Origin of the sequence: Bacillus salipaludis, assembly GCF_030938565.1 — a bacterium.
GTDB classification, from domain to species: Bacteria; Bacillota; Bacilli; order Bacillales; family Cytobacillaceae; genus Neobacillus; species Neobacillus salipaludis_A.
This window is the reverse complement of the sequence record NZ_JAVGVR010000001.1, coordinates 5,820,555-5,878,225: the sequence shown is the minus strand read 5'-3', so window position 1 is coordinate 5,878,225 and position 57,671 is coordinate 5,820,555. Positions and strand designations below refer to the sequence as shown.

Sequence of the window (57,671 nt, the reverse complement as noted above, 5' to 3'; positions counted from 1 at the left end):
ATGATTATAATCAGCAAAGGGGCCGCTATCTATCCGATGAAGAATTACCGGGGCCGACACTGTTTACCATCCAGGGAGTGGCTCAAACGATTCAAAATATTGGACAAACAAGCGACAAGTATAAGGATGTATACAAACAGAATCAAAAAAGGTTTACGAACCATGATGATGGAAATGTGACAAAAAGAATTGTGGAGTATATTTTTATGAAGAAGAATACTCCTTTAAAGGTCATCAAGAATTTAGATACGAAGAAAAAGAAGATTCTTATTTATCCTGGGGGTATGGCGAATAATGGGATTACCTCTTCTTTTATCAATTTAATGGATAATATCGACTTTGATCAGTATGATGTTAGTATTTTTACCAAATCTCCAAATTCAAAAGAGGTTTTGAATAATATTTCGAAGGTGAATAAAAAAGCTAGATTCCTTTTCCGGCATGGACTGCCTGACTACGGCCTTTTTGAAAAATACCGGGATAAGTTAGTGCATAATCGTGGTGCACATACTTCTTTAACGAAAAAAGCGTATCCGGAAGAGGCTTATCGAAGAGAGTTTAAACGCTACTTTGGCCGCTCAAATTTTGATTACGCGATTGACTTTAGCGGTTACAGTTTGTTTTGGGCCAAGTATATCCTTGTTTCTGATGCGAAGAAAAAAATCTGTTATATGCACAATGATATTTTATCCGACAGCGAGAGAACGATTAATGGGAAGAGGCCGCACCGGATTAATTTAAGAGGGTTGTTTTCCGTTTATAATCAGTTTGATAAGCTTGTAAGTGTGTCGGTAGGAACGATGGAATTGAATAAAAAGAACTTAATTGAATATGCGGATGAATCGAAATTTGACTTCATTATGAACTCTATTAACCCGCAAAAGATTTTAACCTTAAGTAATGAAGGTAATGAAGACCAACACGACCAAGCTTCAGAGAATTTGGAGGATGATGACACACTTGAGAGTAATGTAACCTTTAAGGGCCGCGCTATAATCAATAATCCGAAAGATCATTTTATCTGGAACCGTCCTCCTATGCTTAAAGGTGCCCAAAAGATGGATCCAGCCGGAAATTTCGTAAATCAAGAGGTAAACATTATCCGTGAAGCACGTACAGATACGAATGTTTATTATAAATTTACCTTCGGGGATCGTATTGTCGGATGGATGGATCAGGAGTGCTTTGAACTTCTTCCTGACAGTATTATAACTGAGAACAAGGTGAATAAAACGGCAATTATTAAACATGTCCGCCGGAATCATATTTGGAATCAACCCTATATGACGGAAGGAATTGAAAAGGTATCTGCAAGTAAAGACTATAAAGGAATTTTGGTTGATGTGGATTTAGAGGCAAGAACACAGCATGGCTTCTACAGCAGATTTTCAATCAACGGTGTTGTGATTGGCTGGATTGATTCTTCGGCACTGGCCAACGTTACCGAATATGACATGAATGATAGTTCAAGCTCCGAGAGGTCTTTTCGTAAATGGTCGAACCACCGGAATTATAAAGAATTTATTGAGCAATTAGAAAATAGAACCTTAGAGGAAAAATCTTTGAATTCACTTGCAACGATTTCTAATCCAGCTGATTTTGTGGTTTGGAACAAACCGTACCCAAATGTTGGATATAAAAAGGTTATGGATGCCAGCGAATTGTCTGGTGCAATAGCCTTTGTGACAAAAAGCAATCGAACAGCAAAAGGAACGTTTTATCAATTTTCGATTGATGGAAAACAAATCGGCTGGCTGGATGTAAATGCATTTACACTTATTGATAAACCTGTTGTAATTTCAGAAACAGCCGTCAAATATGTTGCTGAAATTAAACGATCATCCGAAGATGTCGTATTAACCTCTGTTGAAAATCGCGAGGAGGTAAAGGATTTTCAACAATATGATGGTAAAACTGTAACGGTTGACATAGAAGCAAAAAGCCAGGATGGGGTTTACTGTCATTTCATTTATGAAGATGAATCAATTGGCTGGATAAAGAAGCGAGCTTTACATGTTAAGGAGACGCTAGGAATCAAAACAGCTAGAGGATTTATTCCAGAACCAACAAAAGAAAACTATAATTTCATTAATATGGGCAGATTGTCACCAGAAAAAGCCCAGGATAACCTGATTAAAGCATTTAGCGAATTCCATAAAGGCTTTAAAAACGCTAAGCTTTACATTTTAGGCGAAGGTCCATTACGAAATGATTTGGAAAAATTAATTGATCAGCTTCAATTAGAAGACTCTGTATATCTCGTAGGACAATTAGATAACCCATTTAAATTAATGAAAAAATGTGATTGCTTTGTTCTTTCTTCCCATTACGAGGGACAACCGATGGTATTATTAGAAGCAATGACCCTTGGTATGAAAATTATTGCCACTGATATCGTCGCTAATCGAACCGTACTCGAGCAAGGTAGATATGGCTTATTAGTGGAAAATAGTGTGGAAGGTCTGGCTAACGGCTTAGAGCAATTGGCGAAAAATGAGTTGAAAGTTCTGCCTGACCCGTTCTTCCCTGAAGAATACAATAAAAAAGCCATGGATACTTTCTATAAGGTGTTTGAATAATCATACATGAACCAATTTGTGAGAAGAACGATTACCCCATCTCGTTTAGTTTTTACAAAAAGGAAAACTAGGAGGAATGCAAAATGAGTAAAGTAAAGAAGGCTATTATCCCTGCTGCTGGTTTGGGAACACGATTTTTACCTGCTACAAAGGCAATGCCAAAAGAAATGCTTCCAATTGTGGATAAACCAACCATTCAATATATCGTCGAAGAAGCTATTGAATCGGGGATTGAAGATATTATCATTGTCACCGGTAAAGGGAAAAGAGCGATCGAGGATCACTTTGATAGTGCCTTTGAACTTGAAGAAAATTTAGCCAGAAAAGAAAAGTTTGATCTATTAGAGCAAGTGCGTGAATCATCGAAGGTAGACATCCATTATATTAGACAAAAGGCTCCAAAAGGTCTTGGACATGCTATCTGGTGTGCTAGAAAGTTTATTGGAAATGAACCCTTTGCTGTATTATTAGGGGATGATATTGTACAAGCCGAGGTTCCTTGCTTAAAACAATTAATGAATCTTTACGATCAAGTGGGTTCTTCTATTATTGGGGTTCAGCAAGTGCCAAAAGAAGAAACAAATCGATATGGTATTATTGATCCGATTAGCCAGGATGGCCGTGTTTATGAAGTGAGAAACTTTGTAGAAAAACCACGCGTTGAAGAAGCTCCTTCCAATGTAGCGATTATGGGAAGATATGTTTTAACTCCTGAAATATTTGAACTTCTTGAAAATCAAGAAACAGGATCAGGCGGAGAAATCCAATTAACGGATGCGATTCAAAGATTAAATCAGTTCCAAAAAGTATTTGCGTATGACTTTGAAGGAACTCGATATGATGTGGGAGAAAAGTTAGGTTTTATCAAAACCACAATAGAAATTGCATTGAAGTCAGATGAACTAAAAGAAGAGTTAATAAAATATTTAGTGGACTTTACTAATAAAGTTGGGCTCGTAAATAAATAATTTTAACGGAAAGGCTGCTGACTTTTTTGCAGCAGCCTTATTTTACATAATGTTAATGAAATGAAAGTAATAAAATATCTTGTAAGCGGGAAGGAGAGTGGTTTATTTGTCCTTTTCTTTGAAAAAATTACCCATTACCAAAATTGCTTACAAAAGTTTATTTCAATTGGTATCAATTTTCCCGCGAAAGAAAAATCTGATCATCTTTGAAAGCTTTCTTGGAAAACAGTATAGTGATAATCCACGGGCCATTTACGAGTATCTACATAAACATCATCCAGAATATAAATTGGTTTGGAGTGTAGACCCTCGGTTTCAAAAGGGATTCATTGATAAGGGGATTCCATATGCCAAACGCTTTTCGATTAAATGGCTGTTTTTAATGGCGAGGGCGAGGTTCTGGGTGACAAATAGTCGAATGCCATTATGGATTCCCAAACCTAGAAACACGATCTATTTACAAACATGGCATGGTACACCTTTAAAAAAACTAGCTCATGATATGAAAGAAGTTTTAATGCCCGGAACAACCACAGAGAAATACAAACAAAATTTTTATAATGAATCGCGAAATTGGGATTATTTAGTTTCGCCCAATCGTTATTCAACGGAAATTTTCAAACGTGCCTTTAAATTTGAAAAAGAGGTCATAGAGTCCGGTTACCCAAGAAATGATATTTTTTATTTTCCAAATCGTGACGATATTGCAAGTGAATTTAAGAAGGAACACCATCTTCCAGAAGACAAAAAAATTATTCTTTATGCACCGACTTGGCGGGATAATCAATACTATCAAGTTGGAAAATATAAATTAGATTTACATTTGGATTTGGATAAATTTAAAGAAGAGTTAGGAAATGAATATATCGTTATTCTACGTATGCATTATTTAGTTGCTGAAAACTTTAACCTGGATGCTTATAAGGGGTTTGCTTATGATTTCTCCAAGCATGAAGATATTCGGGAACTTTATTTGATTAGTGACCTACTTATCACCGATTATTCATCTGTCTTTTTTGATTATGCAAACTTAAAGCGGCCGATGATTTTCTTTACGTATGATTTGGATGAATATAAAGACGATATTAGAGGTTTTTACTTTGACTTTGAGAAAAAAGCTCCAGGCCCGCTTGTTGAAACAACAGAAGAACTAATCGAAGAAATTAAAAATATTGAGAATGATGCAATGTTAACTGAAAAATTTAATGAGTTTTATCAACGATTCTGTTACTTAGAGGACGGACATGCTGCAGAAAGAGTTGTAAAAGAAGTGATTTTGCAAAATAACTAAAATGATTTTTGCCATCGAACTTGTTTGATGGCTTTTTTTATTGGGTGAATAGTACTGGTTAGGAAAATATTGAGTGTTACAACCTGATTTTTCACTTTCGAACAAGTTTTTCCAAAATCCTATTTAAAACCAGCTATGAATAAGCGATAATAGTAGTATTGTAGAAAATTGCTGTTTAATAGAAGATTTAGGATTAAAAGGCTGAAAAATATATAGGGGTGTAGCAATATGAAGAATCTAGGAAAAATTGCTCTTTTATCTACAAGTATAGTACTTAGTGGAACTGTGGCACCATTATCCCTGAATAATTTGAGTAATGTGGAAGCCGCTAGTACATTGAAACTAGCAAATATAAGCTATCAAACAACTGCGAATTTAAACTTAAGGACAGGGCCTGGTCCGAAAAATAAGGTTGTGACAACAATCCCAAAATCTAAAACTGTTACTGCTTCTGAACAAACAGGCAATTGGTTTAAGGTTTCGTATCAATATACCTCAAAAGGGAAAAAGGTCACGAAAATTGGTTGGGTAAGCGGATCTTATCTTAAGAAAGTTGCTCCCACTACAGTTACGAACACGACTACAGTCAAGTTTAAACAAACGACATATCAAACAACATCAAGCCTTAACCTTCGTTCGGGAGCAGGGACGAAATATAAAGTCTTACGTACGATTCCTAAGGGGAAAGCCGTCACAAGTACAGAAAGAGATGGAACCTGGTATAAGGTAGTTTATACATATACTTCTAACGGAAAAACGGTAAAAGTTACCGGCTGGGTCAGTGGTACATACTTAAAAGAATATTACAAAACGTCAAATATAACTGGTGCTTATTATTTTACAACAAAGACTGTAAGCCTTTATCCAAGTGCAGATACTAAGAAAAAAGCACTTTACAGCCTTGCCGCAGGGAATGGCTTTTATATTACTAGTAAAGTCATTAATAGTATTGGTGAAACTTGGTATAAGGTTTCCTTTAATGGAAAGACGCTTTACCTGAACAGTAAGGATGTTTATTTAGTCTCGGTACAATCTTTAGAGGCCGCAAATTATCAGTCCAATAAAGAGACGTACCTTTATACTTCGGTTGGAAAGGCTTTTTCAAAAGTAGCGCAAATTCCAAATGGTACGGTTATTTCCACCAGTAAACAAATTGGGGATTGGTTTGCAGTAAATTTTAACGGAAAATCCGGCTTTGTTTATTCAAAGGATTTTACAAAGTACAGCTTACCATCCGAAGAAAAGCTGGATGAAGCTGGGGATTATCTTGCATTGACAGATGTAGTTTTACGAGTCAAACCTGATGATGCTTCTGATCTGTTATCTTCTATTCCAAAAGGTGCAAAGCTTTCTCTTATCGCAAAAACATCTAATGGTTGGTATAAAGTTACCTATAACGGGATGACCGGTTATATTTTGGGAAACTACATACAAAAGGCTGAAGACCTTCCGCCTGCAAAAGAAGAGCCAAGTGAAGTACCAATTGCCAAGGCAACCTATATGGTTTTGGCGGGGTTAAATCTTAGGGAGTCTAATGACACAGTGTCAAAGAGCCTCGGGGTTATTCCAAAGGGAACAATTGTTGTCCCGGCAAGCAAAACTTCTGATGACTGGTATAAGGTTTCATACGATGAAAAAACAGGATACGTTTATGGCAAATATCTTCAACAAGTAATTACAGGTGATCCAATGGAAAATCGAGATGGTTACCAATTCATTGACTTGAGAACACAATCTACTGTAGTACCAAGTCAGATTGACAACTATATAGCGAGCTACGAAAAAAACACGGGTATGACAAGCATTCTTCATGGGAAAGGGAAAGTATTTATTGACACTGGTAAAAAGTATGGGGTAAATGCTTTATACTTGGCCGCTCATGCGATTCATGAAAGTGCTTTTGGGACATCACCTATTTCGATAGCGAAAAATAACCTATTTGGCTTTGGGGCTTATGATGCAGCACCATATATGTCTGCTTATCGTTTTGCAAATGTTGATTTATGCATTGACTATATTGCCCGTGAAATTAAGGCTACTTATTTAAATCCGTCGAATTGGAAGTATAATGGGGCCTATCTTGGTTTTAGCACGAAAACCTTATCGAATACCAGGATTGATGAAGCAAGTAAAGGCATGAACTTTTACTATGCCAGCGATCCTAACTGGGGTAAAGCCGTTGCTCAGCATATGGAAAATATCCTCCATTACGATAAAACTTTTTATACAAAAGCAAGTGTAGATACTTCTTTTCCAACAAGACCGGCCGTCCCAGCAGGTAGTGACATTTTCCCTGCTAATATTTTCGCGGTCGCAAACAGCAACCTTGTCCTAGATAGTAAAAAAGGAATGAATGATGCTGTAAAAACAATTACTAAAGGTACATCGTTTAATGTCCTGGAAAAAACAAATGATTACTGGTTAAAAGTTATGGTAGATGGCGAGGAATATTGGACGAATGATGTTAAATTTAGTTCTTATACAGATTATCTTTCCGTTCAAAATTTAGGCCGAGTAACTGCAGTAAAATTAAATGTCCGTCCAGATGCGTCGACGAACAATACACCAATTGCATCTTTATCCTTGAATGATTTTGTGCAAATCGTTTTGAAAAAGGATGGCACCTTATCAATGGATTCTTCCAAGGGATGGTATCAAGTGGTGTTAGCTAGTGGCACAACTGGCTGGGTTAGTGCGAGTTATCTTTATACGAAAGATTTTAAATAAAATGAAAGTCTTGCAGTTTATATAAAAAAATAGACTTATGGAATGTTACAAGGAAGTGTAGTGAAAAACATGGGGTATTGCCGGCTAACATTCAAGTCATTGCCAAAAAGGATTTATCCAGTGTGATTAAAAAGGGTAATATTTTCACCATGATCGAAAAAGCAAATACTTATCGAGTAAAAGTGCTGGTAAATAATAATCAGTTTTGGCTTGATAATATTCGTTTTACAGTATATAAGGACTATATTTCTGTACTGAATTTGGGCAGAGTGACCGTATCATCACTGAATGTACGTTCAGGTCCTTCCACATCCGAGGGGATTATTGGAAACCTTTATCTAAACCAATACGTTCAATTATTATTGGATGACGAAAAAAAATTATCACGGACAGCTCAAAGAAATGGTTCAAAGTTAAATTATCCAATGGAAAAACTGGCTGGATGAGTAAAGCCTATATCTTACAAGAACTAAAATAATCAAAAAGCTGACATGCATCATATATTGATGTGGTCAGCTTTTTGATTATATAGGGATTCCTTCTATTTTGGTATTTTAGTGGAACATAATGGATATGCATTGAAATTTAAGATTGATAGTCTTATAATGAGTTGGTAAGTTAATTTTATGTAAATTTAAGTTGTTTTTATTGTAAATGATTGAAGTTTTTTGATAGATAAATAACTCTTTCATAGGAGGTAACATAAATGAAAAAGGTACTAACATACGGAACTTTCGATTTACTACACTTCGGACACATTAATTTATTGAGCCGTGCAAAAGATTTAGGTGATCATTTAATTGTGGGCCTGTCAACAGATGAATTTAACAAAGGTAAAAATAAACAAGCATACCACAGCTATGAGAATAGAAAATTAATTTTAGAATCGATTCGTTTTGTTGATGAAGTGATTCCTGAAAACAACTGGGATCAAAAAATTAAAGACGTTATTAAGCATAATGTTGATATCTTCGTCATGGGCGACGATTGGAAGGGCAAATTTGATTTCCTTAAAGACTATTGTGAAGTAATATACTTACCAAGAACCATTGGTATTTCTACTTCACAAATAAAAAACGATTTAAACATGGTGAAAAATGGTTAGGGAACTAGCCATTTCTTTTTATTTGTTTGTCTTTAAGTGTGTATTTTCAGTTTTCAATCTGTTGCCGCTTAAAGACAAAACCACCTTTGTTATCAGCTTTGGTGATAACAGCCAATATGTCTTTGAGGAAATGCGTCGCCAAAATATTCAAAATGAAGTAGTTTTCTTGTGTAAAGGTAAAAGTATCGCCCGATTTAAGGGCTATAATGATGTTGCCCGTGTTCCATTTGAAACCTACAATTTTTTGCAATGGTGTAAGTCTGTTTATCATTTAGCGACATCCCGACATATTTTTATAGATAACTATTTTGGCTTTCTTGCGTCTGTAAAATTTAAGGAAGAGGTTACTTGTATTCAGCTATGGCATGCATCTGGTGCGATTAAAAAATTTGGCCTTGAGGATGGGTCTGTTAAAAACAGAAGTAAACGAGCAAAACAACGTTTTTTACAGGTTTATCAGCAATTTGATAAAGTCGTTGTCGGTTCTGATGTTATGGCAGTTACTTTTATGAAATCCTTCAATTTAAAAAAAGAAAACATCTTAACAACAGGGGTTCCAAGAACGGATTTCTTTTTTAACGAAAAAGAGAAGCAAAAGGCAATACAAAAGCTTACTCGTACGCATAGTGTTTTAAAGGATAAAAAGGTGATTCTTTATGCACCAACCTATCGTGACCATGAGCTAGAGAATTTCTCGCTTCAGCTAAACGTAGAAAAAATGGGCAAAGAACTTGGAAATGAGTACATTTTAGCGTTACGGTTACATCCAGCAATTAAAAACTCGGTTGATTTCTCTAAATTACACTCAGATTTTGTCGTTGATTTCTCCTCCAGTCAATATGATATCAATGAGTTACTTGCGGTGGCTGATTATTTGATTACAGACTATTCTTCGATCCCATTTGAATTTTCCTTATTACGAAAACCCATTATCTTTTTCGCTTACGATTTAGAAGAATACAAAAAGGACCGCGGTGTTTTAAACGGGCTTGAAGAAAATCTTCCTGGTCCGATTGTAAATGACACAGATTCGATCATTGATTTGGTTCAAAATAACCGCTTCGATCAAAAAGTTGTTGACCATTATGCTGAAAAATGGAACAAATATTCCAATGGCCGCTCAAGTCAGAATTTGGTTCGTTTTTTATTTGAAGAAAAAGATGCGCAAATTCAACAACGAAGAGCACAATAAAAATAAAAACCAGCTTCGAGTCCAATTATTGCTCGAAGCTATGTGTTTTTATAATGCCCATTTGGGGAAATTAATGTATAATGAACAAGGTTATTAATAGTTAAAGGAAGGACAATCTTAATGAAGTCAATGATTACAGTCATAAAGGAACAATTTAGTTCCTTATATCTCATCTTTAGACTTTCTGCTTTTGAATTGAAAAGTGCGAATACCAACAATTATTTAGGCAGACTATGGGAACTTATTAATCCGATGATTCAACTTGGCATCTATTGGTTTATTTTTGGCATAGGAATTCGAAAAGGCCAGGAAGTAACAATGGAGAATGGAGTGCATGTACCTTTTTTTATTTGGATGGTTACGGGTATGATCCTTTGGTTTTTTGTAAATCCGGCTATTTCCAATTCTTCAAAATCAATTTTTTCACGGATTCATATAATTGCAAAAATGAATTTTCCGATGAGCGTTATCCCATCATATGTAATTATGGCAAATTTTTATACTCACTTGATGCTTGTAGCAGTGGTAACAATTATATTGCAATTTACCCGGTTTAAAATTTCGCTCTATTTTATCCAGCTTCCTTATTTTATGTTATCAACCTTAATCTTTTTGTTAACAATTGCACTAATTACCTCAACACTTTCGACTATTGTGAGGGATGTATATCAACTAGTGCATTCTATCCTTAAAATGTTATTATATGTCACGCCTTTCTTATGGCATATTAATAAATTTATTATCAATGGAACGGATTTTAGCTTTCTTATAAAGTTAAATCCATTTAACTACCTTGTTGAAGGGTACAGGGCATCTTTATTAGGTACGTCTTGGTATGCGTGGGAAAATCCTCAATATACATTGTATTTCTGGGTAATAACTCTTGTATTTTTTATGATTGGTTCTGCTCTTCATTTAAAATTTAGAAACCGATTTATTGATTATTTGTAAACTGGAGTTGATTTTCTTATGGCTGAAACGGTTATTGTCAAAAATTTATATAAAAAATATAAAATGCATACATCCTCTAAACAGAAAATCCTAGATGTTATTTTACCAGGGGGATATGGCGAAGATTTTTATGCCCTGCAGAACATCTCTTTAAATGCGAATAGAGGAGATGTCATTGGTCTAGTTGGTGTAAACGGTTCTGGTAAGTCTACTCTTTCGAATATAATTGCAGGCGTTGTACCGCCCACATCTGGTACAGTTCAAGTCGAAGGGAAAACCTCTATCATAGCTATCCAATCTGGCCTTGATAATCAATTAACTGGCCGGGAAAATATTGAATTAAAATGTTTGATGCTTGGATTTAAAAAAAAGGAAATTCAAGGAATGGAACAAGATATTATTGATTTTGCTGATCTCGGAAAGTTTATTGATCAACCGGTTAAAAAGTATTCAAGTGGTATGAAGTCCCGGCTTGGGTTCTCTATTTCTGTAACGGTTGATCCTGATATTTTGATTGTGGATGAGGCATTATCTGTTGGAGACCAGGCATTTGCCGAAAAGTCAAAAAACAAAATGTTTGAGTTTAAAGACCGAGGTAAGACGATTTTCTTTGTAAGTCACTCAATGGGACAAATCAAAGAATTTTGCGATAAGGCAGTTTGGCTTGAGTATGGAGAAATCAAGGCAGTTGGCCCTGTAGGAGAAGTCATTCCTGAATACGAAAAATTCCTGAAAAAGTACAAAAAGATGACAAAAGAAGAACAAAAGAAATTCCGCGAAGAAGTCATGCGAAAACAAAGCGGCTTGGCAACAGTATAAAAAATATTTCATAAAGCCTAAAATGGTTAGCTGGGATTAGCTTCCGTTTTAGGTTTTTTCTTTTTCAAAATGTAAATATTAAAAGTAATACTTCTAGCAAAAGGGGGCGGTTGAAAATCAATCCTTCGAAGACTTCAATTGTTATGACTATTACTCTTATTTATATCGTTTTACAGCCCATCCTTGATCTCTTAACATCGTTATCACTTCGGCTCCGGGGACAGGATTTTACCACGGGATTATTGATTCGTTTGACTTTTCTTGTATTTATGGGTTTGTATGCAATGTTTTATTCGAAAGGAGTGAGAAATTACTTCCTGTTGATGGCTGGATTCTTCATTATTCATTTACTCATCAATCAGCACATGAAGCCCATCTTTTCGGTTTCAGTTGAAGTTAAATACATAGTCAAACTTGTTTATTTTAATGTGGCACTACTCTTTTCTTTTGTTCTTTTTAGTCGGGAAGGAGGAATCCGAAGGCATAAGGCGATTGATGTTATTGTAATTGCAATGACATTGATGGGAGTAATCATGATAGTTTCCGGTCTAACCTGTACCGCGTTTAACAGCTATTCATGGGGAAAGGAAGGCCATGTCGGCTGGTTTTATGCCGGAAATGAGATTGGAGCAATCATGGCAATGGGTTTTCCAATAGTGGTGTTGGCTGCTCTCCAAAAAACAAATTGGGCTTGGATTTCGGTGTTGCTTGTCATATACTCATTGTTTGCCTTAGGGACCAAGGTTGGTTTTGGAGCAATCGTCATCGTCTTGCTTTTGGCTCTGTTGATGTCCCTGTTTGGATTAGTCAAAAATCGTTCCGGTTGGATACGGCCAATTATGCTCATGGCACTCTTCGCTGGAGCGTCTTGTTATTTTCCGTTTTCCTCCATCGCTAGAAATATGAATATGCATTTGAATTTGGTTGAAGCGAATCAATCGCAGGCTGTGGAGGAGGCTAAATCAGAGACTCCTGGAAACACAGGAACCGCTGTTGTCCAAATGGAAAATTTGGTGCTAAGCGGCAGGGAACATTTCCTATCCGTACAGAAACAATACTTTAGCGAAGCTCCCATTACGCAAAAACTGTTTGGAATGGGGTATGGGGGAAATTATCCACAACAACCAAAGCTGATTGAAATGGACTTCTATGATGTGTTTTATTCGTTGGGGATATTCGGGTTTATTTTATACTTTATCCCGCTTGCTTGGATACTGGTTCAAACTGTACGGTACGCACTGCGTTATCTTCCGGAAAGCTTTACGATAGGAAATGTATTAATTGCGGCAGGTGCCGTTCTGGGATTAGGGATTGCTTTTACCGCTGGACATGTTTTAACCGCCCCAGGGGTAAGTATCTATTTAGCACTGCTGCTGGCTTTTTTGATGACGAATCTTAAGGAACAGACCGAAGATAGGAGATAGTAAGGGAACCTGCCTAGGAGGGCGGCGGGTTCCCTTTATGTTTGTTTTCTCCTTTTAATAATGGCAATTAGGCCGAGAATTTCTTGTGATTTTAGGATAAGCGCAAAGGCGGTAAATATAGAAAATGTAATTATTGTTACGATGCCTAGATGAAGAATTGGATGTGTTGCCGGTAAAATAAACGCTGACAGTCTCGAAACTATAAAGACAATTCCGAAAAGGATGAGTAATTTCCCCAAGCTATTCCTAAAGGATAACTTTTCATTTTTTTCAATTGGGACATGCCTAGAAAGACTGAAAAATAATAATAATGTCTGTAAAAGCATGGCAATCGCGGTGGCCAGGGCAATCCCGCCAACGCCAATAAAATGAGCCAAAATGACGCTCAAAACGATGTTTAATGCAACGGAAAGGATACTGCATGTCATCGTCACCTTTGTTTCTTTTAAGGCGACAAAACAGCGGTTCAAATACTCCTTTAATGCCATAAAGATCATTCCAAAGGTATAAAAGAAAAAAGCTTGTTTTGTCATCATTGCGGCTGTATCATCAAAAGCCCCCCGCTTAAATGCCAGTTCCACTAGGATTTTGCTCTCGACAAGCATCACAACAGCAATTGGAATTGCGGCAAAGGTAATGATTGAAATTCCTTTGAATACCCACTGTACAAACTCTCCCCCTTTTTAACAGCCGAATCTACAACCGACGGAAAGATCACGGTAATCAGGGATAATAGGAGAATACTAAGGGGCAGGTACATTAATTTATTGGCGTAATTTAATGACGAAACGCTGCCCTCCGGAAGCCGGGATGCAACCATTCGGTCTACCACTGCATTTATTTGATAGGCCCCAGAGGCAATGATAATAGGTGAAAATAATTTAAGTGTATTAAAGATTTGTTTCTGATAGGTTTTAAAGGCGAAATTAACGTAAAAAACTTGATATTTTTTTATAAAAGGAAAAAGAATGAAAAATTGACTAACCGCACCAAGAAGCGTTGCAACCGCGACACCGTAAATCCCATATTGTTTGGTTAAAAATATGATTGTAATGATCACAAATAAATTTTGTGGTATCGCAATAAACGCTGGTGGTGCAAAGACTTTTTCATATTCAAGGATCCCGGTCATGATCGCCGATAGGACAAAAAAACAAAAGCTCGGCAGCATAATCATTGTTAGTTGGTTGGTAAGTTCAGCTTGTTGGATGCTAAAGCCTGGCGCAATCATTTTTGTCATAAAGGGTGTCACTAAATAAAATACGAACGTTAGAAAAACGGACAAGGTGATAAACAGTGTTGCCAAGACGCTAATGATGTTGCTAGCTTCCCTCTTGCCTTTTTCCTTTGCTTCAGCATAAATCGGTGCAATTCCGCTGGTAATCGCCATTCCGACGGCGGCAAACAGCAGGACAGGAATAATCGAGGCAACAAAAAAGGCGTCAGTAACAGTGGATGCGCCAAAATAAGCTGCCATCAATAGGTCGCGGCCGAACCCGAGAACCTTGCTGACAATCGCGACTAACGTTATAATTCCAACTGATTTAATCATTTTCATAAAAGTCACCGTCTTTGACTTGCCAAATGGTTCATTAGCCATTATGGTCAATATTGTAGCAGGATATATGTAAGGATATGAAAGAATGAGGATTCCATATGAAAAATAACGTTAATATATTGGGAATAAATTTTTTAAATAAAGGATTTAATGAAGTTGTTGAATTGCTTTCTGAGCGAATTGCTAAGGGCATTAAAACATTCGTCGTAACTGCAAATCCAGAGATTGTGATGTATGCAAGAGAAAACGATGAGTATCGGAAAATCGTCCAAGAGGCCGATTATATCGTTCCGGATGGGTCCGGTATTATTTTAGCTGCTAAAATCTTGAATACGCCGATTCAGGAACGGGTGACAGGCTATGATTTAACCGTACGGCTTTTGGATTTAGCGAATCAGAATCGATGGCGTATTTACCTATTGGGCGGCAAGGAGGAAACGAATAAGAAGGCAGTTGCTAATATCTGCGAGCAATATCCTCATTTAGTGATGGCCGGCTCCCATAATGGGTATTTTAAAGGGAAAGAGGACAAGATTGCTGACGAAATCAAAGCAGCCAATGCGGATATTGTATTCGTGGCATTAGGCTTTCCGCGGCAGGAAAAGTGGATTTCATCTCATTACGCGACATTTTCAAAGGGTATTTTTATGGGAGTTGGCGGCAGCATTGATGTCCTTGCAGGGGAGGTTAAGCGTGCCCCTGTTGTTTGGCAAAAGTTAAACCTGGAATGGTTTTACCGGCTCGCAAAACAGCCATCCCGTTGGAGAAGAATGCTTGCTTTACCAAGGTTTTTGGTGGAGATTTTGAAGGTGAAAAGGTAATTGGGGCTGGGAATGCATTTTACGACTAAGTTTATTATGAGTGCTGACAAAGGGCCCTACCAAAGGTGCTAGAAGGACAAAACCTGCTAGACCGACGAGGGAGCTGTCCTACCAAAGGTTCTGGAAGGACAAAAGGATAACAAAGAAAAGCATACTGTTCTTTCGGCTCAATAGTAAAAAACCCTCTTTGAAACGCCCGAATTTTAACGAACCTTAATGCCCTTTACCCCATTGGATAAATCTAACGTACATGATTTTCCGCCATTATGGTAATAAACAATAATAGATGAAACTTTTTATCGAAAAAAGTCGTCAATTTATTGAACCAGAAGGTGAGAAGGGTGAAGGTGCTTCATTTAAATGCCGGGGTGGAAACCGGCGGGGGAATGGTTCATATTCTTGATTTGCTTGAAAACAATCAAGAAACCGAAAACATTTTAGGACTTTTTGAAGAGGGTCCTATGTACGAGAAAGCAATCGATAAAGGAATTAAAGTTGTACTTTTTCACCAAAAATCAAAATGGGATCTTACGCTTCTAAAAAAAATCATATCGTTAATTGACCAAGAAATGATTGATATTGTTCACACCCATGGACCGCGGGCTAATTTTTACGGATGCTTTTTAAAAAGAAAAAGGCAAGCCTTACGTTGGATCACTACTCTCCATAGCAACCCACGACATGACTTTCTTGGCCGGGGATTGCAAGGTGTGATGTTTACCGCACTTCATTTATGGGCATTAAAAAAACCAGATCATTTTTTAGCCATTTCCGAACGATTCAAAAATTTATTAGTCGCTGAAGGTATTGATGAAAATAAAATTACCCCCATTTTTAATGGTATTGATTTTAAAAAAACCTTTTGGACAGAAAAGATCTCGCGTTTTGAATTAAACCTCGTGGACAATGACTTCTTAATCATTATGGTTGCTAGATTATGCCCGGTAAAAGGACATTCTACAGTGTTTCAGGTTATCAAGGAATTAAGCCTTCTGCATGACAATGTCAAATTGCTTGTTGTGGGTACAGGCAGCTTAGAAACAGAACTAAAACAGCTTGTTTCACGGCTGGGAATTGAGAACCATATTCTTTTTTTAGGCCAACGTCAGGATGTTCATGCTTTATACGAAATCTGTGATGTTAAATTACTTGCTTCCTTTAGTGAAAGCTTTCCACTTGTTTTGCTAGAGGCGGCTCGGGCTAAAAAACCCATTATCACCTCCGATGTAGGCGGTGTTCGTGAATTAATCCCTTCGAAAGAGTTTGGCTGGATTGTTCCGGTTAATCAAAAACAACCAATGCTCCATGCAATAAAAGAAGCCATTCATTTCCGTGAAAAGGGTAAGCTAAGAGAAATTGGTTTGAATCTTTACAACCATGCTTCCACACAATTCACCATTGAAAATTTTCGTAATAGCGTCCTTACTGTATATAAAAATCTTGGATAAAAAAAGGATCCATTATGGACCCTATGTTACAAAAATCGCTCAAAAAATTGGTTTTTTGACATTATTTTTACAATATGATTTTTTTAGACCAAACTAAAATCTATGTGCTATAATATACACGTTGTATCAAATAGAAAAATATGCCTTGGTTCTAAAATTCAGAAAGGGGCATTATATTCATAAGGAGGGTCTTTATGCTTTATTTGACCTTTTTATTATGTTTTTTATGCTCCATTCTTATCACACCGATTGTTAAAAAATTGGCCTTTAAGGTAGGAGCAACAGACAACCCGAACCAACGAAAAGTCCACCTGAAGATTATGCCGCGATTGGGCGGTTTGGCGATATATGTAAGCTTCATTCTTGGGCTTCTCCTCATGCATCCAGACAGTCAGTATCACGCAGCCATTGTGGTTGGGAGTGTGATCATATTAGCTGCTGGTATATTAGACGATATTTATGAATTATCAGCAAAAATAAAGTTTTTGTTACAAATTTCAGCAGCCCTCATTGTTGTTTATTGGGGCGGTGTCCATGTTGATTTTATTAACTTACCATTCGGCGGGAACTTATATTTTGGTGCCATGAGCGTACCGATTACCGTCATTTGGATTGTCGGTGTTACCAATGCAATCAATCTGATTGACGGACTTGATGGTTTAGCAGCTGGTGTTTCATCGATTGCATTAATCACGATTTCCGCAATGGCGATTGTCATGGGAGATCCGTACGTTATGACAATGGGTGCTATATTATTAGCAAGTACATTAGGATTTCTTATTTTCAATTTTCATCCCGCGAAGATTTTCATGGGAGATACAGGAGCTCTTTTCCTTGGGTATATGATCGCCGTTCTTTCCTTATTAGGTTTTAAAAACGTAGCGTTTATCTCCTTTGTTGTTCCTGTCATTATTTTAGGTGTTCCCATTTCGGATACATTCTTTGCAATTGTGCGTCGCCTTTACAATAAAAATCCGTTATCGGCTCCGGATAAATCCCATTTACATCATTGCTTACTTAAATTGGGCTTTACTCACCGACAAACGGTATTGTTGATTTATGCCATGAGTGCGATGTTCGGCTTAGCTGCAGTGATCTTTACGATGACAACAGTATGGGGATCAATTTTAATGCTGATTATCATTTTGTTGGCAATTGAATTGATTGTTGAAAGCATTGGCTTAATCAATGCAAATTATAAACCCTTACTCAAAATTGTCCAGGTATTAGCAAGAAATCGTCAATAATGAAAGGACCTTTGAGTGGGTCCTTTTTATTTTTGGATTATATCTTGTGCGATCTGATTGGAGTCATAGTATAAAAAAGGAGATATAGTCTATCGCCAATGAAGCTTAAGGAGACACTTTTTACGGACCAAGAGAAGGTTTTGTCGCCAATAGAGCTGATAGAGGAGACACTTTTTATGGTCAAGGAGAGTATATTGTCCCCAAAGGAGCTGATAGGAAACACTTTTCAAGGAGGAAACAGAAGAATTTTCTTTAATAATATAAAGCGCACTTTTTTCTGAGAAAAGACCCCGGCTGATTTCTTCAGCCGGGGTCTTTTTATTATTGACTTGTTCCAGTCGAATCACTTTCACTTGAAGACGTAGTAGTTTTTCCTAATAGATGGTTTTTCAAGATTAACTTTGTTTCATCTAATGAGGCTTGATCTAATCGATAATAATAAATCCCACTAATCCGTGAATCTGAACCTTTTAAGGTAAGTGACTCAGTATCTAAACCGCCTGCTTTAATATAGTTTAGGAACGATATCATTTGATCAAATGTTAAATCCGTTGTCATATTTTTACCAACTGCATCGATTACCTTTGAATAACTGGTTACATTTTTAACAGAAGTTGCTTGTGAGAGAATCGACTTCATAATTTCCTGTTGTCGTTTTCCACGATAAATATCGCTGTCATAATGTCTTGTTCTTGCTAGAGCCAATGCTTGTTCCCCGTTAAGATGTTGCATTCCTTTTTGTAAGGTAATGGCACCCTTATGATCCTGAGAATCTTGTTCCGTAAAGGTATATGGAACATTAACATCAATTCCGCCTAGGGCATTAATGATATCCATAAACGCATTGAAATTCATTTTTACATAATAATTGATTGGCATATCAAGTAATTCTTCAACGGTATCAAGTGTAAGCTTTACCCCGCCATAGGCATGTGCATGAGTGATTTTTGTGTAGATATTCTTTTCTGGAATATAAACATAAGAATCACGCGGGATGCTTAGTAGCTTAATGGATTTATCTTTTTTGTTAAAAGTTGCTACCATCAAAGCATCCGAACGAGGGTTTCCTTCTTTCCGTTTACTGCTGTCATCGACTCCAATAAAAAGGATCGAAGTGTTTTCTACTGGCACATTTTTAAATACACGTTTTGATTCCCGATCAATCGGCTTATATGATTTATTCATTACCGATTCTGCTTTGTTATAAAGGAAAGTGGCATAAGCTGCACCGCCCAGTCCAATGACTAATATAGGTAATAAGATCCAGGCTAAAAGTCTTTTTCTTTTCTTCTTAGATTTTTTATTTATACGGTCTTGTCTATTTGCAGACATAGATGATCTCCTTTTCATTGTAAAATACTGTATGAAAACATACAGAACCATGATTAATTCTATAATATTTTAGGAGATTGGTAAAATGAAATTTTTTGTAAATCGTAAATTTAATGTTGTATATTGTTGGAATTTGTAAAAAGATGTACTTTAGATGAAAAAAAGGCCAATCCAGCAATGGTCAGCCGTTTAAATATCTTCCTCCAGGTAAAGTATTTCCCCTTCACTAATTTTAGCTTGTCCATTGGTCATTTCTGTTATCCAAGTGCTGAATTGCTCAATTTCGCCTTCTTCAACAAAAACTTCAAAATCTACTGTATCTAAATAATGAATTTCTTTGAGCGTATAAACAGAAGAACGCAGTTCATTTTCCAATTTACCAAGCCATGTATAATCGACAGTAACATGGATGACTTTCATTAATTTCCGCTCAACCACACCAGTTGCTGCAATTCCTTCTGAAGTTGCTTTTCCATACGCACGAATCAGTCCGCCGGCTCCCAATTTAATTCCTCCAAAATAACGGGTGACGACAACCGCTGTATCCTTCAAATTCTTTTTCTTTAATACTTCGAGGATTGGAACACCAGCCGTGCCACTGGGTTCGCCATCATCATTGGCTTTTTGTATTTGATCGTTTTGGCCAATTAGATAGGCGGAACAATTATGAGTTGCATCCCAATGGTTTTTCTTAATCGTCTGAATAAAATCCTGTGCAGCTGCTTCCGTTTCAACTCTTTTTATATGGGCAATAAAACGGGATTTTTGAATAACAATTTCATGTTCTCCGGACTCTTTTACCGTATAGTAGCGGGATAGCATAGGTGAGCCTCCTTCAATTTTTCTGAAAAAATGACTTGTGTAATATAACTTTAATATATGTGTAACCTTAGCATGGTATAATAAGTCATGTTTGATAGTGTAAACCTGATTAGGGCTTATTTTTAATAGTAAAAAAGTTTTAGAAATAGTACACTTATTATACAACTTTTTTACGAAATTTGAGGGTTTAGTTATCTTTAAATTTCTATATTAATACAATCCAAGGTAAAATATGTTAAAAGGCCTTTGTTCTAAGGACAAATCGCAGGGTACACAAAGCTTCTTAATGGAGGCATTTTTATGAAGATAAAAAAAATTAATATGAAGTCGATTGATGAAATTCGTGAAAAAATGATTGAAACCGTTACTTCCAGTAAAACGGATATATTTCAAATTGAAGAGCAGTGCCGCCAGGATTACGACAGCATGAGGAATGAGCTCCAAGCCATTAAGCATATGGTGGAGAAGCTCTCGGGTGAAGGCGACTCCCTTGAGGAACAGGTTAGGCAGGCTCGTTCAAGGCTTTCTGAAGTGAGTATGAACATTAAACATTATTCGGAGGGCGAAGTCCGGGAGGCGTACGAAAAAGCGCACCAGCTTCAAATGGACCTCACTATTAATTGGCAATACAAGAAGCAGCTTTTGGATAAACGAGATGATCTTGAACGGAGACTGCTGGCACTGGATGATACCATTGACCGAGCCGAGCATCTGATATCGCAAATCTCCGTTGTCATGAATTATTTAATGAGTGAAATGGGCGTTGCGCTCGAGGATGCGAAAGCGAAGCAGGACTTTGGCTTAAAAATTATTGAGGCTCAGGAAGAAGAGCGGAAGAGGATGTCACGGGAAATCCATGATGGTCCCGCGCAAATGCTTGCCAATGTGATTATGCGCTCAGATTTAATTGAGCGTGTGTATCGGGAGAGCGGACCCGAGGATGCTTTTTCAGAGATTCATAGTTTTAAAAAAATGGTCCGTTCAGCACTTTACGAGGTTCGCAGGATTATTTACGACCTTCGTCCTATGGCGCTGGATGATTTAGGATTAGTTCCTACCCTCAGAAAATACCTGCTTACCATCGAAGAATATCATAATCACTCCAAAATTCATTTTGTGAATATTGGACTAGAACACCGTCTTCCAGCTAAGTACGAGGTCGCATTATTCCGAATGATCCAAGAGTCAGTGCAGAATGCTTTAAAACACGCCAATGCCTGCGAAATAAAAGTAAAATTAGAAATGACTCAGACATCTATTACAGTACTCATTAAGGACAATGGTTCTGGATTTGATACGAGTCAGAAGAAACCTGAATCCTTTGGGATTATGGGCATGAAGGAACGGGTCGACCTGCTGGATGGCGAAATTATGATTGAATCAAAAATTGGTAAGGGAACTGCTGTTACCATTCATGTTCCGCTGCCTGAATAGGAATCAATTAACCAGAACTTAAAGTGATTTAAACAACGAAATCTTATTACAAGGATTAGGGAGGCGAAGAAATTGACGACTAAAATTGCCATTATCGACGATCATCAATTGTTTAGAGAAGGAGTAAAAAGGATTCTCGAATTCGAAAAAACGTTCCAGGTTGTGGCCGAAGGGGATGACGGCAGCGAAGCGGTTCGTATCGTCCAAGAATTCACTCCAGATGTGGTCATCATGGATATAAATATGCCACAAAAGAACGGAGTAGAAGCAACCAAGGAGCTTGTAGAAAAATTCCCGGAGACAAAGGTCATTATTTTATCGATTCATGACGATGAAAATTATGTTACACATGCACTTCAAACTGGTGCGCAAGGGTATCTTTTAAAGGAAATGGATGCCGATGCCCTCATCGATGCAGTTCGCGTCGTTGCTGACGGTGGCTCCTATTTACATCCAAAGGTTACGCATAATCTAGTGAATGAATACCGCCGTTTAACAGCGGGAAAAGTATTTGGAGGCTCATACGTTCAAACGGTAGAAATCCGCCGGCCGCTTCATTTGTTAACGCGCCGTGAATGTGAAGTACTGCAAATGCTTGCTGATGGAAAAAGTAACCGTGGAATCGGGGAAGCCCTTTTCATCAGTGAAAAAACTGTTAAAAACCATGTCAGCAATATCCTGCAAAAAATGAACGTAAACGACCGTACACAGGCCGTTGTCGTTGCAATTAAAAATGGCTGGGTAGAAGTTCGTTAACGCATAGATGCGTTAAAATACTTTTGGAGAGAACACGCTTTCGGGCGTGTTCTTTTTATGTTTTGATAAATTAATGCAAAATAACCGGATTTCGGATAAAATGGAAAAACAATAGTCTAGACAAGGATGGTATTTTGTTATGAAAACAGCAGTTGTCACGGATAGTACTGCATACATCCCGAAGGAATTACGTGATAAATGGAATATACATATGGTCCCGTTAAATGTTATTTTCGGAAATGAGGCTTACCGGGAAGAGGTTGACATATCCGCAGAGGCATTCTACCAAGAGGTAAAGGAAAAAGGTTTGCCAACTACTTCACAACCGCCAGTCGGCCAGTTTGTTGAGCTATTTGAGCAATTAGCGAAGGAGTATGATGCGGTCATCAGCATCCATCTTTCAAGTGGCATTAGCGGAACCATCCAGGGGGCTGTCACGGCAGGAACGATGGTAGACGGGATTAGGGTCTATCCGTTTGATTCAGAGATCAGCTGTATGGTTCAAGGCTTTTATGCGATTGAAGCTGCGGAAATGGCGTCAAAAGGTGCTGATGCGGATACAATCATGGAGCGCCTTGAAGAGCTGAAGCAATCAGCCAGGGCTTATTTTATGGTCGATGATCTTTCCCATTTGCAGCGAGGGGGACGCCTTTCAAGCGCTCAAGCCTTTATCGGCAGCCTGCTCCAAGTGAAGCCGCTGCTCCATTTTGAAAATAAGGTTATTGTGCCTTTTGAAAAAATCCGTACACGCAAAAAAGCGATGAAGCGGATTGCTGACTTGCTGGGGGAGGATGCGGCCACTGGTGCATCCTATTGGGCTGTCATTATCCATGCTAACCGCGAAGCGGAAGCACATGAGTGGAAAGCGGAGTTATCAGCGATGTATCCGAATGTTGAATTTTTAATTGGCTATTTTGGAGCTGTAATCGGAACCCATCTAGGCGAAGGTGCAATGGGGATGGGCTGGATGAGGAAGTAATTATTGAAAATCACTCCGGATGTATTTTCGGAGTGGTTTTTTGTTGACCTATTTTTAAAAGATATTTCGACATAAACAGGAATTTATCAGTTCCTGTCGAAATTTTAAAATAACCCTACAGATTTTTCCTCCATTAATCTTAACTACAATCTCCCAAAAAGAAGGTGCCCTCATGCGATTCGCATTGAAAAACAATATCCTCTGCCCGCAAAAGGAGGATTCCCTGCCGATTTCCCACATCCCCAACATCCCGCAGCCACCACCTAACCCAAACTTTCGCTTTAACCCTGAACTGCAACTGCTTCTTACCGGCAAACAGCTTCTCACAGACGACATCCCATCGAAGGAATTTCAAGTTCACTATGAACAAGGCTATGTAACCTACCGTAAAGGAATTGATTACCTCGGAAAACAGCCGATTTGCGCTCGTTGCGGAAACAAGGACCCGCAATGGTTCGCCCGCTTTCCATGCACACGATGCGGCGAAATATGCCTCTATTGTCGCCACTGTATTATGATGGGAAGAATAAGTGAATGCACCCCTCTTATCGGCTGGAATGGTCCCCCGCCGGAAATAAAACTCCCCGGAAAGATCATGGAATGGCAAGGGAAACTTTCATCTGGACAACAAGCTGCATCCGACAAGGTGGTTGAAGCAATTGAGCAAAATCATGAACTTTTGGTATGGGCAGTATGCGGGGCGGGGAAAACCGAAGTTTTGTTCCATGGGATCGAGACTGCACTAGCCTCACGAAAAAGAGTTTGCATTGCTACCCCAAGAACCGATGTAGTTCTCGAACTTACTCCACGTATTCAGGCTGCATTTCCTAGTATCCCTGTTGCCTCCCTCTATGGCGGGAGCAAGGACCGTCATCTTTACGCCCGCCTTACGATTGCGACCACACATCAGCTGCTAAGGTTCTACCATGCCTTTGATACCCTGATCCTTGATGAAGTGGATGCTTTTCCTTATACCGTAGAAGAGTCACTCCAGCATGCGGCTGTACTGGCAAGAAAACCGGTTTCAGCGATGATTTATTTAACCGCCACTCCTAATCAAAAATGGCAAAAAGAATGCCGGCAGGAAAAAAGAGCCTATACGACGATTCCAGCCCGATTCCATAGACATCCGCTTCCAGTCCCGCAATTTGTCTGGTGTGGGAATTGGCAAAAGAACCTCCATAATAACAAACTACCCGCAAATGTGCTTCAATGGATAAAAAATCGAATTGAAAGTAATAAACAATCACTCATATTTTTTCCGCATATTCCTTTGATGGAAAAAGCGCTTCCCATCCTACGTCAGTTTGCTCCAAAGATTGAAGCCGTCCATGCGGAAGACCCGGAACGAAAGGAAAAGGTACAAAAAATGCGGGCTAAGGAAATTCCATTACTTTTAACGACAACGATCCTTGAACGGGGCGTTACCTTTCCCAACATCGATGTCGCCGTTGTTGGTGCTGAGGATGATATTTTTTCTGAAAGCGCACTTGTCCAAATTGCTGGAAGGGCAGGAAGAAGCGCGGCCTTTCCAACAGGGGTGGTTACTTTTTTTCACTATGGTAAAACGGATGAGATGCTAAAAGCAAAGCAACAAATTGTTTTTATGAATCGGGAAGGAGTTAAAAAGGGACTAGTCGATTAAAAAGAGGTGAATTCCGATGATTCTTTTCCAACAGGAACGTTGTTATCTTTGCCATCAACCCATCCCTTCCATCATTGGATGGCGGGCGATTTTTTCGCCAGAAAAAGATCAATACCTGTGCCCTGTGTGTGAATGCAAACTTGAAAAAATAGCTGGGGAAACATGCAGAATTTGCTGCCGGCCATTCCGTCATTTAGACGAGAAATTTCGTCATGGGGACCTCTGTCATGATTGTTTGCGGTGGGAGCAGGACCCAGAGTGGCAAGGGCATCTCGATAAAAACACTTCATTATATCTTTACAATGATTTTTTAAAAGAAGTGATTGCTGTATTTAAATTTCGCGGTGATTATATCGTTGCGAAGGTATTTGCAGACCAAATTCATGAAGTGCTTCAAAGAATGAAAGCAGATGTGGTCGTACCAATTCCATTAAGCGAGGAGCGCCTCTACGAACGAGGTTTTAATCAAGCAGAGGCTCTTTTATTAGAGGCAGGTTGTACATCAACACCGCTGTTAACCAGGGTTCATTCTGAAAAACAATCAAAAAAAAGCAGATCCGAACGTATTCATCTTCCACAAGTATTCGCAATTAACCCGCAAATTGATATCCAAGGAAAAAACATTGTATTAATCGATGATGTATACACAACCGGTTCAACCCTTAGACATGCTGCAAAGCTTATAAAAAAAGAAGGAGCAGCCGGTATTCAATCACTGACTCTTGGAAGATAGGAAGCCAAATAAAGGTGGCAAACATTGTATGCCGCCACCTCAAAACACTAATATTTCATTCTAAGCGCGTGCTGTGCATTGTGAACATCCTGCCCAAGCAAAGGACCTAAATCATATGAAGGATAATAGCCGTGTTTGTGCATGTAGTTATAGGCCCGTTCATGCCCGTGGATTGCAGCAATCAGCTGATTAGTAAAGGTTTTTCTTAACGCAGGTGTTGCCGTTTCCGTAATGGCGGCTGCCAGGCAGCGGACTAACTCTTTAGAGAGAGCCAGCAAATCGGCTGCAAAAAAGCTGACATCCTGACGGGCTTCTGCCTCTCTCCCCTGATATCCCGGTGCCGAAGGGTAAAATTGAAGCAGCTCATTTAAGTTTCCTTCAAGCTCCCCTATGCATGTTCTGTAAAGCTCTCTTAATTCCTGGTCTTCAACCTTTTTAAACGACATTTTTAGTTTCATTAAGCCAATGGATTGAAGCGCAACAATTTCGTGTAATTCCATTGTTTCATGCCATGCGAGTAATCTTCTTTCTTGCTGAGCCATATGGATGCCTCCAATCATTTTTTCATCCTTTGTAACCTATTCTATGGGCATATGAGTGGTAAATTGTCCTATATAATATTAAAATTTAGTTAAAATAAATTATCCATTTTACCCAGTTTTACCCACGTGCATTCCACTAAACACATGTTTGCTACTATATATGCATTGTTTTTGTCATGAAATCGACAAAATAATGTACTGTTTTAGCAGGATATTCATAGGGTAAAATAGAAATGTATTTACATAGTTTTAAAAAAAGGAGGAGTTCACTTATGAATTATAACGTTCGTGGTGAAAACATTGAGGTAACTCCAGCAATTCGCGAGTATATTGAAAAGAAAATTTCAAAATTAGAAAGGTATTTTACTGAAGCACCTGAAGCAAAGGTTAATGTTAACCTAAGGTTCAATCAAGATAAAACTTCCAAAGTAGAGGTTACTATTCCTCTTCCACATCTCGTCCTTCGTGCAGAAGAAACAAATGTAGATATGTATGCGGGGATTGACCTCATTTCTGACAAGCTTGAGCGTCAAATTCGCAAGCATAAAACAAAAGTGAACCGTAAATTCCGCGAAAAAGGCGATTTTCCAATCACCTTTGCAACTGCTGAAAATACAGAGTCTCACGATTTTGAGGATGACGAACTAGAATTGGTTCGTACAAAACGCTTTGACTTAAAACCGATGGACAGTGAAGAAGCGATCCTACAAATGAACATGCTTGGTCATAGCTTCTACGTGTTCACCAATGCAGATACGAACCGTACAAACGTTGTTTACAAACGTAAAGATGGTCGTTATGGCTTAATCGAAGCGCACTAATAAAAATAAAAATAAAAACGCAGCCCCGAATCTTTAGGCTGCGTTTTTATTTTTCAATATATCGCTTTCAGAATGTTCAGTATAATAGAGTGAATAGAAGTAAAGAGGTGTTGGCAATGAACTTTGATTTTCATTATCATCCTTATCCATCTCAACGAACTACCGTTTTTGCAGGGCGTGGAATGGTCGCAACCTCCCAGCCTCTTGCCGCTCAAGCAGGACTCGATATCCTCAAAAAAGGTGGAAATGCCATTGATGCAGCAATTGCGACTGCAGCGGCATTAACCGTTTTAGAACCAACCTCTAACGGGATTGGCGGCGATGCATTTGCGCTCGTATGGACCCAAAATAAGCTGCACGGCTTAAATGCCAGCGGTCCTGCCCCAAAAACCTTGACCATTGAAGCGGTAAAGGCGAGGGGCTATACCAAAATTCCTGCCTATGGCTGGGTGCCTGTTACCGTCCCCGGTGCTCCTTCCGGCTGGGTGGAGCTTTCATTGAAATTTGGAAGATTGTCCTTAAAGGAAGTTTTAAAGCCAGCGATTGAGTATGCTGAATATGGTTACCCGCTAACACCGATTTTGGCGCAATACTGGGGTTATGCCTATAAACGCTACAAACAAATATTAACAGGAGACGAGTTCCAGCCCTGGTTTGAAACCTTTGCCCCAAAGGGACGGGCACCAATGGTGGGGGAAATCTGGCATTCGGAAGGTCATGCTTCGTCATTACGTTCTATCGCCGATACAGACGGTGAAAGCTTTTATCGTGGCGAAATCGCGGAACAAATCGCCGCTTTTGCCGAACACTATAAAGGGTTCATTTCTCAGGAAGATCTTGCCGGTTACCGTGCAGAATGGGTAACCCCAATCATGGTTCATTACCGAGGTTACGATGTCTGGGAGATTCCGCCAAACGGACAGGGTCTTGTTGCCCTTCTCGCATTAAATATTGTCAAGGGCTTCAACTTCACCGAAAAGGAAACCGTCGATACATACCATAAACAAATCGAAGCGATGAAACTCGCCTTTACAGATGGAAAGGCACATATCACAGACCCTTCTTTTATGAAAATGAACCTAGCTGACGTTCTTTCCGACGAATACGGGTCCATCAGACGGAGTGAAATTGCTGCAGAGGCCTCTCTCCCACTCCCGTACAAGCCTCCTAGCGGGGGCACGGTCTATCTTGCCACAGCAGATGGTGAAGGAAACATGGTTTCCTTTATTCAGAGCAACTACATGGGCTTCGGCTCCGGGTTAGTGGTGCCAGGCACCGGAATTTCCCTGCAAAATCGCGGACATGATTTTTCGTTAGATTCGGCACACCCTAATGCGTTAATGCCAGGGAAAAGGACATTCCACACGATAATCCCTGGATTTTTGACAAAGGGAGGTCATGCTGTCGGGCCATTTGGCGTGATGGGCGGTTATATGCAGCCGCAGGGGCATCTGCAGGTTGTTATGAACACAATTGATTTCGGTCTAAATCCGCAGGCGGCGTTGGATGCTCCCCGTTGGCAGTGGATTGAGGGAAAAAAGGTTCAAGTTGAGCCGCATTTCCCGCAGCATCTTGCTCATGCGTTGGTAAGGAAGGGGCACCAAATCGAGGTGGTATTAGATGCAGGGGGATTTGGCCGCGGTCAAATCATCTGGCGCGATCCGGAAACCGGCGTGTTAATGGGCGGTACCGAGCCGCGAACAGACGGAGCAATTGCGGCCTGGTAGGAAGTGTATGCTTGGAGCCAGTTTGGGGAGATTTCAAGCTACATACTTGCTTGAAGCAAAGAGGCTGTCAAAAAGCTATGGTTTGCATAGTGAATGACAGCCTCCTTTTTGTAAATAGGTGTGGTATAGGATATGAACTTGGTATTTTTTTATGGTGTAATTGACACTGTTGATTTTTTAGGAGCATGGGCTGCCTCGATAAAGGATTTGCTTTCCCCACCATGACAGTTTGAACATGCCTTACTTTCTATATCTTTTTGGATTTCTTCCTTTGTACCTTCACTTATTATTTTATGACCGTGAATTGAATCATCTAATGCCTTACCCGTTACCCCAAAAATTGCAGTTTTGCTATTATGGCATTTCAAACAGAATTCGCGTTCACTGCTAGCACCCCAATCTCCAGATATAAAGGAGAAAGGTTCAGAATCTTGGTCTTCGTGACCTAATTTTGTTTTTAACAGCATGCGATTTGTGGATTTATGCGTATCATGACATTCCGAGCAAGGTAAGTATCCATTCAGTTGACTGCCGTCAATTGCAGTTATTTTGTGTTTAGAATCGCTATCCTGATAATATTGAAGAATATCCTTTGTTCTAACTTTTGTTTCTTTTTCGTTATTATGGCAGGTGAAACATAAGTCGAAATTATCTTTTTGCCCAACGGCTGAAAACCGTTGATAATGAGATATTTTATATGGATCTTTTTCAGAAGCTAATTGACTTGCTAGATTTTTATAATAGTTAGAGTTTAACTCATGACATTTCTCGCAAAGCTGATTATTGCTATCAATTTCTCCAACCTTTCCACCATCAACTTCATCTTTATCCTCGTGTTTATATACAAAATGGTCTTGTAATAAATTTGGATTCTCTTCACTCCAAGTAAGATGTGGATTATGACAGGCTGTGCACGTACCAGATTTCATTTCATGGTCGGTTATTTGCTGTGTTTCATGCTTTGACTTAATATCTGAACTAACGTTTTCAAAGACGGGCGCTGATGTACCATCGTGGCAGGCCATGCAATAACTATTTTCTAGGTTTTTCATATTTCTGTTTTTGGTCTCTAAGCTTTTGTTATCTCCGTAATGGGGGCTATGGCAAATGGAGCAGTTATTTACATTATTGGTGTAGTACCCATGGGGCTGCTCCGCCCAATCAGATAGGTTCTTAAAATCACCGGAATTAGACTTATATTTCTGATCATATAAAAATAAATTATTAACCGTATTACTCACTGTTGTGAATTTCCTAACAATCGGAAATAGCGGTGTACCCTCGTCATCCACATAGGAGGAATTGTATAGAATATAATAAGTTGTACTTGGTGACAAGTCCTTCAATTTTAGCTCAATTTGGTTTTGGGTATTTATTGTTATGTCACCGGAAATTTGCTTCTGTTTATTAAAAACTGCAATTGGACTATATTGATTTGGATGGTCGAGAATTAGTTGATCCAAAGCATCATTATTACTGACCTCAGCAGTTATGGTCGGGTTCAACGAGATATGTGTTAAATCATCATTTTTCATGACATCAACCGGTTCTGTCACTTCTTCTATTTTTTCCTTTCCATCGACGAATTCTTTTTTCTGCGTAATAAAAGACATAATGGAAAGCGACTTTATATGAAGACGAGCATCTTTTATTGTGTATCTCTCTGATTCAATAGAGCTGTCGCTTGCTTTAATATAATAGGTGCCTGCTTTGTCCGTTAATACTTTTTTCATTGTCCAATTTCCATCTGTAGATGGGTGTATAGGAGAATTCAATTGTGGTTGATCTTTCGAATCAAATAATTGTATTGTGATATCTTCTAAGGGTGTCTGATTATCGGATACAGTCCCAGTAATCGTAGTTTCCTCTCCTTCTACTTTAACATTGTTAATTAAAATGGAAGGAGGGGAATTAGGGGGAGAATCTTCGGCATCAGTTTTAATAGGTAAGGTAAGGGAGTATATAAGGACTAAAATCATTATGTAAAGGATGTTTAATTGTTTATTGTTATTTAGAAATTTCATGATTGATCCATTCCTTTAGGCTGCAACATATATAAATTGTAGATTTTATTTATGTAAACAAATTAAGTAATTTTAATATAAAAATTTCGGGAATCTACATTATTATTATACTTTTATTGTTAAAGTAAAAGGATAACAGAACTGTGAATAATGTTTGTCTCTTTTGTGAAGGGATAATTGACTTATTTGTGAACACCCACCTATAATTAAAATAAGAAAGCAACCTACTGAAGTAAGTTGCTTTCAAGTAAACTTATACTTGCCATATCGGGGCTAACAAATAGTGGGGCTATTTGTTAGCTCTTTTTTAATAGTCAAACTCAATACCATTACGGTCAGAGTCTATACCAGGTGTTGAGTTATATTGATAAGTGTCAGTGTTTCTTGTTCCTTCTGAGTGAGAAGAAGTATGACATCCCCAACATACAGCCATGTTCGTGTAACGTTTTAGAGCAGAAGATGGGTTCTTATCAAGTAAATAGTCTTTAACTATTGAAGTACGAGCTTCACCAGTTACACCTGGGAAGTAGTTTGTAGTATCATCTAAGATATTTTGGTAAGTTAAACCACGAGCATCACGCATTACAGTTACATCAGTACCATGTGCATAGTGACAACGTACACAAGTGTAGCTGTCTGATGTTGTGGTGTGGCGATATGCATGATCAAATGTACCAGTTTCTTTTCCAGAGCCAGCTAGGTAGTCAGTGTGACAAGCAGAACAGAATGTTGACATAGCAACCCCTCTGTTTGCTACATAACCAGGGTTAGTAGATCCATCAGCTTTTTTACTTGCCCATAGTGAAGATGCTGTAGTTGTTGTTACATTGTTTGCATTAGGGGCTGAAACGTCTAACTTAACTACATAACCACGAGCAACATTACCGGAAGTTAATGATTTAACAGAGGAAACTAAAGCTGTTTTAGAAGCAGGAACCCCGGCAAAACCGTTACCTAAAATTTCACCTTTTTTCAATTGATCAGTATCGAATACTTCTTTACCAGTAGAATCTTTGAATGCTGTCCAGTAATGTTTGACATGGTTTTCGTCGAATTCATAACCATGTAACCATGGATCTGTATCGTTTACATATTTCGTGCCGTTCCACTTCATTAATTGAAGAACAGTATCACCAGTTGTTAAGCCTTTTGCAGAATAAGCAGCATCAACAGTTGTTCCAATATCAAAACGATAAAGAACATAGTTAATGGTAACATCTGCGCCAGTTGCATCTTTGTAAGTAACATCTGCTGCAGCATTTTTAGCTGTAATGTCAGTTACAACAGGCACGTTTTCTAAAAGTTTACCGCCTTTAGAAACAAGCGTATTACCCATATCGTTTGGATTTTCATGTAATAAACGATCTGAGTAGGAACCGTGCGGTGCGTGGCAGCTTGCGCAAGTAAATTCAGCTTCCCAGTTACCTGTACCAGTACTATTACCACCTGGAGCTGCTTTTAATTCAACTGTTCCATTAGCTAAGTGAACAGACATGTTACCATCATGAGTTCCTCCAAAGGTCCCAGCAGAGTTAGAACCAGTAAATACGTTATAGAAACCTAATGTACCATCATGACATGCAGTACAAGTTGCATATTCTCCGTCTTTGAACAGTAAGTTTTTAGATGCGCCTGTGTGTGTTTGGTGACAGCTGGCACAAGAGTTCGTGTTGTTCATATATGATCCGTGAGTACGTTGTGTTCCGTGTGTTCCATCTGCGTTTTTAACCATATCATCAGATTTGATAACATTGTTAAAATCAGAGTTTTGACCTCCCACACCTGAACCTGTTTTATTTGCGTTGCTTTTTCTAACAGTGTCGTAATTGTTGTCTTTAGCACTATCATCTGTAACTAATCCGCCCTTCATATCCGCAGGATCTCCGGGTGGTGTTCCTACAGGGTTACTACCAGCAGCGAAAGCTACGACACTAAACATTCCCACAAAAAGCAATGTAAGCAGGAATGAAAAGCCTAATTTGACCTTGCTCATTCCAAAAACCTCCCTTGTTACTTCTTTTTTTCTCTCTTTTTTAAAAACTATGGATCTAAAACTTGTCCAAGCTCGTTTGGGGCACCACCTCCTTAAAGTGAAGAATTATTTAGTTATACATTGCAATACGTTCATTTAAGGTATCTGTAATATAAACCTGGTCATGTTCGTCTACAAATAAGCCATTTGGCAGGTAGAATTGTTCGTTTTGATCTCCCATTGTACCGAAGTGGAAAACCTCGGAACCTTTTTCGTCAAATCCATAAACCATGTGGGTAAGGTTGTTTACAATGTAAAGAATGCCTCGAGAATCTACGCCAATTCCTCGTGGATTTACAAAAACAGAGGAACCTTTTCCATTTTTTGAACCGTTAATAGTTCGAATAAATTTACCGTTTTTATCGTACACTTGAACCCGTTGATTTCCAGAATCGGAAACAAAGATATCATTATTTTTCTTGTCGATTGCCACTGCATTTGGAGCTTTAAAAGTATCTTGTTTATTAGTTCCAGTACTAATTTCAAATAACTTTTTACCATTAAGATCAAAGATAAAAACCTTATTTTTTTGAACGTCCGTTACATATAATTTTTCATCATAGATGCGGATACCAGCAGGAGATTCTATTACTTTCTTTTTATCATTAAAATATTTTAAGAATTTCCCTTTTGGTTCAAAGATAGAGATTTTACCATTATATAAATCTGCTACATACACATTTCCTTTACCATCACCAGCAATACCGTATGGGAATTTAAATTGACCTTTCCCTTGGCCCTCTTTACCAAACCTAAATACAGACGTTCCAGATGTATCAAAAACTTGCACACGTTTATTATTCGTATCAGAAACATAGAGGAACTCGCCAATTTTTGCGACATCCATCGGCTTATCGAGTGAATTATCAAAGTCACCGTAAATTGCTTGGCTAAAGGAAGGAGGGCCATCCGGATTAACTGCATTCGGTACCTTTTTCACGACTGATTCCAAATTAAAAAAGTAAATAGCGGCAAAGGCAGCAATCGTAAGAACAACAATACCGCTCATCCACCAATAAACTGTTTTTTTCATCATGTGTTTTCAATCCCTTTACTAGTTTTTAGAGACTCTTTTCAACCCATCAAGGGCTGGTTTGTACAGAGGGTCATAATTCAATGCCGTTTTATAAATTTCTTCCGCGTTCCTTTTATCTCCTTGATCTTCCGCTACTAGTCCAACTTCGAAAATGATATCTGTATTGGAAGGCATCAATCGATTTGCTTCGTTTAGAGCTTTAATGGAGTCTTTATACATTTTAAGCTTACGGAAAGACATTCCTTTCAATAGCCAGCCCTTATAATCTTTAGGTGATATTTCAGTAGCTTTTTGAGCCATTTTTATGGAATCATTTAGGCGATTTTCCTCGTTATATACAAGTCCTAAGTTAAAATAGGCATTAAAATAATTCTTGTCTAAGTCAAGAGCCATTTTATATTGTTTTATCGCTTCATCGTTATTATCATTTAAGAAATAAGCATATCCAAGGTCTACATGGGACTTAGGCTCATTAGGTTTAGCATCTGCTTCAGCTTTTGCACTTTCTAATTGTTGTTTTAAACGATTCATATTGTATTTTGGCCAAAGGTACTTATTGCTGACGTAATAACTGGCACCAACTGCAACAACTAATGTTATGGTCAAAATAAGTAGTGTTTGCCACCATTTGAATTTATCGTTTTTAGATTTTTTTACTTGTTTATTAGGTGTTTTGTCTTTTTCAAGCTCTTGCTTATCGTTGAGTGGTTGTTCATAAGCTTCCATACAAAGCCTCCTAATCTAGCAAAGTTTCATTCATTTATTCTTTATGACACGCAGAGCATGTTCTTTTTACGTGACAGGTATAACAAAAATTTGTTACCTTTTGATTTGCTGCTAGCGGAATAGGGTGCCTTTTCTTGTCAAATCCTTTATGCATTGCTGGATGACAGGAAGAGCAGGCTGCCGTTGCAGTTTGATACTGACTTGATTGCTGATAATTATGACAGGCTAAACATTTCTGTTTATCCTTAGACGCTTGAATTTTATGTTCCAACATCCACCGGCTATCATGACTTGCTGGCCGTTTGCTATGACAATCCTTACAGAAGGTATTTTCTTTTGCATAATCCAATTCGGTAATATGTGGTTTGGTCGTTTTAATGTTTTGCAAGACCTTTTCAACAGGAGAAACAGTCTCTAGCCCTTCAATTTTCTCCTTCGACATATACCCATGGCAGGAGTCGCATTTTTGAAGATTCTTGCCAGCTATTAATCCGTGAGTAGAAGCTTTAAATTCAGGATTTTTATGGCTCTTTGGTTCCATACCTGTTTTATGGCAGGTTTTGCATGCAGTTGAAACATTTCTTGCCTTATGGCATTCCATACAAGTGTCCATGTCAGGACGAGTAAATTTTAAATCGGACATTGCTTGTGTACCAATGGATTGATCCCATTTAGCATAATCTGTTTGGTAGGTCATTTTTCTGTCGGCGATTTTCCCGTGGGCGACGCTGCTATGACATTGGACGCATTCTACCCCTTCATTTAGATGCTTATCGTGGGGGATGATGAGATCCCCCGATGGTGTTACATCACGAGTTTTCAAATTGTGACATTTTTCACATGCGCTGTTAGGCACCTCGTTGGGCATTCGGATAGGAGTAGCAGTGACGCCCAAAGAATGGTTCTTTAATTGTTCAACCAGCCCTTCCGCTTTATCTTTCGCCAGTTTCTTAAATACCGGATCGGTATGGCAATTTACACAATCCACTTCATTATGAGTCGATGCTTTCCACGTATAATACTCTGGTTTCATCTCATGACAACTTTGGCAAAACTTCGAGCTTGATGTTGCCTTTAGACCCGTAAATCCTACGAAAAATAAGATGGCTAGAAAAAACAAAGTGATCGTCATATATTTGATTAACTTATACAGATAACGGGGAGGGGCCGGCATCTCAGTATGTTCTTCTTCCATAAAGCGTCCCTCCATTTTTATAAAAATTATTTTTTTACAGGACTTTTAAAGCCGGTTCTGTGGCAGTACTCACAATATACATCTGTAGGTGCTTTCGTATCAGTTGATCCTGGTTTTGGTTTTTTCTGGTCATGGCAGACGAAGCATTGTGATTTCGCTTCAGCTGTCAGTGCTTTCGTTGAGTGAGCTGTCAGCCATTGATCGCTTTTCGTATGTCCAGGAGGACGCTTATTGTGACAGGTACTGCAAAACTTATTAATACGGGACTGATCTTTTACCACCTTGATGTCAGGTTGATAATGTGATTTTTTTACACCTAATTTAAGAAGTGAGATAATATCTTCTTTTGGTATTTCTCTTACCCATTTGGAATCCTGGTGGCAGGTTACACATTTATTTAACTCTTGAACCGCTGTACTTCCGTGTTGTTGGTTCCATAGGGCAACTTTGTGGGATCGTGGTACTTTGAGTTTTTTATGACAGGTTCCGCATTCCATTGAAACCTTCACATTTGTTTTTTGCTTTCCAATCGCTTGTAAAATGATTTCCTGTGTCTTTTGGTCATGATTGGCTGCGAGTTCTGCCGTATTTTCGTCTTCCTTGACTGGCTTCGTGGACGCTGCCTTGTTTTTTCCTTCTGCAAGTTTTTCAAGTTCTTCTGGATTTGGCGGAACAGTGTATGCGACATCTTTCCAAGGCTTTTCACCCTTGTTCACTTTATCGTGACAATCGATACAAGTTCCCATGTTCGGACGCACATATTTTTCTTCAATTAATTTTTGAGCATTTTTTTCCGTCCACTCTCCACGAGCACTGTCAATATTTAAACCGCGGGCAGCAATCTTCGCGTGGACAACCCCTGCGTGGCAGGTGATACAAGGAATGTCTTTTTCAATATGGCCTTTATGGTTGACCTTTAAGTCACCAGATGCGGTGACAAGCCGGTTCTTCGAGTGGCACTGTAAACAGTTTTCATTTGAAACGGCTTCTTCCTCGGTTTGAACGATTTGTTTTGGCACACCGGTAACATGGTAGTAAACTTCTTTCATAGACTTCACCTTGTGTGTCAGCATGTTGGTGACGCCGGGCTTAATATGACACTGCACACAGGAGATTTGATTATGAGCGCTTGCCGTATAAGTGGTATATTCAGGTGCCATTTCATGACAGCTGGAGCAGAAGGATGGCGAGTTTGTAATAGAAAGTACGCCGTATCCTCCGCCAAAAACGACGATACAACCAACAAGGGATGCAAATAATAATTTCCAGCGAGTAACGGGATTTGTCCAATCTATATCTCTCCACATTTGCCAGAGTCTCTTTATTGGGCCCGATTTTTTTCTATTTTCTCTTAATTCGGGATCGGCCTCGGAATTTTTCTTTTTTCCCCAAAAGCCCATTTTGCTCACCCTTCCCATTTTTATTGAGCTATCTACTTTATTTTCCATCTAAACTTCTCTAAAGGTAGTATCTAACATAGAATGGGCATATTCCAATGTACAATTTGTGAATATTTTTCCAAACAAACTTTATGATAAAAACAACGTAAATACATTGAAAAAAGCGGATTATTTAATAACTTATAGGTAGTGGTTAGTTGTATAAAGGTTAATTTTTATACGCATTTTAGAATGTTTATTCATTTTTGTGAGCACTAAGAAACTATCGATTAATAGAGGAATTAAACAAGTTTTTGTTACAATTTTTCATCAATGGGAACTTTGTTGTCACACACATAGCGGAAGTGGTAAGATGGAAAGTGATATTCAATTCATTTTGGCAGGATTTAGTACCTAATATTGCGAATTCTTTATAATAGCAATCTCGATAAAAAGGAGAGTTCAATCACATGATGGGGATTTTAAATAAATTGTATGATGTGAATAAACGTGAGTTAAAACGCTTAGACAAACTAGCGAATCAAATAGAGGCACTTGCGGCTGAAACAGAAAAATTATCAGATGATCAGCTTCGTGAAAAAACAGATGAATTTAAACAGCGTTATCAAAATGGAGAATCACTTGATGATTTACTGGTTGAGGCATTTGCTGTTGTCCGTGAAGGGGCACGCCGTGTCCTTGGATTGTACCCTTATCATGTACAGTTAATGGGGGAATCTCTCTCCATGAGGGAAATATTTCGGAGATGAAAACCGGGGAAGGTAAAACGTTAACGGCTACGATGCCGGTTTATTTGAATGCTCTTTCCGGTAAAGGAGTTCACGTTGTTACGGTCAATGAATACCTTGCAAGCCGTGATGCTCAGGAAATGGGGCAGCTTTATGAATTTTTAGGGTTAACGGTTGGGTTGAACCTAAATAGTATGACGAGTGAAGAGAAGCAGGAAGCATATGCTGCAGATATTACCTACGGAACTAACAACGAATATGGTTTTGACTATCTTCGTGATAACATGGTCCTTTATAAGGAACAAAAGGTTCAACGTCCGCTTTTTTATGCAGTCATTGACGAGGTGGACTCCATCCTAATTGACGAAGCGCGTACACCGCTGATTATTTCTGGTTCTGCCCAAAAATCAACGGCTCTATATATTCAAGCAAATGCGTTTGTGCGTACGCTGACGAAAGAAAAGGATTATTCGTATGATGAAAAAACAAAAGGCGTTATGCTGACTGAAGAAGGGATTAGCAAAGCAGAGAAGGCTTTTGGTATTGAAAACCTGTTTGATATGTCCCATGTTTCGTTAAATCATCACATCAATCAAGCGTTAAAAGCCAATGTCAGCATGCATCTGGATGTGGATTATGTCGTTCAGGATGGCGAAATTGTGATCGTTGACCAATTTACTGGTCGTTTGATGAAGGGACGCCGCTATAGTGAGGGCTTACACCAGGCGATTGAAGCAAAGGAAGGCTTAGAGGTACAGAACGAAAGTATGACAATGGCGACGATTACGTTCCAAAATTACTTCCGGATGTATGAGAAATTAGCCGGGATGACGGGTACAGCTAAGACGGAAGAAGAGGAATTCCGAAACATTTATAATATGAATGTCATCGTGATTCCAACGAATAGACCGATTGCCAGGGATGACCGTGCGGATTTAATTTACTCTACAATGGAAGGGAAGTTTCGAGCTGTTGTTGAGGATATTACAGAACGACATCAAAAGGGACAGCCCGTGCTTGTCGGTACGGTTGCAATCGAAACATCTGAGTTAATTTCCAAGCTCTTATTGAAAAAAGGCATTCGACACAATGTCTTGAATGCGAAAAATCATGAACGTGAAGCAGAGATCATTGCGGAAGCAGGCCATCAGGGTGCGGTAACGATTGCAACAAACATGGCCGGCCGTGGTACAGATATTAAGCTTGGCGAAGGGGTAACCGATTTAGGTGGCCTTGCTGTTATTGGGACGGAGCGCCATGAAAGCCGCCGGATTGATAACCAGCTCCGCGGGCGTTCAGGCCGCCAAGGGGACCCGGGGATTACCCAGTTTTATTTATCAATGGAAGATGAGCTTATGCGCCGCTTTGGTTCTGATAATATGAAATCGATGATGCAGCGCCTTGGGATGGATGATTCCCAGCCCATCCAGAGTAAAATGGTTTCAAAAGCAGTGGAATCAGCGCAAAAACGTGTTGAGGGTAACAACTTTGATGCGCGTAAGCAGCTGCTGCAATATGATGATGTGCTTCGCCAACAGCGTGAAATCATCTATACGCAGCGCGATGAATTACTTGAGTCTGAAAACTTGCGTGAAATTGTGGAGGGCATGATTTTACGAACAATCGAGCGGAATATTGAGGCACATGCGTCAATGGCGGATGATGAAGAAAATTGGAACCTCCAGGGTGTTGTGGACTTTGTCCATGCCAATCTTCTTCCTGAAGGGGATATCACCTTAGACGATTTAAACGGTAAAGACCCTGAAGAGATGACCGAGGCTATTTTTGCCAAGGTGAAGGTGCGTTATGATGAAAAAGAGGAGCTGCTTTTCCCAGAGCAAATGCGTGAATTTGAAAAGGTCGTTACGCTTCGCTCTGTAGACTCAAAATGGATTGACCATATTGATGCAATGGATCAGCTTCGTGATGGAATCCATTTGCGTGCATACGGACAGACGGACCCTCTTCGCGAATACCAGGCGGAAGGCTTCGCAATGTTTGAAGCAATGGTTACTTCAATTGAGGAAGAAGCTGCCATGTACATCATGAAGGCAGAAATTCGCAACAATTTAGAGCGTCAAGAAGTGGCAAAAGGCGAAGCGGTTCATCCGAAGGACGATGGTGAACCCGTTAAGCAAAAGCCAAAAGTGAAGCAAATGGATGTAGGACGAAATGATCCATGTATTTGCGGGAGCGGTAAAAAGTACAAAAATTGCTGTGGAGCAGGGAAATAATTGATTTTTTCATATAAGAAGCGAAATCTTATGGGATTTCGCTTCTTGCTTTTCTAGGGATCCTAAATTATGGAGAACTTTAAGTTGTGAATAACCTTATTGTTTATGTGGATATTATTTACTGAAATGTTGATATTTTTTGTTAATTTGTTAATAACTAACTGGATATGTGGATAAATAAATATATCTTGTTGGTAAGTGTTGAAAAATATCGGTTATCCACAATTTGTTTTTTCTTTCATTAAAAAAATTATCCCCAACCTGGCGAAACGGCTTGTTTTGGATTTTTGGAAGGTATGCCGTTATAATAGATTAGGACTGACTTAAATTATTTGCATATACTACGATACAAAATGAATTTTTTATAGAGGTGACCAGAATGGAATTAGCAGAAATTCGGAATGAATTAGAAAAAACAGCTAAACGTTTAGCGGACTTTAGGGGGTCTCTTTGACCTTGAAAATAAGGAAGCTAGAATTGCTGAATTAGACGATCAAATGCTTCATCCTGACTTTTGGAATGATCAGCAGGCGGCTCAGGTCGTAATCAGTGAGGCAAACGGCTTAAAGGATCAAGTAAATGAATTTACTGATTTAAATGAAACGTATGAAAATTTGGAATTAACATATGAGCTCGTTAAAGAAGAAAGTGATGCGGAATTACAAGCGGAACTGGAAGAAGAGCTGGGACAGTTGACAGAACGTTTAAATCAATTTGAATTACAACTTTTGTTAAGTGAAGAGTATGATAAAAATAATGCGATTTTAGAGCTTCACCCTGGTGCAGGCGGTACAGAATCACAGGACTGGGGTTCAATGCTTCTTCGGATGTATACAAGATGGGCTGAGAAAAAGGGCTTCAAGGTGGAAACGCTTGATTATCTACCGGGAGATGAAGCAGGGATTAAGAGTGTGACTTTAGCCATCAAAGGGCATAATGCATATGGTTATTTGAAGGCAGAAAAAGGGGTACACCGCCTTGTACGGATTTCTCCATTTGATTCCTCGGGCCGCCGCCATACCTCCTTTGTTTCATGTGAGGTTATGCCGGAGTTTAACGATGAAATTCAAATCGATATCCGCACAGAGGATTTAAAAATTGACACGTACCGTGCAAGCGGCGCCGGCGGTCAGCATATCAACACGACCGATTCAGCTGTACGGATTACCCATGTTCCGACAGGGGTAGTAGTAACATGCCAGACGGAACGCTCGCAAATTAAAAACCGTGAGTCAGCGATGAAAATGTTAAAAGCAAAGCTGTATCAGCGCGAAATTGAGCAGCAGGAAAAAGAACTTTTGGAAATTCGCGGCGAACAAAAAGAAATTGGCTGGGGAAGCCAAATCCGTTCCTATGTTTTCCATCCTTACTCAATGGTCAAGGATCATCGTACGAGTACCGAGTCAGGAAATGTGCAGGCTGTAATGGACGGGGAAATTGATCCGTTTATTGATGCTTATTTAAGATCAAGAATTTCATAATCAATGAAAAAGCCTTTGCCTTAGGATGCGGTAAAGGTTTTTTCATTTTTAAGGGACAAAACCTGGCAGTAGAATAAAAAAATTGTCCCCCAAGGACGAAATCCAACAGAAGCGATAGCGAAATGTCCTAAAAACTTTAAGGATAAAATTCATCCCCTTGATGAAGGAGGTTTTCAGGGATACCCAAGCCTTCAGGAGCAATAGCGAATTGTCCTAAAACCCAATTTTAAGGACGAATTCCAATAGTCGTACCAGCAAAACACCTATAAAATGGGCCTTTTAGGACAAAATGATTTAAAAGAAGAAAAAGTCCTATCACTAATACCCCTATTCCACTTTATCGCTTCAACTGAATGCTATTTACACCAAAAAATACCCATGCTATACTCACACTCGAAATTGATAAACACAAGGGGAATACGAAATGAATAAAGTTCTAGAACTCACACAAACGAATCCGAAAATCGAAGTGGCCATTGACTATGTTTTTGTCCTCATCGGATCAGCCATTATTGCAATTTCTTTTAACGTTTTTTTACTGCCTAACCAAATTGCTTCCGGCGGAGTAAGCGGCATTAGTACGATTTTACATACTGTTCTTGGATTGGAGCCAGCGTATGTTCAATGGGCATTCAATATCCCGTTGTTTATTGCCGGCGTCATTTTTTTAGGAAAACAGTTTGGCGCAAAAACACTGGCCGGTACCATTTTTTTACCCTTCGTTGTATATTTCACAAAAAATATGGAGCCTTGGACCCATGACGCTCTACTTGGAGCATTGTTTGGCGGTATTGGCGTTGGGCTTGGCTTAGGCATTGTTTTTAGAGGGAGAGCATCAACAGGGGGAACAGACCTTGCAGCACAAATTATTAATAAATACACTGGATCCCTTGGGACATGTGTCGTACTCATTGACGGGTTAATTGTCCTTACCGCTGCGATAGTATTTGATATCGAAAAAGGGCTTTATGCCCTCATTGGCTTATATGTGACTAGCAAGACCATCGATTTAATTCAAGTTGGTTTTGGCCGTTCAAAAATGGCCATGATCATTACTAGTAAACAAGAAGAGGTTCGCACAGGAATTTTGAATAAAATTGACCGTGGTGTGACAAAACTATCAGCATATGGTGGATTTACTGACCATGAACGCCCAGTTCTCATGTGCGTGGTTGACCAAACGGAGTTCACAAAATTGAAACAATTGGTTAAAACCCTTGATCCATCTGCATTTATCGTGGTTATGGATGCTGCGGAGGTATTAGGTGAGGGTTTCAAACGTGCGTAGAATTGGTATACTTGTTAAGTAATGGTAAAATTTTCTGAAGGGGGAGTAGCAGTGAAGAAAAAGCTACTTACATTATTATTGGGAACTTCCCTAGTAATGGGACTTGCTGCATGCGGCGGCGGATCGGACACATCTAAAGACAAAGACACAACGACCAAAACTACAGACACAAGCGGCGGAGGAAATGATGTTGCCGCAGCAGCTGAGAAAATCACGGCTCAAAAATGCTCAAGCTGTCATGGTGAAAACCTTAAGGGTGCTGTAGGTCCAGACTTAACAAAAATTGGCTCAAAGTACTCCAAAGATCAAATTTTGGACATTCTTAAAAACGGTAAATCCGGTGGAATGCCTGCTGGCTTAATTTCCGGCGATGATGCAGACAAAGTAGCAACATGGCTTGCCTCTAGAAAGTAAATGTACAAAAAACGTTCTGTCCTAACAGAGCGTTTTTTTTGTGCATAAAAAACAGAAAAATGTCGAAGTTTGTTACTGAGGTAACTGTAGAAATAGAGGGAAATACGTCTGCACTTGTATTCTTTGAAAAGAAACTGTAATATATTTATCGCTTTTAATAGTGTTTGATGATGTTATAATAAGGCTATGCGAAATTTTGCACGTTTCGTAAAGTATTTTGCGGCCTTTTGCAAAAAATAAAAGATTATTGTCGAATTTACTTCATTCACAATAACTTTCCTACAGGTGATTAAATGATAGAATTGCAAGAAGTATACAAGAAATACCCAAATGGTGTATCCGCTATTAATGGGATCGATGTTCGAATTAATCAAGGTGAATTTGTCTATGTGGTAGGCCCCAGCGGCGCTGGAAAATCCACTTTTATTAAAATGATGTACCGTGAAGAGGTTCCTACTTCCGGAACGATTACGATGAATGGTGTCAATTTAGCAAAATTAAAGATGAGAAAGGTTCCGATTTTTCGCAGAAATCTTGGTGTAGTCTTCCAAGACTATAAGCTTCTGCCAACCTTGACTGTCTATGAAAATATTGCCTTTGCCCTCGAGGTGATTGAGGCACAGCCAAAGTTTATTAAAAAGCGGGTCATGGAGGTTCTCGACCTCGTTAATTTAAAGCATAAGGCAAGAATGCTTCCGACAGAACTTTCAGGTGGGGAACAGCAGCGTGTGTCAATCGCTCGTTCCATTGTAAATTCACCGAAGGTTGTGATTGCCGACGAGCCAACTGGTAACTTGGACCCGGATACATCATGGGAAATTATGAAAATATTTGAAGAAATTAATAACCGGGGAACAACCGTTGTAATGGCGACCCACAATAAAGAAATTGTTAATACAATCCAACATCGCGTAATCGCCATTGAAGGTGGAAAAATTGTTCGTGATGAGCAGAAGGGGGAATATGGTTATGAAAATTAGAACCATTGGCCGCCATGCCCGCGAAAGTTTAAAAAGTATTGGCAGGAATGGATGGATGACATTTGCATCCGTAAGTGCCGTTACTGTTACTCTCATTTTAGTTGGTGTCTTTTTTGTGATTATGATGAATCTCAATAAAGTGGCCCAAACGATTGAAGAAGACGTTCAAATCCGCGTTCACATCGATGTTGCCGCAAATAAAGCCGATACGCAAAAATTACAGAGCGAGCTTGAGGGTATTCCTGAAGTAAAAAGTGTGAAATTCTCATCAAAAAAAGAAGAATTAAAGGACTTAATTAAGGGTCTTGGTGAGGAAGGAAAGGCATTTAAGCTTTTTGAACAGGATAATCCGCTTAACGATGTATTTATTGTAAAAACGAAAAATCCAACTGATACGATGATGGTTGCAAAGAAAATAGAAAAGTTTAATTTTGTTGCAAAAGTAAAATATGGTCAGGGCAGTGTGGAAAAGTTATTTAAATTTATTAAGGCAAGCCGAAACGTCGGTGTCGTCTTAATTATTGGTCTATTTTTTACAGCCATCTTCTTAATTTCAAATACAATAAAAATTACCATTATTGCGAGAAGAAGAGAAATCAAGATTATGAGACTAGTAGGAGCAACCAATAATTTTATTCGCTGGCCATTTTTCTTGGAAGGCCTATGGCTGGGAGTATTAGGCTCTATTTTGCCTATCATCTTGATTTCGATTGCCTACTATAACGCATATGATTATCTGGCTCCAAAACTTGCCGGTAATTTTATGCAAATTCTCCCTTACAAACCATTTGTCTACCAAGTATCCGGCATGCTGATACTCATGGGTGCGTTAATTGGTATTTGGGGAAGCGTTATGTCTGTAAGAAAATTCTTGAAGGTTTAGACTTTTTGAGGAAGGGTTCTTTACTGCACCCTTCCTTCCTTTATTAAAAAAAGATTTACATAGATTGCAAGGGAAAGGAGAGGATAGGACAATGAAAAAATCAGTTGTTGCGATTACGGTCGCTGCTTCGATGGGAATAGGCAGTTTATTTACAGGAAGTTCCCTTGTAACAGAAGCGGCCTCCATTTCAAATTTAAAAGATAAACAAAATGAAATTCACAATAAACGTTCAAATTTAAAGTCCGACATAAATGATGCCAATACAACAATCAATGATCTACAGGGTCAGCAGGCAAATGTAAAGTCTGAGATGAAACGCCTCGATTTTGCCATTGGAGATACCAATGCAAAGATTCGCGATAAGACGGCTAAAATTGGCGAGACTCAAGGCAAAATCAATCAGCTTCAGGGAGAAATTCAAGTCATTGTGGACCGGATGGAAAAACGCAATAATTTATTAAAAGAGCGTGCACGTAATTATCAAGAAACGGGCGGGATGATCAATTATATTGATGTGCTGATGGGTGCAAAAAGCTTCAGCGATTTCATTGACCGAGCCAATGCAGTAGCAACCATTATGGAAGCCGATCAGGAATTATTAAAACAGGCGGATATGGATAAAAAAGAACTGGAAGAAAAACGGATGAAGGTAGAAGAAGATTTGGCCAATCTCCAAGAGATGAAGAGCGAATTAGAACAAATGAATAAGCAATTGAGTACGCAGCGGGCTGCAAAAGATAAATTGCTTTCAAAACTCGTTCGGAAAGAAAAAGAAGTTCATGAAGGAAAACTAGCATTAGAAGAGGAAGAGCAAATCCTTGCCGGGCAGGAGGCAGCGGTTCAAAAAGCTATTCAATTGGAAAAGGATCGTCAAGCAGCAGCAGCGGCGGCAGCAAAAGCTGCAAAAGCGCCTGCACAGCCTAGTGGCGGTGGGGCTTCTGGTAAAGCACCGGCAATCTCGGGCGGCACCTTCACGAGACCTGCTTCTGGTATCATAAGCTCTGGATTTGGGACTCGCCCTGGATTCCGCCCAGGTGAATTCCACTACGGAGTCGATATTGCCAATCATGCATCGAATGTACCGATTCTAGCCGCGGCAGATGGAGTCGTAATTCGTTCCTATTATTCTAACAGTTATGGAAACTGTATTTTCATTTCGCATTCAATAAATGGACAAGTTTATACGACAGTTTATGCCCATATGGAAGCTCGTTTAGCAGAGACAGGTGCTGTCGTGAAGAAGGGCCAGCAAATTGGAATCATGGGAAGTACCGGTGATTCTACCGGTCAGCACTTGCATTTTGAACTTCATAGAGGGCAATGGGTGCCGGATCGTCATAACGCCATCAATCCTGTGGGAATCGTGCCACTTTAATGGAAGAAGCTAAGCTTCTTCCATTTTTTTTGTTTCTTGTTATCTAAAATCATATCTTGTCCCTTTGAATCATATAAGTTAATAATTAGGCTGAAATGTGACGCCTTTTAAAATGTAAATGGACAGGCAGTTTTCGCCAAAGGAGGGGACGAGAGCTTGAATCGAAAATGGATTGCCCTAATGATGACGGGATCGCTTTTAACAGGGGCAGGAGGGACCTACGCTGCAATGCAATGGGTAGAAAAGCCAAATGAGAATTCCATCCTTGATAACAAGGATCATGCATCACTGGCAAATGATACAGAAAATCTAGAAAAAGTAGACCAGGCCTACGATTTAATTTTAAATCGATATGTCGAAAAGGTGGATCGCAATAAACTGGTTGAAGGAGCCATTCAAGGGATGCTTTCTACATTAAATGATCCATATTCGGTTTATATGGACAAAGAAACCGCTAAGCAATTTACTCAAACATTGGACTCCTCTTTTGAAGGCATTGGTGCGGAGGTTGGAATGGAGGATGGGAAAATCGTGATTGTTTCCCCATTCAAAGGCTCTCCTGCTGAAAAAGCCGGATTAAAACCGCATGATCAAATTTTGAAGGTGGACGGAAAGAGTGTGCAAGGGCTTGACTTAAATAAAGCTACCTTAAAAATCCGCGGCAAAAAAGGAACGACTGTAAAATTAGAAATTGCCAGACCGTCTCTTAAAGACCCGATTACAATTGAAGTCATGAGGGATGAAATTCCACTTGAAACCGTACATTCATCTACAAAGGAACAGAACGGGAAAAAGATTGGCTACCTTCAGGTAACTTCTTTCTCTGAAAATACGGCGGCGGATTTTAAAAAGGAATTGAGCACACTTGAAAACAAGCGTGTGAAAGGACTAATTATTGATGTTCGCGGAAACCCAGGCGGATATTTAAACAGTGTTGAAAATATTTTAAAGGAATTTGTTCCAAAAGATAAGCCGATGGTTCAAATTGAAAAGAGAAATGGCGATAGAGAACGATTTTTCTCTTCTTTAAAAGAGAAAAAGGAATATCCGGTGGTTGTTCTTGTTGATAAAGGCAGCGCATCTGCATCCGAAATTTTGGCTGGGGCTTTGAAAGAGGCAGATGGGTATCAACTGGTAGGTGAAACTACTTTTGGAAAAGGAACGGTTCAACAGCCCGTTTCAATGGGAGATGGCAGTAATATTAAATTAACCCTATTTAAGTGGCTGACTCCGGATGGAAATTGGATTCATAAAAAAGGAATTAAGCCGGATGTGGAGATTAAACAGCCGGAAATATTCCATACCCATCCGATTCAGGTTACCGACCCGCTCGAGCAGGATATGAATAATGAACAAGTAAAGAATGCTCAAGAAATATTAACCGGACTGGGATTTTCCCTGGACGTACAGATGGATATTTTAGTGCTGAAACCACAGCTGCAGTAAAAGGATTCCAACAATATAATGGGTTACAGCCAACAGGGAAAATCGATTCCATCACAGCAGCAAAGCTTGAAGAATCAGCCATAAAGGAAATGAAAAAAGAGAAAAATGATCTGCAGCTTCAAATTGCTTTAAGGATGGCTGCCAAATAAAGAAACAATGACCTCGGTCGTTGTTTCTTTATTTTCATTTTTTGACAATTTTATTAACTTTTGGAGAATCCTAGGGAATTTCCGCGGAAATAGTAAGAACCGAAAGAGATAAAATATTTACTAATGGGGTAGAATTGTATTTCTTGTCCAATTTCAAGAAACTAGCAATAGGTTTTATAGCGGCAATTTGATAAAATAGACTTTAAGAGACTTTGCAGAATAGATTGAGAGATTTATTTATAAAGGCAGGTGGCAAAAAATTGGCGCAAATATGGTTGGTAGAACTGCTAAAAGGAATTGGCAAGTTATTTCTACATCCCATTTTTTATTATCTTCTATTCTTATCAGCAATTTTAGGGGTAATGAGAGTAAAGCGGGAACGGAAAAATTTCCATGTTCGGGCGCATGATGCTTATTTTGAGCTTCGGCAGCTATTTCCTCTGGGGATCATGGTTGGTCTTTCACTTTCGATTGTTTCCATTTTGGCGGGCATTGTTGTTCCGTTTGCGGCAATCGTTCTTACTGCTGTCTTTACGTTATTGTGGAGTTTTACTGCCAATATTCGGTTGATGTCACCCGTTTACACAGTTGGTGCGGCATTTTTTACCTTAATCATCATGACAGAAAATAAATGGTCAATACCCCTTTTTTCAGAAACGTTTCATTCGCTTGACCAAAAGGTATATCCGTAAGTAGTGGTCGTATTGGCCCTTTTATTTATTGCCGAGGGAGTCATGATTACAAAGAACGGCAGTAAAGGGACCTCTCCCAAACTGGTAAAAAGTAAACGGGGTCAGAGTGTTGGGGCCCATGAGGTAAAACGATTATGGTTTTTACCGTTATTTCTCCTCGTACCTGGGGATGCACTTAGCCTCCCGTTCGATTGGTGGCCTGTTTTTCATGTTGGTGCTGAAAAGTACTCGCTCATACTTGTTCCCTTTGCGATCGGTTTTCAACAGCAAATCCAAGGGATGCTTCCAAAAGCAGCCATTCAGCTTTATGGACGACGTGTAATTGTACTTGGCTCGATAATCGCGATTCTTTCCATAGTCGGATGGTGGTATCCGCTTCTATCGATTATTGTAGCTGCGTTTGCAGTGATTGCCCGTGAGTCATTAGCATTAATCCAAAAATTGAAGGATGATAGTCTGCCATTTTATTTTTCAAAAAAGAACAATGGTTTGATGATTCTTGGAATTATTCCGGATTCCCCAGCTAGTAAAATGGAATTGAAGGTTGGAGAACTTGTAACAAAGGTCAATAGTGTTGTAACTTATAACGAAAAAACCTTTTATGAAGCGCTGCAAAAAAACCGCGCTCATTGTAAACTCGAGGTTCTCGATACGAATGGAGAGATTCGTTTTGTCCAGAGAGCCTTATACGAAGGCGATCATCACGAATTGGGCATCCTTTTTGTTCAGGATGAACGGAAGTTTGATGATGAGAAAATCAGCTAAAAAAAGAACCTGAAATGGTTCTTTTTTTGTGTGTCCCAGCAATTGGTCCAAGTTTTTAAGGTACTAACATCCAAGAAAAATATTGACATTCAAACAGTGGTTTGAATATCAAATAATCAAACGAATATTTGAATAAAAGAGGGTGAAGGCATAAAAGAACAGGATGTTTGTGAAATAACCTGTGTTGATTCCGATAAAACTACACGTGTTCAACAACATCTTCAAAATCGAAATATCGCAGACGTAGCGAAAATCTTTAAAGCGTTAGCCGATGAAACAAGAATGAAAATTGCTTATGCCCTGACCCTGGAGGAAGAACTTTGTGTTTGTAATGTGTGGCGAATATTGTCGGAGCAACCACCGCGACTGCGGGTATAAGTCCCAGCCCCCTAGTCAATGAATTGAAATAGGAAGTTGAGAAAAAATAACTTAATCGGAATTTTCGTTTTAGCAAAGGATACAAACTTCTTCATTGGGATAGATAACAAAAGAGCCCTTTACTTCATACTGTAAATGAGAGCTCTTAGGGGGGAATAAATTGGGACATCACCATCACCATGGACATGATCATGGACACCACCATCACCAACCGGCCAATTATGGTTTTGCTTTTGGCTTTGGGATTACCTTAAATGTAATTTTTATTTTGATTGAGGTCATTTATGGGATACTAAGCGACTCTCTAGCATTACTTGCGGATGCAGGACACAATTTAAGTGATGTACTCGGACTTGTCATTGCCTGGATTGCTGTTTGGCTGGGGAAGAAAGCACCTACAGCTAAGCGAACGTATGGATTTAAAAAAAGCTCCATTCTTGCTGCTCTGTTTAATGCAGTATTCTTACTTGTAGCAATTGGTGCGATTGCTTGGGAAGCGATTCAACGATTTTCTTCTCCCGCTCCTGTTGCGGGTAAGACCGTGATCATTGTTGCTCTTATAGGTATTGTGATAAATACAGTTACCGCATTATTATTTATGTCTGGAAGGAAAAACGATTTAAATATTCGTGGGGCCTATTTACACATGATGGCGGATGCGGTGGTGTCACTGGGTGTTGTCATATCAGGTTTCATTATGCTTTGGTCTGGTTGGCAGTGGATTGATCCCCTTGTAAGCCTAATTATTGCGATCGTCATTTTCCTTGGTACATGGGGCTTATTGAGTGAATCATTAAATTTATCTCTTGATGCTGTTCCAAATGGAATTGATGTAGATAAGATAAGATCTTATTTAAAAAACTTACCTACGGTTATAGAGGTTCATGATTTGCATGTTTGGGGAATGAGTACGACTGAGCCGGCTTTAACGGTTCACCTTGTGCGTTCCGAAATTACGGATAATGATCAATTACTTCAACAGTTAACGAAAGAGCTGCATGATCATTTTGGAATTGAACATACGACCATTCAAATTGAAAAAGGGACATTTGACTGTGCCCAAGCCCCGGTTGATACCATTTAACAGCTCAGCAAAAAAACAACGAATGTATCGTTGTTTTTTTGCTGACTTATTTATTTAAAAAGATTTTAAAACAAGTTCCTTTTCCAGCCTCGCTTTCAGCAGAAATTTCCCCGCCATGGGCTTCAACTAACTCCTTTACAATTGCAAGACCTAATCCAAACCCACCAGTTGCTCTTGAACGAGATTTGTCCACTCTGTATAAACGGTCAAAAATATGCGGAAGATCTTTCTCTGGAATGCCTATACCTTGGTCAGTGATTACCATATGAATGGCTTCGTTTCCTTCAAAAACTTTTATATGCACACATGTATTTTCTTTTGAATATTTAAGGTTGTTATCTAAAAGGTTTAAGAGAACTTGCTCGAAACGAATCGGATCCAGATCAAAAGTTAAATTTCTTGAGCATTCTAATTTGAATAGTATTTTTTTTTCATTAAAGGCCGGCAAAACCTTTTCGAGGATAGATTGTAAAAAATCACTGAGATTCACTTTTTGTTTAGAAATAGAAAAAGTATTTTGGTCCAATTTTGCCAAGTCAAATAATTCTTTAAGTAATCGGCTGACATGATCCGCTTCTTCTTGGATAATATCGAGGTATTTATCACGGTCTGATTCAGCGAGTTCCTTTCTTTTTGCAATATCTGCATATCCTTTGATATAGGTTAATGGTGTCCGAAGTTCATGAGAGATACTTGCCAAAAATTCATTTCGCTCTTGTTTTAAATAATTTAAGTCATTTGCAAGAGTCTGTATGGATTGTGCTAATTCTCCGAGTTCATCTCGGGAGGGCGGTGGAAGTGTAACGGAAAAATCCCCTTTGCTTAATTTTTTTGTTGCTTCTTTCATCGAGATCAGAGGCTTTGTTAATGCCTTTGATAAAAAGAAAATCGTAATAATCATGAAGAGTAGAATTAAAACAGATGCTAAAAGGAAATGTTTATTTAATTGAGAAATTAACTTCTGAACCTCATCTGTGTTCTTGAACATATATACATATCCCGCTTTTTCTCCGCCCTTATTAAATGCGGTAACGGTTGCAATATATTGTTCCTTTTGCCAATCCGATTGCAGCACCCGTCCATTTCTTGGGAGATTATCAATCGGTTTATTTAAGATAGTCCTCATGCTTTGGTTGAGTTTACTAGAGGAAAGTAAGACATCACCGGTTGTGTTCGTGATAACAACTTCAGTATCTGTATGGGATTCCATTAAACCAATGTGATGAAGTGTGGCTGAATCTGAATTGATTTCCAAGACAGATCGATGACTATTTCCCCTTGCTTGAAGCGAACCAAGCTCCTGATGAACCTGCGAATGTACTAAATTATTATGTAAAAAAAACATCGAAAAAATTTCAATCACCAAAATACAGAAAAAAAACCACATGCCTAATTTAATTGAAATCTTCATACCTGCCACCTATTTTGATTTTAATTCAGAGCCCTCTTTTACCCATTTATATCCTATTCCCCAAACGGTATAAAGATGGTTATCTATTGGAAATCCTGCATTTCTTAATTTTTCTCTTAAATTCCGAATATGAGAATCGACCGTTCGGTCATCGATATTTGAATTTAGGCCCCAAATGGCTGTAACTAAATGATCTCGGGAGTACACTTTCTTAGGATTTTTTAAAAACAATCCCATTAATGCAAATTCCTTTGGTGTAAGGGGAATATGTTGATTTTGAAATTTTAACTCCACAGTTTCTTCATTCCATTCTAATTCGTTGAAAATAAGCATATGTTGATGATCCTTTGAATGACTTGCCCTTCTTAATAATGCTTCAATCCTGGCCATTAGTTCAGCTTCGTGAAAGGGTTTCGTTACATAATCATCGGAGCCATGTTTTAATCCTTTGATTACATCGCTTGTTTCACTTCTAGCCGTTAACATGATAATGGGAATATCTGAAAATTCCCTGATTTTTCGGCAGGTCATCCACCCATCCATTTCAGGCATCATCACATCAAGGAGTACGATGTCGATATTTTCCTTCTTCAGGTGCCTTAAAGCATCTTTCCCTGATTCAGCCTTCAAACATCTATAATCATAAGGTGTTAAATATAGACATAAAAGGTCGAGCATACGGGTTTCGTCATCCACTAGTAAAATTGTCTTCAAAACTCTCCCACCTTACCCTAAGTTACGATCATTATAAAAGAAAAATATGAAGAAACCTTGCAGATTAAGTGTTTTATTATTTCGATTTTGTGTCAATTGGCTCGGCTTTCATAAATGACAAACTTTGTCCAAGGAAAAACCATAGTTTCTGCACACTTTTCCATTAAAGTGAAACCATGTTAATTAATACTCTTATTTTATACTTTATGGGAATGAGGTGAATAGTTTTGAAGGCTAAATGGATGTTTATGATTATTCTGGTTATTGTATTTTCCGGTGGAAGAATGGCTATGGCAGATGAAGGGAATCAAAAGATGCCATCAACATCAAGCCTTAACGGAAACGAACTTTCCGAGCACAACATAGAAGGAATGGACGTGAGCGGGGAACACACCGCTGACAGCCATGATATGGAAGGAATGGACATGAGCGGGGAACACACCACGGACAGTCATGATATGGAAGGAATGGATATGAGCGGGGAATACAACACTGAAAATCATGATATGGAAGGAATGGACATGGAGGGCAGTGGACACTCCCATGGAACGGTAATTGAAAAACCAGCTAATTTAATGGTGTTGGATACTTATGGTGCAGTTAATCTTTCGTTTATTGTGATTGGAATATGGAATAAGTGGTTTAGAAGAAAGGATGGTTCCAATGGCAATTCCAAGTAATCAATTAACTAATGAGGAAAAACGGATGGAAGAAAAGCAGCCTTATAATCTATTATCCATACCGATTATAAAAAAATTTATTCAGAGCCGATGGTATCCAGGCATTTTTCAATGGATCGTCCTCATCGTTTTTTCCGTTATTGTTTATGAATTAGTTGCCGGAACCGTTGACCCAACACGAAATGTCGGAACTTCGTTAACCTGGGTTTTATGGTGGCCGCTAATCCCAATCTTTTTCCTCGTCATTGGAAGGTTTTGGTGTGCGATTTGTCCATTTGGCAAATTGAGTGATATTGTTCGAAAAACGATTGGCAGTAATCGGCCGATGCCGAAATTTTTAAGAAAATATGGGCTTTGGATGATTGACCTTTTTTTTATCGGAATTACCTATAGCGATCATATTTGGGGAATTGTTGAATCCCCAAGAGGATCCGGTTATTTACTCCTATTACTAGTCACAATGGTAATTGCTACATCCGTTTTTTATGAACGAAGAACATTCTGTAAGACTCTTTGTTTCCTTGGAGGATTATCTGGTAACTATTCACGTTCTGGTTCATTAGAACTTCGCGGTACTCCGGAGATCTGTAAGACGTGTAAAACTCAGGTCTGTTTTAAAGGGAGCGATAAGGCAGAAGGCTGCCCAATGTTTCAATTTGTAAGGACAATGGATTCATCGGCAGATTGTAACCTTTGCGGAAACTGTGTGAAATCTTGTCCGAAAGACTCGATTCGGATTTCTCCAAGGGTACCTACATCGGAATTATGGGGAATCAAAAAACCGATGATTGAGCACACCTTCTTGGCAGCCGTTATTATGGGAATTGTGTTTGTTCAAAACATCACTATGGTATCCATCTGGCAGGATATTTTAAATGCAATTGGTTCCATAACCGGGACAGATAATTATAATGTAAACTTTACGGTTGCCTTTATTATTTCAATGGCCATCCCAGTAGCACTATTATTAGGAACAGCAAAAATTGCAACCGTAACCGGTGGTTCGGCAGAAAAAGTAAAGAAAAACTTTATTCGATTCGGTTATGCGATTATTCCATTAGATTTAGCAGGTCACCTCGCACATAACCTTTTCCATATCATTACGGAGGGAAAAGCAATCTGGTATAACACCGCAGCATTATTTGGGTTGAATGTAACAAGAGCGGATTTAGCATTTGCTCCTGCCTCATCTGTTCAAATGCTGCAGTATATTATTATCGTGATTGGAATGATTGGTTCCATTTATACAGCTTATCGAATTGGCAACAAAGGATCTTTTAAAGCATTGATGCCGTATTATACTTTAATGGTAATACTTCCAGTAGCAAATATTTATTTGTTCTCACTCCCAATGATGCACAGGGTCTAAAACACTAAAAACCTTAGCCCATGATCAATGGGCTAAGGTTTTTAAATTGATGTATGCGGTGGGAATCACGGCATGATACTAATTCCGTTAGGTGTTTTTCCAACGTTTATCGTCTTGACCACCTTATTTTGGGAGTTATCGATAACATTCACGGTGTTTTCAAACATATTGGTTACATACGTTAATTTATTGTCTGGACTTGTTACTACCCCATGTGAGCCTTTGCCCGTTTCAATCGTTGCCGCCACATGTTTTGATTTTAAAACTACCTTAGTTATAGAATGTGAAGGAGAATCCGCTGTTCCTTGATTAGCGACGTAAGCAAATTGATTTCCCGGCCCAATATAAACCTGTGCAGGTCCATTTCCAACTTTGACCTTATCTACTTTTCCTGAAGCTAAATCTACAATGGCTAAGGCATTTTCTTTATTTAATGTAACAACTAATGTCTTACCATCCGTTGTAATTCCCGTCGTGACGGGGGTTTCTCCAACTTTAATTTTTTTGTCCTCCTTCAGGGTTTGAAGGTTTAGAACACTCACTGTGTCCTCCCCCATATTTGCCACATAGGCGAACTGGCTATCCTTGGATATTCTAAAACCGTGCGGGCCCTTTCCGGTCGGAATGGTTTTAACTATCGCATAATTTTTAGCATCAATCACGGAAACAGTATTATCCTCATTGTTTGTAACCAAGACGTACTTCCCATTTTCCGTAAAGACGATATGCGCAGGGTGGTTGCCTACTTTTACTTCTTTCATAATTTTATCTTGAATTGGATCAAAGAATATTGCTTTTCCTGTCATATCCATAGAATTGTCATGGCCATGCCCATTCATCATTTCCGGAACAACCGTAGCAGCTACCACTTTTCCATTAGGTGACACCTGAATATTATGAACGGCTCCATCAAACTTAAAGGTTGAAATAACCTTTTGCTCATTCAGGCTTATTTTTGAAATACTTCCACCTTCATTTGCTGTAAAGAGGAATCGAGCTTCCTGATTTGTTATTGATACCTGAGTTTTTTCCGTTTTTCCATTTTCCTTATTGGTTGTATTTCCACACCCTGCAAGGAATAGGGACAAAATTAACATGCTGGTAAAAAATAAAGCTAAATATTTTTTCATTGATTTTTCCTCCTTTGCAATTTCAATACCATGATAATGTTTAAATTTGCAGAAAGTATGGATTTTGATAAAAATGTTACAATCAGCTATAAATACACGGGAGTTTTGGCGAATTTATGACAAAATCAAAAATGCATTATTTCTTGATAGTTATCTGATAAAGTTATTTTTAAGTAATACTGTTAAAAAAATATAAACAAATTATAAATCGGGCTTTACATAGGGTAGGGGGGTATAGTATTATTAAAAATAAGAAAAAAATTAATTAACAATATCCGAAGGGAATGAACATAATGGAAAAGGTATCATTAAATGTTATAGGAATGTCTTGCGGTCATTGTGTAAAAGCAGTAGAAGGAAGCGTCGGTGCACTTAACGGTGTCTGTTCCGTTAAGGTCGATTTGAAGGCAGCAAAAGTGGATGTAGAGTTTAATCCAAATGAAATTTCATTGGATAAAATAAAGGAAACCATTGATGACCAAGGTTATGATGTGAAATAAAGAGTGTGAAAAAGACGTGCTAGCTCCTAGCACGTTCCTTTTCACAAAAATATATACCTATATAGGGTATAAGGAGCTGGCTTTTATGAGTCAAAATATAAAAGAGACTAATTTACAGATTTCTGGAATGACCTGTGCTGCATGTGCCATTAGAATTGAAAAAGGTCTTAATAAATTAGAAGGCGTTGAAACTGCAAATGTGAATCTGGCCTTGGAAAAATCTAATGTTAAATATGATCCCGAAAAAATCAAGGTCGAAGAAATAGAAAAAAAGATTAAGGATTTAGGATACGAGGTTGTCAATGAAAAAACTGAATTTGATATCACTGGAATGACATGTGCCGCTTGTGCGGCCCGAATCGAAAAAGGCCTTACTAAATTAGAGGGTGTTGTAAGGGCAAATGTGAATTTAGCCTTAGAAAAAGCGACAGTGGAGTACAATAGTGGGGTTCTCTCAACAGGTGAAATCATTCAAAAGGTGGAAACCCTCGGTTATGGTGCTCATATCAAGGAAGATGTAAAAGATACGATTGACTATCGCCAAAAGGAAATTGAAAAACAAACAGGGAAGTTTCTTTTTTCGAGCATCCTTTCAATCCCGCTTTTATGGGCAATGGTAGGTCATTTCAGTTTCAC

46 protein-coding genes and 4 pseudogenes (2 of these 50 cut by a window edge) are annotated in these 57,671 nt (G+C 38.8%); 36 read left to right on the top strand and 14 right to left on the bottom strand.

Going from position 1 to position 57,671, the window contains the following annotated elements:
• The 10 genes and pseudogenes from RCG21_RS29295 to RCG21_RS29250 all read left to right on the top strand — a co-directional run.
• A protein-coding gene (locus RCG21_RS29295; protein WP_308914059.1) for a CDP-glycerol glycerophosphotransferase family protein crosses the window boundary here: on the top strand, nt 1-2,579 show its 3' portion. It extends 1,018 nt beyond the left edge of the window; only the last 2,579 of its 3,597 coding nucleotides appear in the window; its start codon lies beyond the left edge, outside the window; its stop codon occupies nt 2,577-2,579.
• 83 nt (nt 2,580-2,662) lie between these two features.
• Nucleotides 2,663-3,547, top strand: a complete 885-nt coding sequence (gene galU, locus RCG21_RS29290; protein WP_308914058.1) for a UTP--glucose-1-phosphate uridylyltransferase GalU — start codon at nt 2,663-2,665, stop codon at nt 3,545-3,547.
• A 133-nt stretch (nt 3,548-3,680) separates the two neighbouring features.
• Nucleotides 3,681-4,838, top strand: a pseudogene (locus RCG21_RS29285) (CDP-glycerol glycerophosphotransferase family protein); the annotation flags it as partial.
• Nucleotides 4,839-5,066: 228 nt separating this feature from the next.
• A complete protein-coding gene (locus tag RCG21_RS29280; RefSeq protein ID WP_308914057.1) occupies nt 5,067-7,565 on the top strand; it encodes an SH3 domain-containing protein in 2,499 nt (832 codons plus the stop codon).
• 77 nt (nt 7,566-7,642) lie between these two features.
• Nucleotides 7,643-8,011 carry an SH3 domain-containing protein gene (locus RCG21_RS29275; protein WP_308914056.1) on the top strand — a complete coding sequence of 123 codons (369 nt, stop codon included), beginning with the start codon at nt 7,643-7,645 and terminating at the stop codon, nt 8,009-8,011.
• A 260-nt stretch (nt 8,012-8,271) separates the two neighbouring features.
• Entirely contained in the window at nt 8,272-8,670 is a 399-nt protein-coding gene (gene tagD / locus RCG21_RS29270; RefSeq protein WP_133333922.1) for a glycerol-3-phosphate cytidylyltransferase, read from the top strand.
• Nucleotides 8,663-9,862, top strand: coding sequence for a CDP-glycerol glycerophosphotransferase family protein (locus tag RCG21_RS29265; protein ID WP_308914055.1), 1,200 nt, complete (start codon nt 8,663-8,665; stop codon nt 9,860-9,862). The genes tagD and RCG21_RS29265 overlap by 8 nt, the downstream gene beginning before the upstream one ends.
• 120 nt (nt 9,863-9,982) lie before the next feature.
• Nucleotides 9,983-10,813 carry an ABC transporter permease gene (locus RCG21_RS29260; RefSeq protein WP_308914054.1) on the top strand — a complete coding sequence of 277 codons (831 nt, stop codon included), beginning with the start codon at nt 9,983-9,985 and terminating at the stop codon, nt 10,811-10,813.
• Nucleotides 10,814-10,831: 18 nt separating this feature from the next.
• Nucleotides 10,832-11,632: a teichoic acids export ABC transporter ATP-binding subunit TagH gene (gene tagH / locus RCG21_RS29255; protein ID WP_308914053.1), complete on the top strand. Its 801-nt coding sequence runs from the start codon at nt 10,832-10,834 to the stop codon at nt 11,630-11,632.
• Nucleotides 11,633-11,742: 110 nt separating this feature from the next.
• A complete protein-coding gene (locus RCG21_RS29250) occupies nt 11,743-13,056 on the top strand; it encodes an O-antigen ligase family protein (protein ID WP_308914052.1) in 1,314 nt (437 codons plus the stop codon).
• 35 nt (nt 13,057-13,091) lie between these two features.
• On the opposite strand, the gene RCG21_RS29245 is transcribed toward RCG21_RS29250, so the two are convergent.
• Nucleotides 13,092-13,661 carry a lipid II flippase MurJ gene (locus RCG21_RS29245; RefSeq protein ID WP_308914051.1) on the bottom strand — a complete coding sequence of 190 codons (570 nt, stop codon included), beginning with the start codon at nt 13,659-13,661 and terminating at the stop codon, nt 13,092-13,094.
• Nucleotides 13,661-14,614, bottom strand: coding sequence for a lipid II flippase MurJ (locus RCG21_RS29240; protein WP_308914050.1), 954 nt, complete (start codon nt 14,612-14,614; stop codon nt 13,661-13,663). The genes RCG21_RS29245 and RCG21_RS29240 overlap by 1 nt, the downstream gene beginning before the upstream one ends.
• A 98-nt stretch (nt 14,615-14,712) precedes the next feature.
• On the opposite strand from RCG21_RS29240, the gene RCG21_RS29235 reads away from it, so the two are divergent.
• The 3 genes from RCG21_RS29235 (at nt 14,713) to RCG21_RS29225 (ending at nt 18,130) form a co-directional block, all read left to right on the top strand.
• Nucleotides 14,713-15,435, top strand: coding sequence for a WecB/TagA/CpsF family glycosyltransferase (locus RCG21_RS29235; RefSeq protein ID WP_308914049.1), 723 nt, complete (start codon nt 14,713-14,715; stop codon nt 15,433-15,435).
• Between the two features lie 341 nt (nt 15,436-15,776).
• On the top strand, nt 15,777-16,883 hold the full coding sequence (locus RCG21_RS29230) for a glycosyltransferase (protein ID WP_308914048.1): 1,107 nt from the start codon (nt 15,777-15,779) through the stop codon (nt 16,881-16,883).
• A gap of 194 nt (nt 16,884-17,077) precedes the next feature.
• A complete protein-coding gene (locus RCG21_RS29225) occupies nt 17,078-18,130 on the top strand; it encodes a glycosyltransferase family 4 protein (protein ID WP_133333930.1) in 1,053 nt (350 codons plus the stop codon).
• A 321-nt stretch (nt 18,131-18,451) separates the two neighbouring features.
• On the opposite strand, the gene RCG21_RS29220 is transcribed toward RCG21_RS29225, so the two are convergent.
• Together RCG21_RS29220 and RCG21_RS29215 are read right to left on the bottom strand one after the other, a co-directional pair.
• On the bottom strand, nt 18,452-19,462 hold the full coding sequence (locus RCG21_RS29220) for an LCP family protein (RefSeq protein ID WP_133333931.1): 1,011 nt from the start codon (nt 19,460-19,462) through the stop codon (nt 18,452-18,454).
• A gap of 189 nt (nt 19,463-19,651) precedes the next feature.
• The gene (locus RCG21_RS29215) at nt 19,652-20,284 is read right to left on the bottom strand and encodes a YigZ family protein (RefSeq protein WP_133333932.1); all 633 of its coding nucleotides are present in this window, start codon (nt 20,282-20,284) and stop codon (nt 19,652-19,654) included.
• 300 nt (nt 20,285-20,584) lie between these two features.
• Here RCG21_RS29215 and RCG21_RS29210 point away from each other — a divergent pair, with 300 nt between their 5' ends.
• From RCG21_RS29210 to RCG21_RS29190, 5 genes are all read left to right on the top strand, one after another.
• Complete coding sequence (locus RCG21_RS29210) at nt 20,585-21,718, top strand: sensor histidine kinase (protein ID WP_308914047.1); 1,134 nt, start codon at nt 20,585-20,587, stop codon at nt 21,716-21,718.
• A 72-nt stretch (nt 21,719-21,790) separates the two neighbouring features.
• The gene (locus tag RCG21_RS29205; protein ID WP_133333934.1) at nt 21,791-22,474 is read left to right on the top strand and encodes a response regulator transcription factor; all 684 of its coding nucleotides are present in this window, start codon (nt 21,791-21,793) and stop codon (nt 22,472-22,474) included.
• A 139-nt stretch (nt 22,475-22,613) separates the two neighbouring features.
• Nucleotides 22,614-23,453, top strand: coding sequence for a DegV family protein (locus RCG21_RS29200; protein ID WP_133333935.1), 840 nt, complete (start codon nt 22,614-22,616; stop codon nt 23,451-23,453).
• Between the two features lie 172 nt (nt 23,454-23,625).
• Nucleotides 23,626-25,098 (top strand): ATP-dependent helicase ComFA, encoded by a 1,473-nt coding sequence (locus tag RCG21_RS29195; protein WP_308914046.1) that lies wholly within the window; start codon nt 23,626-23,628, stop codon nt 25,096-25,098.
• 16 nt (nt 25,099-25,114) lie between these two features.
• Nucleotides 25,115-25,831, top strand: coding sequence for a ComF family protein (locus RCG21_RS29190; RefSeq protein WP_308914045.1), 717 nt, complete (start codon nt 25,115-25,117; stop codon nt 25,829-25,831).
• A gap of 47 nt (nt 25,832-25,878) precedes the next feature.
• Here RCG21_RS29190 and RCG21_RS29185 read toward each other — a convergent pair whose 3' ends face one another.
• Complete coding sequence (locus RCG21_RS29185; RefSeq protein WP_133333937.1) at nt 25,879-26,373, bottom strand: spore coat protein; 495 nt, start codon at nt 26,371-26,373, stop codon at nt 25,879-25,881.
• A 272-nt stretch (nt 26,374-26,645) separates the two neighbouring features.
• Here RCG21_RS29185 and hpf point away from each other — a divergent pair, with 272 nt between their 5' ends.
• Nucleotides 26,646-27,194 (top strand): ribosome hibernation-promoting factor, HPF/YfiA family, encoded by a 549-nt coding sequence (gene hpf, locus RCG21_RS29180; protein WP_133333938.1) that lies wholly within the window; start codon nt 26,646-26,648, stop codon nt 27,192-27,194.
• 116 nt (nt 27,195-27,310) lie between these two features.
• Nucleotides 27,311-28,921 carry a gamma-glutamyltransferase family protein gene (locus tag RCG21_RS29175; protein WP_308914044.1) on the top strand — a complete coding sequence of 537 codons (1,611 nt, stop codon included), beginning with the start codon at nt 27,311-27,313 and terminating at the stop codon, nt 28,919-28,921.
• Between the two features lie 149 nt (nt 28,922-29,070).
• Here RCG21_RS29175 and RCG21_RS29170 read toward each other — a convergent pair whose 3' ends face one another.
• The 6 genes from RCG21_RS29170 to RCG21_RS29145 all read right to left on the bottom strand — a co-directional run bounded on the left by RCG21_RS29170 (nt 29,071) and on the right by RCG21_RS29145 (nt 37,241).
• Entirely contained in the window at nt 29,071-30,945 is a 1,875-nt protein-coding gene (locus tag RCG21_RS29170) for a cytochrome c3 family protein (protein ID WP_308914043.1), read from the bottom strand.
• A gap of 307 nt (nt 30,946-31,252) precedes the next feature.
• Nucleotides 31,253-32,938: a cytochrome c3 family protein gene (locus tag RCG21_RS29165; RefSeq protein WP_308914042.1), complete on the bottom strand. Its 1,686-nt coding sequence runs from the start codon at nt 32,936-32,938 to the stop codon at nt 31,253-31,255.
• A gap of 109 nt (nt 32,939-33,047) precedes the next feature.
• Complete coding sequence (locus RCG21_RS29160) at nt 33,048-34,013, bottom strand: 6-bladed beta-propeller (RefSeq protein WP_133333942.1); 966 nt, start codon at nt 34,011-34,013, stop codon at nt 33,048-33,050.
• 18 nt (nt 34,014-34,031) lie between these two features.
• Nucleotides 34,032-34,739 carry a tetratricopeptide repeat protein gene (locus RCG21_RS29155; RefSeq protein WP_308914041.1) on the bottom strand — a complete coding sequence of 236 codons (708 nt, stop codon included), beginning with the start codon at nt 34,737-34,739 and terminating at the stop codon, nt 34,032-34,034.
• 34 nt (nt 34,740-34,773) lie between these two features.
• Entirely contained in the window at nt 34,774-35,934 is a 1,161-nt protein-coding gene (locus RCG21_RS29150; protein ID WP_133333944.1) for a cytochrome c3 family protein, read from the bottom strand.
• 26 nt (nt 35,935-35,960) lie between these two features.
• Nucleotides 35,961-37,241 (bottom strand): cytochrome c3 family protein, encoded by a 1,281-nt coding sequence (locus tag RCG21_RS29145; protein ID WP_235824770.1) that lies wholly within the window; start codon nt 37,239-37,241, stop codon nt 35,961-35,963.
• Nucleotides 37,242-37,783: 542 nt separating this feature from the next.
• On the opposite strand from RCG21_RS29145, the pseudogene secA reads away from it, so the two are divergent.
• The 12 genes and pseudogenes from secA to RCG21_RS29085 all read left to right on the top strand — a co-directional run bounded on the left by secA (nt 37,784) and on the right by RCG21_RS29085 (nt 51,231).
• Nucleotides 37,784-40,296 (top strand): annotated as a pseudogene (secA, locus tag RCG21_RS29140) (preprotein translocase subunit SecA).
• A 379-nt stretch (nt 40,297-40,675) separates the two neighbouring features.
• A protein-coding gene (gene prfB, locus RCG21_RS29135) for a peptide chain release factor 2 (RefSeq protein WP_133333946.1) occupies nt 40,676-41,777 on the top strand; the annotation gives its coding sequence in 2 pieces (ribosomal slippage) (nt 40,676-40,747 and nt 40,749-41,777; 1,101 coding nt in all).
• Nucleotides 41,778-42,201: 424 nt separating this feature from the next.
• Complete coding sequence (locus RCG21_RS29130; protein ID WP_308914040.1) at nt 42,202-43,065, top strand: YitT family protein; 864 nt, start codon at nt 42,202-42,204, stop codon at nt 43,063-43,065.
• Between the two features lie 51 nt (nt 43,066-43,116).
• Nucleotides 43,117-43,479 (top strand): cytochrome c551, encoded by a 363-nt coding sequence (gene cccB, locus RCG21_RS29125; RefSeq protein ID WP_133333948.1) that lies wholly within the window; start codon nt 43,117-43,119, stop codon nt 43,477-43,479.
• Nucleotides 43,480-43,772: 293 nt separating this feature from the next.
• Nucleotides 43,773-44,459 (top strand): cell division ATP-binding protein FtsE, encoded by a 687-nt coding sequence (ftsE, locus tag RCG21_RS29120; protein WP_133333949.1) that lies wholly within the window; start codon nt 43,773-43,775, stop codon nt 44,457-44,459.
• Complete coding sequence (gene ftsX / locus RCG21_RS29115; protein WP_308914039.1) at nt 44,449-45,342, top strand: permease-like cell division protein FtsX; 894 nt, start codon at nt 44,449-44,451, stop codon at nt 45,340-45,342. The genes ftsE and ftsX overlap by 11 nt, the downstream gene beginning before the upstream one ends.
• Before the next feature lie 91 nt (nt 45,343-45,433).
• Entirely contained in the window at nt 45,434-46,717 is a 1,284-nt protein-coding gene (locus RCG21_RS29110) for a murein hydrolase activator EnvC family protein (RefSeq protein WP_308914038.1), read from the top strand.
• A 156-nt stretch (nt 46,718-46,873) separates the two neighbouring features.
• Nucleotides 46,874-48,312, top strand: a pseudogene (locus RCG21_RS29105) (S41 family peptidase).
• 260 nt (nt 48,313-48,572) lie between these two features.
• On the top strand, nt 48,573-49,004 hold the full coding sequence (locus RCG21_RS29100; protein WP_308914037.1) for a hypothetical protein: 432 nt from the start codon (nt 48,573-48,575) through the stop codon (nt 49,002-49,004).
• A gap of 42 nt (nt 49,005-49,046) precedes the next feature.
• On the top strand, nt 49,047-49,769 hold the full coding sequence (locus RCG21_RS29095; RefSeq protein WP_308914036.1) for a PDZ domain-containing protein: 723 nt from the start codon (nt 49,047-49,049) through the stop codon (nt 49,767-49,769).
• Nucleotides 49,770-49,919: 150 nt separating this feature from the next.
• A pseudogene (locus RCG21_RS29090) lies at nt 49,920-50,140 on the top strand (transcriptional regulator); the annotation flags it as partial.
• A 167-nt stretch (nt 50,141-50,307) separates the two neighbouring features.
• Nucleotides 50,308-51,231, top strand: coding sequence for a cation diffusion facilitator family transporter (locus tag RCG21_RS29085; RefSeq protein WP_133333954.1), 924 nt, complete (start codon nt 50,308-50,310; stop codon nt 51,229-51,231).
• 46 nt (nt 51,232-51,277) lie between these two features.
• On the opposite strand, the gene RCG21_RS29080 is transcribed toward RCG21_RS29085, so the two are convergent.
• Nucleotides 51,278-52,642, bottom strand: coding sequence for a sensor histidine kinase (locus RCG21_RS29080; protein WP_133333955.1), 1,365 nt, complete (start codon nt 52,640-52,642; stop codon nt 51,278-51,280).
• A 9-nt stretch (nt 52,643-52,651) separates the two neighbouring features.
• Nucleotides 52,652-53,356 (bottom strand): response regulator transcription factor, encoded by a 705-nt coding sequence (locus RCG21_RS29075; RefSeq protein WP_133333956.1) that lies wholly within the window; start codon nt 53,354-53,356, stop codon nt 52,652-52,654.
• A 227-nt stretch (nt 53,357-53,583) separates the two neighbouring features.
• Here RCG21_RS29075 and RCG21_RS29070 point away from each other — a divergent pair, with 227 nt between their 5' ends.
• Together RCG21_RS29070 and RCG21_RS29065 are read left to right on the top strand one after the other, a co-directional pair.
• Nucleotides 53,584-54,036, top strand: coding sequence for a hypothetical protein (locus RCG21_RS29070; RefSeq protein ID WP_165976229.1), 453 nt, complete (start codon nt 53,584-53,586; stop codon nt 54,034-54,036).
• On the top strand, nt 54,020-55,405 hold the full coding sequence (locus tag RCG21_RS29065; protein WP_308914035.1) for a 4Fe-4S binding protein: 1,386 nt from the start codon (nt 54,020-54,022) through the stop codon (nt 55,403-55,405). Before RCG21_RS29070 ends, RCG21_RS29065 begins: the two co-directional genes overlap by 17 nt.
• 65 nt (nt 55,406-55,470) lie before the next feature.
• Here the strand turns inward: RCG21_RS29065 and RCG21_RS29060 are convergent, their stop codons facing one another.
• On the bottom strand, nt 55,471-56,535 hold the full coding sequence (locus RCG21_RS29060) for a YncE family protein (RefSeq protein ID WP_133333958.1): 1,065 nt from the start codon (nt 56,533-56,535) through the stop codon (nt 55,471-55,473).
• Between the two features lie 293 nt (nt 56,536-56,828).
• Here RCG21_RS29060 and copZ point away from each other — a divergent pair, with 293 nt between their 5' ends.
• Nucleotides 56,829-57,035, top strand: a complete 207-nt coding sequence (gene copZ / locus RCG21_RS29055; protein WP_133333959.1) for a copper chaperone CopZ — start codon at nt 56,829-56,831, stop codon at nt 57,033-57,035.
• Nucleotides 57,036-57,120: 85 nt separating this feature from the next.
• Nucleotides 57,121-57,671, top strand: the start of a protein-coding gene (locus RCG21_RS29050; protein ID WP_133333960.1) for a heavy metal translocating P-type ATPase. The gene runs 1,861 nt beyond the window's last position; the window shows 551 of its 2,412 coding nt (coding positions 1-551); the start codon lies at nt 57,121-57,123; its stop codon lies beyond the right edge, outside the window.

Excerpts from the sequence above, each read along its gene's own strand:
- RCG21_RS29170 (WP_308914043.1), bottom strand. The coding sequence starts at position 30,945 with ATGAAATTTCTAAATAACAATAAACAATTAAACATCCTTTACATAATG.
- RCG21_RS29215 (WP_133333932.1), bottom strand. The coding sequence starts at position 20,284 with ATGCTATCCCGCTACTATACGGTAAAAGAGTCCGGAGAACATGAAATT.
- tagD (WP_133333922.1), top strand. The coding sequence starts at position 8,272 with ATGAAAAAGGTACTAACATACGGAACTTTCGATTTACTACACTTCGGA.
- RCG21_RS29160 (WP_133333942.1), bottom strand. The coding sequence starts at position 34,013 with ATGATGAAAAAAACAGTTTATTGGTGGATGAGCGGTATTGTTGTTCTT.
- RCG21_RS29245 (WP_308914051.1), bottom strand. The coding sequence starts at position 13,661 with ATGCTTGTCGAGAGCAAAATCCTAGTGGAACTGGCATTTAAGCGGGGG.
- RCG21_RS29150 (WP_133333944.1), bottom strand. The coding sequence starts at position 35,934 with ATGGAAGAAGAACATACTGAGATGCCGGCCCCTCCCCGTTATCTGTAT.
- ftsE (WP_133333949.1), top strand. The coding sequence starts at position 43,773 with ATGATAGAATTGCAAGAAGTATACAAGAAATACCCAAATGGTGTATCC.
- RCG21_RS29260 (WP_308914054.1), top strand. The coding sequence starts at position 9,983 with ATGAAGTCAATGATTACAGTCATAAAGGAACAATTTAGTTCCTTATAT.
- RCG21_RS29280 (WP_308914057.1), top strand. The coding sequence starts at position 5,067 with ATGAAGAATCTAGGAAAAATTGCTCTTTTATCTACAAGTATAGTACTT.
- RCG21_RS29220 (WP_133333931.1), bottom strand. The coding sequence starts at position 19,462 with ATGTCTGCAAATAGACAAGACCGTATAAATAAAAAATCTAAGAAGAAA.
- RCG21_RS29175 (WP_308914044.1), top strand. The coding sequence starts at position 27,311 with ATGAACTTTGATTTTCATTATCATCCTTATCCATCTCAACGAACTACC.
- galU (WP_308914058.1), top strand. The coding sequence starts at position 2,663 with ATGAGTAAAGTAAAGAAGGCTATTATCCCTGCTGCTGGTTTGGGAACA.
- RCG21_RS29060 (WP_133333958.1), bottom strand. The coding sequence starts at position 56,535 with ATGAAAAAATATTTAGCTTTATTTTTTACCAGCATGTTAATTTTGTCC.
- RCG21_RS29065 (WP_308914035.1), top strand. The coding sequence starts at position 54,020 with ATGGCAATTCCAAGTAATCAATTAACTAATGAGGAAAAACGGATGGAA.
- RCG21_RS29190 (WP_308914045.1), top strand. The coding sequence starts at position 25,115 with ATGATTCTTTTCCAACAGGAACGTTGTTATCTTTGCCATCAACCCATC.
- RCG21_RS29155 (WP_308914041.1), bottom strand. The coding sequence starts at position 34,739 with ATGGAAGCTTATGAACAACCACTCAACGATAAGCAAGAGCTTGAAAAA.
- RCG21_RS29200 (WP_133333935.1), top strand. The coding sequence starts at position 22,614 with ATGAAAACAGCAGTTGTCACGGATAGTACTGCATACATCCCGAAGGAA.
- RCG21_RS29240 (WP_308914050.1), bottom strand. The coding sequence starts at position 14,614 with ATGAAAATGATTAAATCAGTTGGAATTATAACGTTAGTCGCGATTGTC.
- RCG21_RS29145 (WP_235824770.1), bottom strand. The coding sequence starts at position 37,241 with ATGTGGAGAGATATAGATTGGACAAATCCCGTTACTCGCTGGAAATTA.
- ftsX (WP_308914039.1), top strand. The coding sequence starts at position 44,449 with ATGAAAATTAGAACCATTGGCCGCCATGCCCGCGAAAGTTTAAAAAGT.
- RCG21_RS29095 (WP_308914036.1), top strand. The coding sequence starts at position 49,047 with ATGATTACAAAGAACGGCAGTAAAGGGACCTCTCCCAAACTGGTAAAA.
- copZ (WP_133333959.1), top strand. The coding sequence starts at position 56,829 with ATGGAAAAGGTATCATTAAATGTTATAGGAATGTCTTGCGGTCATTGT.
- RCG21_RS29225 (WP_133333930.1), top strand. The coding sequence starts at position 17,078 with ATGCTTTATTTGACCTTTTTATTATGTTTTTTATGCTCCATTCTTATC.
- tagH (WP_308914053.1), top strand. The coding sequence starts at position 10,832 with ATGGCTGAAACGGTTATTGTCAAAAATTTATATAAAAAATATAAAATG.
- RCG21_RS29080 (WP_133333955.1), bottom strand. The coding sequence starts at position 52,642 with ATGAAGATTTCAATTAAATTAGGCATGTGGTTTTTTTTCTGTATTTTG.
- RCG21_RS29110 (WP_308914038.1), top strand. The coding sequence starts at position 45,434 with ATGAAAAAATCAGTTGTTGCGATTACGGTCGCTGCTTCGATGGGAATA.
- RCG21_RS29235 (WP_308914049.1), top strand. The coding sequence starts at position 14,713 with ATGAAAAATAACGTTAATATATTGGGAATAAATTTTTTAAATAAAGGA.
- RCG21_RS29265 (WP_308914055.1), top strand. The coding sequence starts at position 8,663 with ATGGTTAGGGAACTAGCCATTTCTTTTTATTTGTTTGTCTTTAAGTGT.
- RCG21_RS29195 (WP_308914046.1), top strand. The coding sequence starts at position 23,626 with ATGCGATTCGCATTGAAAAACAATATCCTCTGCCCGCAAAAGGAGGAT.
- RCG21_RS29130 (WP_308914040.1), top strand. The coding sequence starts at position 42,202 with ATGAATAAAGTTCTAGAACTCACACAAACGAATCCGAAAATCGAAGTG.
- RCG21_RS29165 (WP_308914042.1), bottom strand. The coding sequence starts at position 32,938 with ATGAGCAAGGTCAAATTAGGCTTTTCATTCCTGCTTACATTGCTTTTT.
- hpf (WP_133333938.1), top strand. The coding sequence starts at position 26,646 with ATGAATTATAACGTTCGTGGTGAAAACATTGAGGTAACTCCAGCAATT.
- RCG21_RS29185 (WP_133333937.1), bottom strand. The coding sequence starts at position 26,373 with ATGGCTCAGCAAGAAAGAAGATTACTCGCATGGCATGAAACAATGGAA.
- RCG21_RS29210 (WP_308914047.1), top strand. The coding sequence starts at position 20,585 with ATGAAGATAAAAAAAATTAATATGAAGTCGATTGATGAAATTCGTGAA.